We start from the raw sequence: 56836 nt of genomic DNA on the forward strand, positions 1-56836 counted from the left end.
GACGGGGAACGGCTCCACCGTCGCCTCGTCCCGCTGCATGGCGATAAACTTGCCCACAAAGGTAGGCCGGAGTGCGGCGCGCTCATCGAACAGGGTCTTGTAGGCCCGCGGGTTTGTCGGATGCCATTCCTTCAGAGCCCGGTCGGGCACCAATTCGCCCCGGTTGCCGCAGACCGGGTTTGCTATCGTCGGGGATAGGTCGAGGTGGAAGTCCCCCGCATAGTTGAGACGCCAACAACGCTTTTTTTCTTCGAGAAGGCGCACATAGGTGGCGTGTTCCTTGAGCCGGTTTCCAACCGCCGCCTTCAGGGTCGCTGGTGAGATGCCGGACGCGATACCTGCACAAAAGCAGATCAGATCGACATCGAATTCCCGCCGCCCGATTGGCTTCACGGCCGTTCCAAGCGCACTGGACCCTTGGAGATAGACCAGAACACTGACGAGTAGGGGATCAGTTGAACCGGACAGCCAGTCTCCGACGGCACCATAGCTCTGGCGCGCACGATCAAACTGGGTTTCGGTGAGGTCCAGATCCTCGCCGATCTCGTCCAAGATGGTGAATATCTGCGTGCGCCGCCGAATATCACTGTCGGTCAGCGGCTGTCGCAACATCTGATTCATGCCGCTTTCTCCTTGAGTTGATAGACCGGCACGAAGGTATCGGCAGGCTGGGTGAAAAAGATCGGGGTCAGGTGGGGCTTTGCTTTTCGGGCTTCTGACATACCGAGGCCCTTGAGGCGGCCGATCTTCGTGGTGTCATCCAAGGTGAAAAACCCGCTCGGGACAGACGGCGAAATGCGGTAGATGCGATCCCCATCGTAAGGGTGTCCCGTCAGAAGTTTTGCCATGCCGAGGGCGCCATGTGATTGCCCATCCGCGTAAAGGTTGAGGACTTTGAGGCCGAGTCCGGCAAAACCTGGACTTTCGGGCAGCATGTAGACTTCGTCCAGACACCCCAGGCTCAGAATGCGCAGGTCTGACGGAAGCCACCCCAGAAGAGTGATGGCTTCGACGACAGCAATGGCTGTGGGATTGTTGGCCCATGTCCCGCCATCGGTTAGGCCAATATCATCAGCAGTGCGATGTCGCTTGAAATACGTAGGTGCCGCTGCCGTAGCCAGGGCGGCATCAAGCGCAGTCTTGCGATAATCGGTTTGCAGGCGTGTGTGATGCGCGGTCTTGTAGATATAAGGGCTGCGGAGATCGGCATCCCACGCCGGGATCACCAACCGGGTCTGTGATTGCCCGATCAGATCGTTGTTGAGAACGGCCTTGAGTTCACGGGCAAGAATTGCCGCATCGTGCTTTGGACCGACTACGTGCCGACCTGTGGCGGTGAGGGTGCGCCATGCCTGCCGTATCCTCCCCAGCGGTTCATCATCCGCATTGTCCTGACCGAAGATGACAGGCCCGCGACGCTCGTATAGCTCGAGCAGTTCCTTTGCCGTGCGGCCGAGGCCAAGGCCGAGTGCGATGATGCCACCCGTCGATGTGCCCGCGATGAGATCGAAATAGCGCCCAATGGGCTGGCCCAGATCTTCCTCGAGCCCCGCGAGGAATGCAGCGGGCATCGTGCCCTTAATCCCGCCCCCGTCGATGGAGAGGATGCGACGTATCTGCCTGTTGTTCCCACCGTTGCTCATCCTGACATCCATTCCGCTTATGCCCTTCAGCCTTTCGGCGGATACGGGTCCTTGCCATAGGTGTTGCGCTCGCGGATGCGACCGTTCTCGCCGTGGATCAGCATCTCGCTGCCCTGACGAATAGCGGATTCCCGCGCGGCCGTGATGGCCTCGCGCTGCGTGCCGTGGACGGAAGACGCGCGGGAGTTACCCGCCCCCTTCACTGCCCAACCGCTTTCATGCGGCACAACATGCTGATTTTTCTTAGACATTTCAAGCCTCACGTGTCGATTTCGGTTGACGATACGACAACCTTGTGTTTAAATATACAGGAAGAGATGTCGTTTATCAACCACAACAATAACCGCCGGGAGAGGATCATGTTCGGACAAAGACTGCGACTTGCCCGCAAGCGGGCGGGTCTATCCATGCAAGCGCTCGCGGAGCGCGTAACCCCAAACGTGTCGGCACAGGCCATCAGCAAATATGAGGCGGACAAGATGATGCCGTCCTCGTCGGTGCTGGTCGGCCTCGGCAAGGCGCTTGGCGTGTCTCTGGACTTCCTGCTCGGTGGCCAGGTCGAAGCTCTGGAAAGCGTCGAGTGGCGAAAGAACTCGACCGCCTCGGCGCAGGATCGCGCGATGGCGGAATCCATTGTGATCGAGAAGCTCGAAGACTATCTCGCCATCGAGGACATCCTCGACATGCACCCCGCCGAAGACCCCTTCGCCGCGCTGCGCGTGGACAAGGTGGCCGATGAAGAGGCCATCGACGCCAAGGCGCGGGAAGTGCGCGAGACTTGGCAGCTCGGGATCGACCCCATCCCGAGTATGACTGCGCTGCTCGAAGACAAGGGGCTCAAGGTCATCGAGGCCGATCTCCCTGAGCGCATCAACGGGCTGGCCTGTCATGTCGAGCGGGCAGAAGGCCCACCGACTGAAGTGATCGTCGTCTCGCGGCACACCAATGTCGAGCGCAAGCGCTTCAATCTCGCCCACGAACTCGCGCACCGGATCATCATCGAAACCGGCAATGCCGCCCTGAAGAAAGAAGCCTCCATGCACCGCTTCGCGGGCGCGTTCCTCATTCCGCGTGAGCATCTGGAAGAGGAAGCTGGCCGGAACCGGCACGGCATGACCTGGATCGAGATCATGCGGCTTAAGCGGACCTATGGCGTGTCTGCCGCCGCGATGCTCGTGCGGCTTGGCCAGGTGGGCATTCTGTCGAAGAGCGCTGTAGAATATGCGTTCAAGACCTATGCGCGAAGCTGGCGGCGCGAAGAACCGGAGCCTATCGGTCCAGGCGAGGGCTTCGCGGCCTTCGAGAAGCCGCAGCGCTTCGAGCGCCTCGTTTGGCGCGCGCTCGGCGAGGAGATGATTTCCCCCGTGCGGGCGGCGCAGATGCTCGGGCTCCCCTTGAGCGTTGTCGAACGGGACATCAGGGGGCCTCGTGACCTGTGACCTGTGTCGTCGTCAATGATGCGTCCTGCCTGATCGACTTAAAGAAGGGGGAGTTGCTGCACGTTCTGCTGCGGCTGCCCTATCGCTTCATCGTGCCCCTGCCGATTCGTGAAGAGGAGCTTCTCGACTTCACGGCTCAGGAATGGCGGGGGCTCGAAGATGGTGGCCTTGCCACTTATGACCTGCCAGCCGAGGAAGTCGCGCAGGTGGTTGCGCTGAAGCGTGAGCACAGCCGTCTGTCAGCCTATGACTGCTTCGCTCTGGTCACGACAACCTGCCAGGAAAACGGCATCCTCCTGACCGGCGACAATCTTCTGCGCAAAGTCGCCACCGCCCGCGCCGTGCGCGTTCATGGCGTCCTGTGGATCATAGACGAGTTGCACGCCGCCGAAGTCTGCGAGGTCGAGCTTCTTGTTTCCGCACTGCAAATCTGGCGGGCGGATGAGGCGGTCTTCCTGCCTCCTGCCGAGATCGACAAGCGGCTGCGCCGTCTGGGGGCATAATCTGAACAAGGTGGAGATGGCTGGACCCTGCCCACGACGTTCCCAGCGAGAGATCGAACGGTCGTGCAAGCCAAACCCTCTTTTTGGCGAAAAAAACACCGTTTGTTACATTCAGCGTTACGGAAGCTACGGGCAGGTCGCCACCCTCGCCACCCTATCGCGCAACCAGCCTTTCACCATCCTCCTCTCGCAGCATCGCTTCCATGTCGTCCAAGCCATCGACTGCAGAGCGCATCTGCGCCTCATCAGCTACGCTCGCTGCCTCTGCATCGGCGACCTGGCTTCCAAAATCCATCTCCATCTGGCGCTGTTCCTCTGCGATCACAGCTTGAACGACAGGCGCGGTCTTTCTTGGGGCGAGGTCGGTTTGTCCTGACGTTTGACCATCAGTAGCCTGGCGTACGGTCTCCACATCGGCGTTGGGTCCGCTCGGTCCACTCGCAGGCGGAGTCATCGGCATCGCGCGGACACTCAGCGGCAGCGTGCCTTGCGATCCCCCTCCCCCCGGCTCCGGAAACGGCAACTCGCCTGATTGCGCCGCGTGGATCGCCTTGAAGAGCCGGTCGTCAAAATATTGGATCCGCTTTGCCCGGATTGGCATCTGTGCATCAACGACCATGACGATCTCATCAAGCGGCAGACGGCGCGCCTCATCTTCGGGTAACAACGAGCTCTCTTCAGTCCGTGTGGACTGGCTACGGCCTTCAAAGGGGTTCTTGCCAATGGAGCGTGAGCGCGTGACGACGGTTTTCGTGGTCTTGCCAACCGCCTTGCTCAGCTCTTCGACGGTTTTTTCATCCGAAGGCGTCAGGTAGAGCTTCACACCGGCATTGCCTTGCAGGGCGCGGCGGGTGTTCTCGCCGTAGATTTCATCGAGGGCGGGGATGGTTTGCGTGACCACGGCCAAATGGCCGCGATAGGTGCGCAGGGTCTCGATGCTCTCGACCACGATGGGCATCTTGCCGAGACGGTTGAACTCGTCGAGCATGATCATCACTGGCCAGGGCTCGTCGGGCCCGGGGTCCTTTTCCTGCATGGCGGAAAGGAGATCGGAGAAGAAGAGCCGGATCAGCGGCGCGAGGGGTTTGACCATCAGCGGCTGGACCACGAGATAGACCGAAAAGGGCTTTTTCCGGATCGTGCGGAAGTCAAAGTCCGAGACTGCCGTCGCCTCATCGATGGCCGGGTTCTGCCATTGATCGAGCCCCGAGGTCATCAGGAGCGAAACATAAGAGGTCAGCGTGTCATTGTTGGTGGACGCCAGCCGCGTGAAGATCAGTTTGGCCGCCCTGTTGTCGACCTCATGGCCCCGCGCGAAATACTCCTTCTGCTTGTTCCCGCCCGAGGCCGCGATGCGGTAGATCTCGCCCAAGGTCGGGCGCTTGCGCTGAAAGGCCAGCAGGCCTGCCGCCACGAAGAGATCGATCCCGCCTTTGAGGAGGCCCTGCACCCGGTCGTTGTCGCTTTGCAAAAAGAGCGTCGCCAGGAGCTGCAATTCCATCTGCTGGCGCGCGGGGTCTTTCAGTTCGAAGATGCGCAAGAGCGGGTTGTAGCGATGCGTGCGCTTGCCCTCCCAATCGGTGGGGGCAAAGCGATAGACCTTGTCGCCTTGGGCGGCGCGGTGCCGGGCCGTGGCCTCGAAACACTCGCCTTTCACATCGAGCGTCACGGCGGAGCCCTGCCAGGTCAGCAGGTTCGGAATGACGAAGCCCGTGGTCTTGCCGCGGCCCGTGGGCGCCACGATCAGCGCATGCGGGAAAACCTGCGAGCAAATGTAATTGGCGCGGGAGCCCGGCGGCCCCAGCTTGCCGAGGATGAACCCGGTCCCGGGCGCCCCGAAGAAGCCGTTGGCCTTCATCTCGCGCGCGGTCTGCCAATGGGTCTGGCCAAACCGTGTCAGGGCGGACCCCGAGAGGGCGAGGCTCAGCATCAGGCCGGCGGCGGCGAAGCTGCCGATGATCAGGTGGATGAGCTGGGCATCTTCGGGGCGGCGATCGCGGATCGCCAGATAGTTCTGCGCGATATAGGCAAAGTCGATTTCGGCCCCGAAGCCGAGATCCTGGTAGGTCAGCACCGCCGAGGCGATGGTATAGCCCATGGCCCCGGTCACCAGCGTCACCAGCAGGACGCCGGTCGCGATCCGCGCTTTTCCCATGGAGGCGCTCAATGGACCTGACCCCGCTCGGTCTCGCCATCCACGTCTGTCGTGCGATGTTTTTCATATTCGGTGTCGGCAAGATCATCGACCACCTGGCGCAAGGCCTCCGTGTTGGCCGTCGCTGCATCCGATTGCAGGTAGACCTTGGCGACATAGAGCCGGTCGAGGCGGTCCTCGAGAACCTTCTCCAGCGCATCGGCATCGCCGGATGTGAGCCTCTCAAGTTGAGGGTCATCCAGCACCCGCGCGATCTCGCCCCGGAAAGCGTCCCGCTCCGCCTCGGTCTCGAAGGGCGCGGACAACTCCCCCGCCCGCTCATGGTCCAGGACACGCGCAATCTCGTCTGCAAGGCGGTCGGCACGGTCAGACTGCGAAGCAGTTTCACCGCGGGCTGCGAGGAGTGCGTCGCGCGTGCCAGACCCAAGCCCGTCGCGCATCTCGTTCTCGCGGCGGACCTGATTGATGACCTCCGTATCGCGTATCTCTACGACGGCCGCATAGGTCGCGCCGAGCCCGCGGGCGAGGTGGGACGGCATGTCCGGATAGCGCGTGCTGAAGTCATCCGTGACGGCATCTGCAACGGGCGTGCGGAGGTCGCGTCCCTCCATGATGCGGTCGACTTCACGGGTGATCTCGCTGGCGCGGGCCGCATCGGTGATGGTCTCCCTGTAGGGCTCAGACCGGTCGATCACTTCGCCAGGGCGTGCGAGCAGGTCCGGGTGTGCTGCGAGATACGCGCGCTGCTCGGTCTCGATCCGGCGCTCTGCCTTTGAGACCACTTCCCACTCCCGGTCCTCGATCTGCTGCGCTGTCAGGCCGCCTGCGCGCATCTCCTGACGGATTGTCCCTTCCATCGCGCGGACCGCGTCCTCGTGATAATGGAACCGCTCGCTGTCCGCTTCCATGACGCCATCCCGGCGCAGCACGTTCTCGCGTTCCAAAAGCGTGCCAAGCGCGACATGCATATCGTTGAGAATGTCGCGCGCCTGTTCCAGATCGGCGCGGCGTTCGAGGTTCAGGTTCCGCGCCTCAGCTACTTTGGAGAGATCGTCTACGATCCATTGATGCTCGAGCGCTGCATTTGAGGCGCCCGTCTCGATCCGGGCCACGACTTCCGATGTGCTGATCCCCGTGCCCCGTAGTGCCGCGTCAATGCGCGATCTCAAATCGGGCTCTGCCAGACGCTCGCGCTGGCTGGCGTCGATATTGGCTTCGGAATAGATCCCGCCCTCCGAGGGGGTCTCTGACAGCGAGGATGATCGCAAACCGAGAGGCTGCATGTGCTGGACCTGCGTCTGGATCTCGATGAGGCGTTTTTCCAGCACGGGACGTTCCGCGTCAGACTTCTCGGCGATCATGCCCTGCACCCGCGCGAGCTTCTCCGCATAGAGGCTTCTGAGATCCTCGAAACTTTGATCCTCGGCCATATACACATCTCCTGTTCGGTCCACCTGTCCGCCATGCGCGAGCACCTCGCCCGCGCGGAAGAGTGCTGCGGCGATGTCTTCCCGGGCCTCCCGGGAAGCCTCCGCGGCAAGCGAATGGTAGACAGTTCTGGTGTTGGCGATCTCCGCCAGCGTCCGGGTCAAGTCGGCCCCCACACGTTCGCGCTCGCGGGGCGCGCGACCCTCTTCTTTCGCCGCATAAACCTCGCTGGTGCGGGCCGGGTAATGCACGACGCCGCGATCCACCCGGCGCGTGGCCTCCAGCCGCACGCCGTATTTCTCGGCCTCCTCGACCATGGCGAGGCGGAAGTCGTCATAGTTGAAGCGATGGTTGCGCCCCAGAAAGAAGAACTCGCCTTCCTGCGAGCGACGGTTCAGCACCAGATGCGCATGGGGATGATCGCGGTCCTCATGCACCGCGATGATGTAGTCGAAATGGCCCGCGTCGGTCTGGAAGAACCGCTCGGCCACATCCGTCGCAATGTCGCGCACATCCTCTCCCCGCGTGCCGATGGGGAAGGACATGAGCATATGGGTCGTCTGGCCCAGCTTCGGCTTGAAGCCCGCATCCCACCGCTTGGCAAAGCGTTCGGTCAGATCCTTGATGTCGCCCGCCTCAAGTTTCGCCTTGCCATCCAGAAACCCGCTCGAGTCGACGATATGGGTCGACTTGGTCGTGAGGTAATCGAGCTGGTTTGCGAGCTGCGATTTCGTATGTGTACCCCCGCCCCGGATCGCCTTGAAAACCGCTGGCCGATGCCCTGCTGCCGCGCGCACAAGCTGGGTCTGCTTGGCGACATGCAGCCCCTGCATCGAGCCCCGGACGCGGCTCCAGCCATCCCGGAAGACCTCGCCCGTGACGGCATGGACGGCATCATTCAGCCGCATGGGCAAACTCCCTCAGCGCGGCCGTGGCCTGCAGCTGCATCGCGTCACGACGGCGGCGCAGAAGCAGATCGATCTCGTCAGCAGAATCCAGGATGAACCGCGCCAGCCCGCGCATCTGCGCAAGGCGCAATTCGGTAAACTCGGCACTCGTGCCCCCCACGGCCCCCTGCCCCCGCCGGTTGGCCTGCGTCATCTGCTTGGCGATCTGCGTGACCCCATTGCCTACCTCGTGCAGAGAGGCGCGGTAGCGCGCCATCTCTGCTGCCATCTGCGCGTCCGGAACGAACACCCCGCCCGCCGCCTGAATGAGCCGCCGCAGCCCCTCGGCCCGGCTCTCGATCCCCGCCTTCGCCAACACCGCGTCAAGCGCCGCCAGCTCCGCAGCCGTGACCTTCACACTGACTGCTGAGACCGGAATTGCGGCATCCGTCTGGCGCTCGGCATCTGCTTTGAGCGTGTACTGAATCGCCCGCACCGACACGCCAAAGCGTTCCGCCAGCACTGAAGTGGAAACGCCTTCCGCAGCTTCGCGAACGATCTCCATGCGGTCCGCATCTGTGAGGCGTTTTGAGCGAGACATGCGAAGAAAGACCCCCTATTTCCTGCCACCTTCCACCAAGGCTGCCTATACCTTACGATAATATACCCAACTGTCAATTATATACTTACGTCGAATTCAGTCTCAGGCAGCCTTGGTGTCCGCTTCACGCCGCGGCCCGCAGGGCCGAAGCTCTGCCGCCCTCACCACCGGGCGACCCACCTGTCCTAGGGGTCCCGTCCACCAGCCCCGCCCGAGGGTCTGGCCGAACACGCACGTGTTCGGACGGAAACGCGGGCGGGCGCAAACCCCACCGACAGGGCGGACAGGCAGGGTCAAGGAGGGCCAGATTTGGGTCCCCAAATCTCTGCCGCAAAAACCGGGAGGCCCTGGCCGATAGGTTTTTGTGGATGGCCCCCTTGAGGCTGACGGGCCGGTCTGTCGCGACCTGATCATTCTGGGCGGAGTGCGTCCGTTGAACGCGCAGCGACCGGCATCCCTGGAACAGGGACAGGGCCGCCCCAAGATCGTCCCGGGGCGGCCCATCCTCGTCAGAGGATTTAGTCCTGGGGATCTTTCGCGCTCGGTGGGAACATCACCAGCTCCGAGACCGCGACCGGGAAGTCGAGCTTGAGGCTGAAGAACTCCGAGCCGTCCCCGTTGCGGGTGTTGCGGAACATCGCACCCACGCGCTGAAAACGGGTGCGCTCCTGGCCATCGGTATCGGTGAACTTGACGGGGACGGTGGCGACGTAGTGGTTGGTCATTTGGGTTACTCCTTGTTGCGATGGGGATCACCCGGCACGGGGGCAAGAGGCCCGGTCGCAAGCGCAAATGCGGAGGGTCCGCGGCCAGCCGTGGAAGCCGTATTTGTGCTTGCCGAAGCGTGAGCTGAGGGCACGGACGGGCCGACCCCGTGCGATCCACATCTATGAGCAAAAAGGAGAGACCCGGATGACCCTTGCCATCACGCCGCAGCCAGCATCCGCGTCAAGTTCACCGAGCCTGGCCGGGGTGCTGACGGAGCCCGCCCGCGTGGGTTCGATGTTCCGAAACACGCCCCAAGGGACGTGCAAGTCTTCAGCCTCAAGTGCGACGTCTCGATCCCTCGCGTCTTGCGCCGCTGACGATGTGCGTGAGATGCGCACCATCCCCAACCCGTACCGATGCGGATGGGCCGCACTCTGACGGACTGGGTAGAGGGATAACGGTGCTGGACGCCGCAGACTGCCGATCACGCATGACCGATCGCACGCGCCATGAGACATGACGAAAGGGCCGCGCCAAGCGCGACCCCCTTCTCTTCAATCCTGCGACGCCTTCTTCGCCGGGTCTGCAACCCGCATGACCGTCAGACCTTTCGCTTCGGCCTTCTGCCCGAGGTTCAAAGCGACCCCGTTGCCGCGATTACGCGCCCAAGCTCGCGAGGATCCTTTTTGTCTCCGGCAACCGCTTCAGCGAGTTGCCGATGCGCTCGCGCCAGCGCGGTCCAACCTCCAAAGCAGCGGCATAAGCTCGGGCCAGATCATCGGGCCGGTCCTCAGCCATTGCCTCGATCAAGAAGGCCGCCTGCTCGCGGTCCTTCGCGGATTTGAGGCTCCCCGCCCCGTCCCGCCGCCGATCAGCGATGATCAGTTTATGGATTGCATATCTCTCCGGGCGTGGCACTTGGACCAGAACGCCGGATCGATAGATCGCCGCTGCATGGATCGGCTCGGCAATCAGGAAGTTGAGATAGTTCAACCCTTGGGCATTCACGCCCAAAGCGGGCAAATCACGGATGGTCTCATCTCCAAAGGCCGGTGTGAGAAACTCGACCAACTGGCCGCTGCCGCCTTGCGCCCATCGCCACGTCCGGCCTTGGTCAAGAGCCGGTAAGGGATCAAATTTGAGAGCCGAGAAGGTCTCGGCCAGACCCGGGTCAACCTGATCCTGCAGCGCCACGCTGAGCTTTTCGAACTGGGCGATGTCGATATCGCCAGTGTTGGCCATACCGCCAATAGGCAGGCGGATACCAAGCTCGCCTTCATAGAGGCGAAATGCATTGGTTCCGACGATGGTGCCACCCAAACGGAAAGTTCCGGCAGCGGCCATCGCCGACAGGATGGACCCCGTTGCCCGATCGGTGGGCGTCATGCCTTCCGCGCGCAAGAGCCGAACAAGCCGCGACCGTTCCGCCTGCCGATCCTTGGCAGTCGCGCGCAGCTCTTCGATCCGGTCGATACGTGCACGCGTCTCGTCACTGTCCTCGCCGATATAGATGAACCGCATCTCCGTTCCGACGCGTCGCGCGGCGTACCAATAAGCCTTGTCGCCGCGCTCTTTGAGCGTCGGCTTTCCTTCAACACCGGACAAGGCGTCGTCCTTCAGGAGCCGCACCAGATCGGTATAGGCGCTCATTGCGATGCTGCTGAGAGGGGTCATGCCAATCATTTCCAAGTTTTGCTTGGCACGCATATACCTATCAAAACATAAAATTGCTAGGCATAACTCTCTGGGTACTGTCACGCCCATGAGACATGACGCAAGGGCCGCCCGAAGGCGACCCTCTCAATTCACGTCTCCGCGGTCTTCTTCGCCGGGTCCGCAACCCGCATGACCGTCAGGCCTTTCGCTTCTGCCTTCTGCCCGAGGTTCAGCGCGACCCCGTTGCCGCCGAAGAGAACAACCCCCGTCGCCGCGAACTTGTCGTCCAGCATTTCGTCGTTGCACTTGAACGGTGCCGCCCGGCCATGCGCGGACCAGCGCGGATCGAAGCGCGCCTGCGCGACCCCGCGTGCCCGGGCCCACCGAGCCGCAATCATCTCCGCCCCGTGCTTGCCACCCTTGTGGCAGAGGAAAATCTCCTGGTTGCGGTTCTGCTTGATCCGCTCGCGAACCTTGTCGAGCGTGTTGAAGATCACATCGACATCGGTCCAGTCGGTGGCGCCTGAGACGATCAGGGGAACCCCCTCGACTTTCGATTTCTCGGCGGTCTCGCGGTCGTGCTGCTCCAGGAGCTGCCGCGCCTCGAAGACCGCCCCGGTCTCTTGCGCCCGGACGCTTGCGCGCGAACCGGCTGCCGGGATGAAGGCGTGGCCCGTCTCGATTTCGTAGCATTCCGCCGCTGCCTCGCTCATCACCTCGATGGCGCTGACAATCTCGCGCAGCTGCAGAAAGCGCGCCTGCGCCTCTTCGAGCGCGGTCTCGGCGATTTCCGATCCGTCGTGGGATTTTGCCAGCGCGCCGATCTTGTCGGCGGTGCGGTCGACCTCCTTGCCAAGCGCCACCTTGCGGCGCTGCAGGATCGTCGCGAGCCCATGGGCCAGCGGTTCGATTTCCGCTTCAAGCCCGGTCCCGCGCAGCTGCCCGAGCAAAGCCTCGAAGCTCTCGCGGATGATGTGGTCGGTCAGGACGTGATCCTCGGGGATCGGGAGCTGTGCGTCCTTCTCGGTCAGCCCGAAAAGTTCGATCGTCTCGTAGGTGTTTGCGGTGTCGTAAGCCATGTCTGGTCTCCAGTGTTCGGTTCCTAGGCCACCACGTGAGTGTGGGGGCATGGCCGAATGCCTGGTTTCCGAATCTGCCCGGGTCAGGGACGGCGCAGCCGCCGGCTTGCCGGGCGCAAAAGTTTTCTGCGCGCAGCACCTGACACATGCGCGCCCTCACGCACGGGACCATCCCGCGCCACATGCCCCGCCCTCGCCGAAAAGTTTTGCGATCCTTGACGCGGGCTGATTTGGGGGCCATCCGGAGGATATGCTTCCGCGCTCATGTGTGTGTGTTTTGACGGTAGGTTTGCCCGACCCGAGCAGGCAAACGGCCCGACCGGACGCGGGAGACGGATGAAGCGGCAGGATCGTTTTGGCCTCGGGCCAAAACAGACCACAGCGCAATCCGGCGGAGCGGCCGGGGAGGTACGTGCTCGCGAGGCGGGCAAACCGGGACGCCAAGCGCAACGCCGCGGTGAGGCCGCATGGCCGAATGCGCGACGGACCGAAGGGCCGTTCTCCCCTGCGAAACGCGAAGCCGAGCTGGGGAGGCCGACAGGCTTAGCCCAAGGTTGATGTGCTGGCGACGCCGCTGCCGACTATAAGGATTACTTTTCGCAGCATTCGAAGTGATGGCGGAAAACACCAGTTTTCTGCATCCCACAAGAACTGTAGCAATGCGCGCCTACGAACGTGATGGTCCTCACCCGCTTGCGGCATGCAAAATGCTATATTCGGCCGCATTCCCGCTATATCTCGGCTTATAGCTGAAGACCCTTTTTTCACGCTATAGGATCAGCCCAAATTGACTATCCAGGTTTCAACCACCGTGAAAAAGGTCCTTGAGCGTTGCACGCCCCTGCTGACCAGCTGGAACGGTTACCCGGTCGCTGCGTGCGATAACCCTGTTCCGCAGTCCCGATATCGGATCATACCGAATTTGCGTCGTTTCGGAGATGACGGCCCGAACAATGCCCGGTGACACGTACCTCTTCTATCCAGTCTTTTCAAATGTGATGCCCTTCTCGGACCGAATGCAAAGATTATGACCCGCACTTGCATCATGCGGCGATGCGCCGTGACTGAACCTACCCGACAAGAAAAATATACGGGTGAATCCACCCGCAATATCTGGACATTTAACCGCATAGCCGAGTTCAATTTATATTCGACGCCCGTTATGGATGGTCAGATAGAGCGTTAAACAGGCGCACTGAACAAGAAAGTAGTTAACCCGATGGCATTTCTCAACTTCGCGGCGATCGAGCCGCATCGAGCCGACATATTGATGAAGAACGCGTTTTTCGGGCTCAAGGCTCCCTATGAATTCCTGTCTGGCGCGAAGAAGCGGTTGGAGGATCCCGACAATCTTCCGAACGTCGCATGGACCGCCGAAGAAGCCCCCTATGAAAAAAACCCGCAGCACTCCAATGGTCGCAAAGGAAAGAGGCCGGGGAAAAAGAGCGACGGTTTCTGGGTGCGCCTGCACAAGAGTGGCGGCGATGAATTGTCCGAGGCCGAACTGCGGCTCTTTACCGACCCGGAGGTCGAGAGGGTTGCCTGGATCGAGAAGCAGCAAACCAGAAACGGTAGCGAGAGACCGACCTTTCGTGAAATCGACGTACTCGAGCATGACCCCGATGCTGGACGCCTGCGTCTTGCCGCCCTGCCGCCAGAAGGTGAGCCGCTGACCCTGCGCCCGAACAGCTATCAACTGCGCAAGCAGCGCGACGCGATCTCGGCGCTTCAGAACCAGCCGCATCCTGCCCATCGCCCGCTGCTGCGGCTGCTTCAGCCGCAGTCACTTGCCAACTGGCCACGCCCCGTGCCAGTGCCGGAGCCCGAGTGGTTGGTCTTGACTGATCCCCACCGCCCCGGCGCGTCCGAGCAGCGCGACTTCGTGCGCTACACCCTCTCCACCCCCGATTTCGCCTTGATGGAAGGCCCGCCCGGATCAGGCAAAACCACGGTGATCTGCGAGCTGATCTTGCAAATGGCGCGTATGGGCAAGCGGGTGCTCCTTTGCGCGTCGACCCATGTCGCAGTGGACAACGTGTTGGAAAGGTTGATGGCGGAAGGCAGTGCGCATCGCGACCTTGTCATTCCAGTGCGGATCGGCCGCGATGCAAGCCTTTCCGATGAAGCAAAGAAATGGACCCTAGAACGACTGACGAAGCAGGAACGGCAGCGCCTTCTGGCCTATCTCGGAGGGATTGGGACGCCCGATGCCGCCCAGCAGAAATTGCTGGACGAACTGCGGGCGGCCCATGGGGATCACATTGTTGAACGTTTGTTGCTCGACGGGGCCAATCTTGTCTGCGGTTCGACGATCGGCATCCTGCAACATCCCGATATCAAGAAGGGCGGCCAAGCCACACCAGTCTTCGACATGCTGATCGTGGACGAGGCTTCCAAAACAACTTTTCAGGAATTCCTCGTGCCCGCACTTCTTGCGAAGCGTTGGGTGCTGGTCGGTGATCCGAAGCAGTTGTCGCCCTATGTCGATGATGACGGCGTTGCCGCCGCGCTCGACGATTGCCTGCCCGATGAAGACCGCCGCAATGCCTGTGTCGACAGCTTTCTCGCCATGACGGGCAAGCGCGGCGCAGCAGCGGTCGTCGCGACCAAGCAACAAGACGCGATCTGGCGCGAGGAATCCGAGGCGCGGGGCGTCGCGATCCGGGCACCCAATGACACGGATGCAGCGCTGGCCGATATCGTTATCGGCACCGAAGTCGCACTCGAGGCCCTGCCACAAGCCTTGCGTGTTGATCTGGAAACCATCCGCGCGCCCGAAGACGCACTGCCCACCCTGCGTCGCCGTCACGCGGCCAATGGCGCCGGGACGCCGCCTAGTTGGGCGCATGAGCTGGCATGGCGTCAGGTGACGCTTCACAGCCTGCGCGACGAGACAGGCGGCAAGGCGAAGTCCCTTCTACAAGAGTCTGAAGAGCTGTTGCCTGCTATGGCAAATGACAAGTTGAAGGACGCGATCGCGCTGACCCGTCGTATCGCGCTGCCTTCGGTGCTCGAAACTTTGCGCCAAGGGTTTGAACGCAGCGGGGATCGCGATCGCGGCAATGCGCTGACAGACGGGCTGCCGGAAGAAGTTTTGAAAAATCGCCATGTGCTGTTGTCTTGGCAACATCGGATGCACCCCGAAATCGCCGACTTTCCTAGCAAGGCATTCTATGGCGGCCAGGCGTTGCATACCGCCGACACCATGTCCGACCGCCCCTGGGGCTGGCGGGAGAACGAGCCGCGCATGACTTGGCGCGATGTTCGCGGGCGCTTCAACGCACGAGAGGGCGGCAATCGTGATGAGGTCGACGAGATGCTGCGCGAGTTGCGCGCCTTCGTCGACTGGACGAAGACCAATCCACCTCCGGGCGGTGGGGTATGGGAGGTCGCGCTCCTGTCGCCCTACCGGGTACAGGAACGGGCGCTTCGCCGCGCGGTACAGAACTTGGCGGGCGGAGCCGCGCGCTCGCGCCGCATCGAGTTCGGGCCGTATTGCGTCGCCGATATCTGCACCGTGGACCGCTTTCAGGGCCAAGAGGCCGATATGGTTCTGCTGAGCTTTGGCAATACTCACGGCACGCATTTTCTGCGCGCGCCCAACCGGCTGAATGTTGCCCTGACCCGGGCGCGCCATCGGCTGGTGATCTTCGGCGATCGTGCTGGCCTCAAGAGGGCAGGCGGCGCGCTCGGATCTCTGGCCGAAGCCGCACCTTGGGGCCGCAGCATAGCAAAAGGAGAGAAAGAATGATCCCCGCCTTTACCCTTACACGGTCCATCAAGATCCATGTCACCCGTTTCGCCGGCGAGGTCGCCAAGGAGGAAAAGCGGCCCGAATTGATGCCATTCTTGCTGATGGCGCGCGATACTGACGGGATTACTGCGGCTTCAGCAGCAGGCCACCTGCTCGGCGCACACGAGGGGCGCAGGCAGATCGCCCAACGGCTTCTGGAACAACTCAAGCGGTCCGGCGCGTTGGAGGCGCAGGGAAATGAGGGCTTCAAACTCACCGAGGCGGGCCACGAGGCCCTGGAGAAGGAAGCTGTGTTCATCGCAGAACGAGGTAGCTGGGAGGTCTGGCATACCAGTGACCCGCTGCTGCCACATGGTTTGATCCAGTTGACTGGTTACACGGAACCGAAAGCGTACGACGAGGTCAAGCATGACGCACCGAAGCGCGATGCGAAACGGCCGCCGCCTACGCTCGACGCGCTTAAGGGTTTGCCCCTCGCGCCGATCATGGGCGGCGAGAGGCGGCGCATCGACGATTTACCGAACAAAGTGGAACTTCTCGAGTCAAAGACCGGGACGCTCACATGGGAAGTCGCAAGAAAGCGCCTCAGCCTGACAGTCGACGAGCAGACCGTCGATCGGCCTGCTCCGGAGCTTGCCCATAAAGCGACCTTCGAGGCGCTTCTGGAAACAGCAGGATTGACCTTCGACTGGGATGCGGAGACGGAGATTTTGCGCCGCAGTTTCGCCGACCTGTCTGACGCGTTCCGACGCAATATGAGGGAGGATGTCACTTTCCCGAGCCCTGTTCGGTTGCATCAATATGGGAACTTCGAACAGACGACGGTGCACGGGATCGACATTAACGCCCGCACCCTACACGACGCCGAGGCATGGGCTGACTGGCGCCTCGAAGACAGTATCAACGAGATTGCCTGCTCTCGGCGCTTCGACAAGTGGTGCTCAGAGGCAGTCGCGCCCTTCGTGGGCTTCACGCCACTTGACCTACCCTCCCGGCAAGACCTTGCCGCCCGCGCTCGCCCCGCCGAGGCAGGCGCTCCGCTGAGCGCTGTCGCCTGGAACCTGACCGCCGCCGAAGATTGGAACCTGTGATGCTGGTAGACCGCCATATCGATTTTGAAGCTCCCCGTACCGAAACCGTGTCACAGATCGGTCGCCCGCTCGGCATGGCTTGGGTGCCGAAACCACGATCCGTTTCAAAACAGAGCCTCGGGAATGACGACCTGCTGCCCGCCGATGCCAGCCGCTGTCTCGAAGACACGCTGGTGAAAATGATCGGCGATGCGCAAGAGATGGTCGTGCTGTGCAGCTTCCTGCTTGCCTCGGACCGTATGATCGCGGCGCTGGAGGCTGCCACCCGTCGTGGCGTGCGGGTTTACATGATGCTCGCCTCGGAAGCCCGCCTCGGGCAGGAGAGAGAGGAGGATGACTTCTCGAAACACTGCCGCGAACATCATGAGGAGATGCTGCGCCGCCTCGCCCCGCATGCCATGATCCGCAGCGCAGCCCATTATCACGCCAAGACCGTGTTGATCGACCCCAAGGGCCCGAATGCGCAGGGTTGGCTGCTGACCGCCAACATCACCGACGAGGCCCTGACCCGCAACGAGGAACTGGGGCTTCGCCTGACGTCCGAGGAAGTCCGCTCGGTCTTCGTCGAGTTGCGTCATGCTTTCTGGGAACGCGCCGAGCACCGGATGAGCGGCACCGATTTCAGACCCGCAAAGCCCCTCGGAGCCGTCGAGTTCCCCGCTGCGGGTCTGGCCCTCGTGACTTCGCCGCCACGCCGCTCGATTCAGGACACCGCCCTTGAACTGATCAAAGAGTCGGAAAGGCGGATCATAGTCTCCTCCTTCGGCTGGGCGCTGGATCATCCGGTCACCCAAGCCCTGATTGCCCGCGCGAACGCTGGGGTGAAGGTCACTGTACTCGCGCGGATCAGACCGGCGGCAATGCCCGCGCTAGCCGCTTTGGCCGAAGCCGGCGCTGAAGTGTACGGATTCAAATGGCTCCATGCGAAGGCAATCTGGACCGACCGCGACCGCGCCATGATCATGACGGCGAACATTGAGCGCCTTGGGATGGAGGAAGGCTTCGAACTTGGTCTTTCTCTGGATGGCAACCGCACGGAGAGTCTGCGGCACATCCTTGAAGGGTGGGCCGGCACGGCGCAGGCCTGGCTCGATCCCGAAGCGAAGGTTACGCAGGACATGGAAAAGGTGAAGCTGTGGAAGGATGGAGATCTGAAGGATATGGAAATACCTGCCAACCTCCCCGTTGACCTGGAAACCGTCACCATGCGCTCACTGACCGGCCCGCTGCCCGAGTGCCCGGCTATGCCCGCCGAACTGCCGATGGCGCGCAAGCTGAGCGTGACATGGCGCATTGATCCGCCCCGTGTCGACGCGCGGGCGATCCACATTGACGTGAATGGCAAAGAAGTGAAGAAGTACAAGGGTGATAGCTCGCCTACGACCTTCCCTGCCTTGATGCGCGAGCCTTCGGGGCGTCGGGTGGTGGTGATCTCGGATCTCGCGCAACTTGAGGCCGCCGAGCGTCTGTTCGAAGCGGCCAGCGCAAAGGCCGTGGTTATGACCAGGAGTGCCACATGAGCGGTGAAACCCTGCTGTGCTGGGCTTCGGTCAATCACGGCACATCGGTCCTGACCGGGGCGCTGGAGGCCTTGGCCGAGCGCGGCCACTCTATCGAGCGGGTGCTACTGCTAGTGCAAGAAGAGCGAGAGGCCCCCGAAGACCTACCACAGCACCTGCAGATCGAGACCATGGCGCTCCCTGTCGCCGACCCTACAGACCATGCCGCGCTTTACCTGACCCTGCGGGCGAAGCTTCTGCCGCAGCTCTCGGCGCTGGAAGAACCGCTGCATGTGAATGTCTCGCCCGGCACGCCTGCGATGCATGCGGTCTGGCTTGTGCTGGCGGCAGGCGGTGCCTTCCCGCCCGGCACCCGGCTGTGGTCCTCGCAGCGCCCCGATCCGGGAGCGCCGGCACGGATCTCTCCGGTCGAATTCGCGCCAACAACCTGGCTCTCGGCTCTGCGTGCAGATCTGGCGCAGACCCCGGAACAGGCCGCCTACGACCCTGATGCGCTCTCGGCCGACCGGCGCGCCGCGCTGGATCGGCTCGCGCGCTATGCCTTGGTCCCGGGAGTGCCGCTTCTGATCCTTGGTGAGCGTGGAGTGGGCAAGACCCGGGTCGTCGAAAGCCTTGTGGCGAAGCTAAAAGGGGGGCGACACGTCGTTACGCTCTCTTGCGGCCACCTGAGAGGAGAAGGTGTCGAAGCGCTGCTGTTCGGCCGTGTTGCGGCCACCAATGACAAGGTGTCTGCGGTTGGCAGAGGGCTGCTGCACGAAGCGGACGGCGGGATCCTGTTCCTTGACGAGGTGCAGGACCTGCCGCGTGACACCCAGCGCATTCTGCTACTCGCGCTACAAGGCGGGGTGCGCCGCTGGCGACGGCTCGGCGAGACCGAGCACCAGGAGGCACAATTCGATCTTGTCTGCGCCTCAAACCTTCCGATCGACGAACTGGAGAAGACGCTCGATCCGGATTTCTTCGACCGCATCGCCCATCTGCAGGTTGAATTGCCGCCCCTGCGCGACTGCCCTGCGGACCTGCAAGCCGACTGGGGCCGCGTCTGGCGCGAGATCGGCTTTCCCGGTGATCCACCCTGGAGCCCGACGCTGGAGCGCGCTCTTACGGAGGCGCGTCTGCCGCGCAACATCCGCGACCTGCAACGCCTGGCCGCGATCATCGTTTCGACGCGGCCCGATGGGCCATGGAACGTCTCCTTACAACGCCAGGCACTCGAAGAGTGGCGCGCTGTCGGCGCCCCCCCGCCGGGGGATTTTGGAATCGGCACCCGCAAGCAGCGGCTTCACTGGTTTCAGACACGGCTCGCACTCTGGGCAAAGGAGCGCTACGGCACGTGGGAGGCGGCGGCGTCCGAACTTGCCTGCAACGAAAGCACCTTGCGGGTCGATGCGAAAAGCAAATTTCCTTTTGAAAATTAATGAGGTGACAAATCTGAAAGGTTGAGCCAACTGAAGTTAAGGCCCTCTTGTAAGGCGCTGACTCCCCGACAAGCGACGATAATGTCGACTTATCCGACGACTGTATCTGATTGCTGCATCGTGATCCAAAGGTCTGCAACAAACTAGGAGCGGGCATGCGCCGCGCCAAGAACAACTGGCTACTGTGGGTCGAGTGGCCCGCTTCAGTCCAGATCGACGTCGGCCAGACGCGGCGCATGGACATGCGTTCGGACAAGAAATGCAGCGGCCGCGCCGGCCAAAGCGCCGAACAGATGAGCCTCCCACGAGACGTCAGGCTGACCCGGAAGAACGCCCCAGAGAATAGAGCCGTAGAGGACACCGACCACCAGTGCCGCGCCCAGCGTGATCAATGAGCGATCCACGAAGCCGCACGCGACGAGGAAGCCAAACCAGCCGAAGACCAACCCTGACGCACCGATATGGATAGCCGAACTTCCGAACAGCCAGACAAGACCGCCGCCGAGGCCGATCACCACGGCGTTCACCGGCAGCAAGGCCCGCGTGGTTGTTGCCACAAGCAGTCCACCCATCACCAGGAGCGGCGGCGTGTTGGCCATAAGGTGCGCGAAGCTTCCATGCAGGAGGGGCATGGTGATGACACCATCTAATCCGCTGACGTGCCGGGGGATCAGGCCGAAGGCCGGGTTCAAGCCGTAACCGATGATCCAATTGAGGAGGTGAACCGCCCAGAGCAGTGCGACAAAGGCGACAAGCGCAGCTGCGCGCCGGAAGAAGGCGCGCATGTGATCCCGGTTCATCATGTTGGCGACAGTAGACATCACCACAGCACCTTCAACGGCTTTCGCGCGCTGCACAGGGTGCCACCTTTGGGAAAGGGGGTTTGAGGCGGCCAACCTCGGTACGGCTCAAGCCAAGAGAATGGCTCCGATCTTACACGGTGTTCCCCGGACGAAAGGGCTGCGGTTCACGCTCGGGGCGCTTCAAGGCTTCGGCGTATTTACGGGCATTGTCATCGATCGTGCCGTGCCAAAGCTTCGAGACGAAGGCCCGGGCGTCTTGGACTGTCATGTCTTTCAGCGAAGAGAACAGCACCATGAAAAGCTCATCCTCGCTGATCGCAGCGGCGCGGTGCATGGCGTCAGCGTAAAATGACGGGTCGTTGAGAACCTGCTCGCTCAGCGGCATCCGCGCGAGGTTCTCTTCCGGGATCGCCATGAAGATCGTGTCCTGCAGGTCGGCCAGATACGCATGCCGCGATGTGGACACCGGCTTTCCGGCCGCCTTGGCCTCCAGATATGCCTGCCTTGTCCTGTCGAGCTTTGCCCTTGCATGGGTCAAGATGACTTCACGCTGCCGGGCGGGTAGCGCAAATCCGGTGCAGCGCTCGATATTGGCGAGGAGATCTGCAACCTGTGCCTCAACATCAAAGTTGTCAAACCATGGAACCGTCCCTGATCTAGCCGCCACGCGCCCGCCCTCTATGTTTCGATAATATATTATTGTATCGCATTTACACCAGATCGCAAGCGGGTGGCGTCCTTCACGCAAACGGACATGGAAAAAGGGGAACCGTGGTCCCACGGCTCCCCTTTCGGTTCAGATCGTCTCCCCCTCGCGCGCCGATTAGGCAACCAGCGACAGCCCCGCGCCTGCGTCCTGCGGTTGCTCACCGCTGTCGATGAACGGGATGATCGAGAAGGTCTGCCCGCCGCGCTGTTTTTCGTTCTGCACGGCGTTGACGCGCAGATCGCCATCGGGCGTGTTGATCAGCAGCGACAAGTAGTCATTGCCCGTGCGGCTGCTTTTGGCCATCCACGCCGATCCGACGCGGATCGGTGTGCCCCGGGGCGAGCTGACCTCGACGCGGTAATCCGGGTGGGTCTCCTCGGATTTGTAGCTGTTCTCGATCAGCATGAACTCCAGATCGAACATCATGTTGGCGATGTAGCCGGTGAAGGCGTTGTCAGCGTCCATGGCGGTCAACTCGCCCGAGATCGAGCCGGACTTCATCAGGCCGTTCGAGACCAGCGGGATGATCTCGAATTCGCCGCTTTGGGTCGCGCGCGCCTCTTTCGTCTGCACCGCGTTGACCCGGAACGGGCCGAGGCCGACATCGATCTGCATCGAGATGTAGGGGTTGCCGCTGGTATTGCCGGTCTCGTTCCAGGCCGTGCCGATACGCACCTTGCGGCCTGATTTGTTGACTGCCGTCACGTCAAAATCCGGGCTGCGTTCAGACATCTTGGCCCGCGCCTCCAACTGGATGGCGATGTCAAAGCGCGTCGAGTGGATCATGCCGGTGTACTGAGCGGCTGCGGTCTCGACATTGCGGGTGAGGGTTCCTGCGAACATGGGATGGTTCCTTTTGGATTGGCCGGTGCCTGACGTTTTTGCCAACGCATCCGGGATTGCTTTCTCGACCCCTTGAGGGATCACAAATCAGAAAGCCTGCTTTCCTTTCAGCCCCGCCCACGGGTCAAAGCTGCCGTCCGAGTGGGAATGCCCCCGCGCCTCCGGGTGCTACGCCCCTCCCCTGCCCGACTGGTCTTGATTGGCTGCCCGGATTTTCCGCGCCGTCCTCCAATCGCGCGATGAAGAACTCCGCCTCTTTTCCGTTCAACCGGTGCCCGCCCCGGTCGGTCAGACCGATGCAGCTACCATTCGGCACATAGGTGATGAGGTACTGACCGAGCCGGTCCTTGTGTACAACGTAGCCGGTATTGGCCCAATGCACGGTCTGCCCGGCATCGACCGCGGCTTTGATTTCATCGAGTGTCATGCGAACCTCCTTACGAAGAATGGTGGGGAAACGACGCAAGAAGCCCGATCTTCCAACCGGGCTCCCATGCAGCATTCGTTTGGCAAACGGCCGAGAGCTGTCAGGCGCTTTGCGTGGCTTGCGTCGCGCGCGCCGCCATCCAATCCTTCAGGCCAAGAACCGTTCTTCCGGCGGCGACCTCGGAGGCCCAGGCAACCCTTGGATCGCCGTAGGGCTCGGAGCCGACATGCCGGTCGATATGGCCATTGGCCATCCATGGCTCGGGCTGGATCCGTCGCAGCCAGTCCGCCATGCTCGGGATGCGGCCCTGGCAGTCTTCACGGACATGCTGCTCGCCGATCCAGCGTACGGGGATGTCCCGACCCGCGCTATTGGTCAGGGTCAGGCCGAAAACCCGTTCCGCCTCGAACAGGCCTTGAGCGTGGTGGCGCATGGCTCGGTGCGTAAAGAGCGCCAGGTGCTCTTTCGAGGCATCGAACCAATCGTGCACAGCCTGATAGTCAGACGGCACCCCGCCGAATTTCCGGGCAGAGCTTTCAGCATGATGAAGCGGATGGGCCATCTCAAAGTCCCTCGACATAGCTGTGCGCGCATTCGACATAGCGGTCCGCGTGATCGAGGCTGATGCTGTCGTTGCGCAAGTCCCAGGTCAGCGTGCCGTAGCCGCCTTCGTTGTTCTCGAACCCCGGGTGATGGTGATAGGCGAGCGACCAGGCGAAATCGCCCACGGCGGTGGCAAGCCGTTCCGGCAGTTGGACCTCCGCAGGCTGCACCGTCACATCCTCAACATTGCCGGAGTCGCCATAACCTTCGTATTCGGCAGTGACCTCGCTGATGCCAAGCGCGCGCAATTGCGCGATCAGCTCCGCTCGGGATGCCTTCAAGGTGGTTTCGCGCTCTGCGCGCCACTGAGCCGCCAGTGCGGCATAGTCGATCTGGGGGTTGGTCATGGGTCTGTCCTCTTATCTGAATTTGGGGGGGCCGGGTGTGGCATTGGTCAGCGCGCGCCCCGAAAGCGCAGACCGGTCAATTCCAGATCCGCGACGCCCGACTGGAAGCCCGCTTTGACTTTTCAGGCGGCTTGTTCTGACGTCATGGCGGCTTCCTGCCCCACGATCCGGGCCAGAATGCTTCCCGTGTCGATCCCGTCCCCATGCGGCAGGAACACCCGCAACTGGAAGGCGATGATCTCCGTGAAACACCCCATGGCCTTGAGACCTTCAATCATGCCCCGATCCGCACCGCCCAGCTCGAAACGCATCTCGCCTGCGACCCGGCGACGGGTCAGGGTCAGACCCCGGCCCAGATCGACTGGCGCGGTGGTGCCGAGGGCGGCGGTCAGCATCTCCTGCGGTGTTTGCGGATTGGAGACGAGGAAGCGTGCGCGCAGCGCGGCCGCACCTTCTTCGCTCAGCGTGCGCCCGATCATGGCGGTCGCCCCGTCCGGTGTGACCCTGTAGATGCGCTCATTGGTGGTCGGAATGTCCTTCCAGATCGGCAGCAGCAGCCCGGTCAGCAGGTAGAGCTTGGTCGTGGTGGTTTTTGGCAGGGATGCGGCCTCGGCATCCCAAAGCCGTGCAAACTCGGGCCTGTCGATGTCTTCCCAGGCCGAGGACTCGAACCGCGTCTCCTCGAGGTAGCTGGACCCGTTTGGCCTCACCGCCTTGCGCATCAGCGTGACGATGTCCTCGTCATACATCTGCATGGGCCGCGCCGAGATGAGCGCCGCGCGACCGGAGGCGCGATTGACCATCGGCAGCTTATCGAAATTGCGCGACATGGCCTCTTCGGCCCCAAGGACGTGGACCGGGTCGGTCACCTCCAGCCCGATGATCCGCGTCACGGCGCCGGATTTCGGGCAGGTCCAGAGATCCTCTGTGGAGACCTGCTCGATCTTTTCGCCACGCAGGGTTTCCACGCCGAGATCGAGCGTGCCCGCCGCGCGCGCCCGTTCCGTCTGATCGGCAATCCGGCGCATGAACTCGGCAAAGAGTGCGTTCTGCATGTGGATGGGAAGGGCAAGCACCCGGTTGAGAAACCGCTGGATCGGGGGAAGCTCCTCAAGGAGCACCCCGTCCTTGTCGATCAGCCGCAGGGCTGTCCAGTCGGTGAAGCTCTCGTAGCTCATCGCCTCAGCGCGCCCGGCGGCAAGATCGGCGAAATACCCGCGCAGCGCGGCCCGTGCGATCGGGCTTTCCAGATTGTCCTCCTCCCGGAACATGCCCTGCGAGCCGGTCTCGCGCTGACCCTTGGTCAGGGCCCCCAGCTGGTCGAGGCGTTTGGCTATAGTCGACGTGAAGCGTTTCTCGCCATGCACATCAGAGGTGCAGACCCGGAAGAACGGCGCGCTGACCTGGGCAGAGCGATGCGTGCGGCCGAGCCCCTGGATGGCCGCATCGGCGCGCCAGCCGGGCTCCAGCAGGTAGTGCCGCCGCCGTTTCTGGTTCTTCGCCGTTTGCGCCGCGTGATAGGACCGGCCCGTACCGCCCGCGTCGGAGAAGATCAGGATATCCTTTTCGCCGTCCATGAAGGCTTGGGTCTCGGACGAATTGCTGCTGGCGCTGCGCTTCTCGATGAAGAGATGGCCATCCGAGGCCTTGAGCGGCCGGATAGATCGCCCTGTCACTTCTGCCACGGCCTCGTCGCCAAAGGCCCAGAGGATCTGATCGAGCGCCGAGGGGATCGGGGCGAGCGTCATCAACTCCATCATGGCCGCATCGCGCAGGGCGAGCGCCTCGCGCGAGACAATGAGCGCCCCGGTCTCATCCCGTAAAGGTTCCACCACCATATTGCCGTCGATCTCGACCAGCTTTTGCGCATGAATCGGGAAGGCCTGTTCGAGGTATCCCAGGACGTAGTCGCGCGGCGTTAGCGCGCCCTCGACCAGCTCGTCCTCCTGGTCCATCGTCTCAAGCCGGCGTTTCAGCAGACTCTCGCCCGTCGAGACCACCTGGATGACGCAAGCCTTGCCCGCCGCCAGATCGTCCTCGATGGCGCGGATAATGCTTGGAGCCTTCATGCCCATCAGGAGATGGTTGAAAAAGCGCTGTTTCGTGCTCTCGAAGCGGGACTTGGCCGAGGCGCGTGCGGCCGACGCATTGGTCTCGCCCGAGGCGTCGTTGACGCCGGTCGCCGTCAGCGCGGCTTCGAGATTGTGGTGGATCGTGCGAAAGGCTCCCGCATAGGCGTCGTAGATCTCGATCTGGGCCGGTGTGAGCGCGTGTTCGAGCACGTCATACTCCACGCCATCAAAGCTGAGGGCACGCGCCGTGTAGAGGCCGAGCGTCTTAAGATCACGCGCGACCACCTCCATGGCAGCAACGCCGCCGGCTTCCATCGCCGACACAAAGCTCTCGCGGCTCGGGAAGGGGTATTCGGGGCCCTGCCCCCAGAGCCCCAGCCGCGCGGCATAGGCCAGGTTGTGCACGCTCGTGGCACCCGTGGCCGAGATGTAGAAGACGCGAGCGCGGGGTGCTGCCAGTTGCAGCCGTAGGCCAGCAAGGCCCTGCTGGGAGGGTTTGACTCCCCTGCCCTGCTCGGACCCGGCCGCGTTCTGCATGGCATGGGCCTCATCAAAGGCCAGTACGCCTTCAAAGTCTTCGCCCATCCAGTCGAGGATCTGGCTCAGCCGTGTGGTGCCGCATTTGCCCGCGGACCGCAGCGTGGCGTAGGTCACGAAAAGGATCCCGTCGCCCATCGGGATGGGCTGGTCGGGTTTCCATTTGGAAAGCGGCTGGATATCGGCAGGCGAGCCGCCGAGATCAGTCCAGTCGCGGATCGCGTCCTCGATGAGCGTGGCGGATTTGGAGACCCAGATCGCCTTCCTGCGCCCGGCAAGCCAGTTCACAAGAATGAGCCCCGCGCATTCGCGCCCCTTGCCGCAACCGGTGCCGTCGCCGAGGAAATAGCCAAGGCGATAGGCACGTGCATCCGGGTCATCATCGGCGCGCGTCAGCTTGGTCTGGTCGTCATCGATGGTAAACCGCCCTGGCAGGTCGCGCCCATGGGCATCATGCGCCATGATGATGGTTTCCAGCTGCGCCTCGGAGAGATCTCCCTCCTCGATCAGCCGTGCGGGCAGCCGCAAGTCATCACTGCCCGTGTTTGAGGGCATAGGCGGGGCAACCGAGGCCATGGCGATGCTTTCAACGAGCGGCGTGGGATGTTCCTGCGCACCCGCGATCTCGATCCGCTGCGGACGGTAGCGCGCATAGATGTCCGAGATGGGCGTGTTGTCGCGCGGGACATCGAAGCTTGTGAAGCTGAGCGGGCGGACGGCATTGGCCCGTGGTTTGGAGGCGGCGACAGGCGCAGCCGCGGTCTTGCGCGGGGCAGATGATGGAACGGTCGGCCGAGCATGAGGGGTCGCTTCAGCCCGTTGGGCGGGGCGCATCTCGGGCCGGGTTGCGGCCACTGCGTCGACAAAAGGAAGGGCTTCATCCAGATCCCGCACAGGGACGCGGATCATCTCGCCGTCCTCCTGCACCTTGTCGAAGACCATCAGCTGGGTTTCGACAGAGGTGCCGAGCTTGCGGTAGACCTGCCCCGGCATCGTCAACGCCAAGCGCGGCGTCAGGAGACCGCAGGCGCGGGACCAATGCGCGGCATCGCGTTCGGGCGTGAATCCCGGCGGCATGATCGCCACAAGCCGCCCGCCGGGTGCCAGACGCTTTGCAGCCGCGATGAGATGTTTGGCGGCGATGTGTTTGTCCCGGGAGCGGTCGACCGAGGAGGCGAAGGGCGGGTTCATCACCACGACGTCGGGTAGAACCGGCGACTGCAGCAGATCGTCGATATGCTCGCCGTCATGGCCCGTCACCTCGCCGCCGAAAACCGCGCGCAGGAGGCGCTGGCGAAAGGGGTCGATCTCGTTGAGCAAAAGCGTGGCACCGGCCCGGGCGGCGAAAGTAGCCAGGGCACCGGTGCCAGCCGAGGGCTCCAGCAAAGTCTCGCCCTTGCGAACGGCTGCCGCCCGCACGACCATTGCCGCGAAAGGCAACGGCGTGGAAAACTGCTGCAGCCGGATCTGCTGCTCTGACCGGCGCGTTTCCGTCAGCAGCCGCGAGGCAAGCAGCTTTGCAGCGGCGATGTCATCTGGCACGCCGTTCCCACGCAGCAACACTTGGACAGCCGCGGCCTGCATCAGGTCATAGGCTATGCGCCAGTCCCAGGCGCCCCCGGCATCGCTGCCACGAAACGTCTCGCGCATGATGCGCGCCAGCGCTGAACTGCGCAGGGGTTGGTGGTCGACCTCCGCACCGATCTGCACTAGGGCAGAGGCGAGGTCAGTGTCGGAGATTGAGAGAGCCGGATTTGCCGGTTTGGGCTTGGACATGGGGGTTTCCTTTGGATCAGGGTCTGAGTTCCAAAGGACAAAAAGCCCGCTCTACACTTTGAAGGCGTAGAGCGGGCAATTTCTTAGCGGAGGGCCTGCACGCCGATCATGGCCACTGCTGCGCAGCATGAAGTACGCGCAAAATGGTCACCATCTCAGGGCTTTCAGCATAAACCACGATGTAGTTTGGCCGAACAACCATCTCCCTAGTCCCGTCCACACGGCCCGCGCGGTACATCTGAGGGCGTTCTGGAAGGAGGGACGTCTTGTGTTCAATCTCGTCTTTGAGAACTTGGGCGGCATCCGGGTTGTCGTCAGAGATGTAGTCAATGATTGCCAACAAGTCGGCGATGGCCGTGGCTTTCCATTCAAGATTTGGCAAGGCGCTTCCCGTCAATCAATGCCTGGGCGTCTTGCATCGCCTTGGCATGGGGCGTTGTGGGCCTTGGATCGTCCAGCGCTTCCTGTACTTTCGCCCGGAACCAGGCATCATAGGCATCCGGATCAGCGGTCAATCCGGCAGGCAATCCGCCTTCTGCGGCCACGCGGGTCAAAAGAATACGCACCGCGTCGGAGAGCGTCAGACCGACGCCCGCAAGTGCGTCCGAAGCCTGTGCTTTCAGCTGATCGTCAACACGAACATGAAGCATGGATGTTTGGGCAGGCATGAATGGTCCTCCAGTTGATGGGAGTGATGTATCTCATTTGAGATACGATTTCAAGTCGGTATTATGTGCGCGCGTGGTTCCGTGGTGTTGTCTCAGCGAGAAACTCAACCACCCTGCCCCGCCAGGAACTCCGCCAGCACAGGACTGGCCGCACCCTTCGCGGAACTGAGCAGCTCCGAACCCGCAAGCGTGGCCTTCGAGAGGCGTACGAGCCCACCGGTTTCCTCGATGCGGTAACAGCGGCGTTTTTGCCGACCCCGCCTGTAGTGGGTCGCGGTGACGATCTGGCAGGTGCTGCCATCGGTGAGCGTCACGGGCGTGGCGAGCCTGATCTTGTCGCCTTCCTCGTAGTCCGGGATTGCAGCCCAATTCCGGCAGCGCTGACGCCAGTCCTGCGCGTAGCTGTCCGGGTCTTTCAGGTCGGAGAGAAGCTCGATCAGCCCAAGGGGAGCACGAGATTCGTTCGGGCCAGCGCTTTCCTCCATGTCCTTGTAGCCCCAGCAGCCGTCATCGTATCGGGTGAGGAAGACAGCCCCGAAAGTTATTGAGCCATCCGCATCGGTCACATAGGCCGCGTCCTCGACAGGGGTGCCGTCGAGATTGGTGACCTTTGCCGCCGCATACCAGGTTGAGCCGACCTTGCAGGCCTTGACCAGTTCGGTTTTGCGCGGGTCGCCCTCGAAAGTGCAGAGCCGGGCGATTTCCGCTTTCTCATCCGCGTAGTTCTGGACGCGGCCGTCGGTGTAGAAAAGCCAACCCATTTCAGAGTCCTTTCTCTCGTTTGGGAAAATTGTTGTCGCCAATGTCCCGAGAGGGCCGCAGGCCCGGCAGGGTATTGGCGATGCTTGTTTGAGAAAGGGCGGGTTACGCCGCCCTCCGGTCATCGAGTTCCATCAGCGCATCGAGCGGCACGCGGTAGGGCTGCATGGCGTCGAAATCCTCGCAATTGCCGCAGTTCTGCACGATCGCGAAGGTGTCGCAGGCATCCTTGAGGATGACCCGGAAGGTGCCGCCGAGGCCCGAGGGCACCTCGTAGGTCCCGCCGATGAGATAGTCCGAGGCCCGGCGCACGAAGACGCGGATGCTGTGGCCATCGGTGGCCAGCCGGATGGCCCCCCGCCCCCGGTCGATGAGCACCTGCACGTCATCCAGGATGTCGGTGTAGAACTGGCCGGTCAGATCGCGAAACGCCATGCGGCGCTGCGCCATCCAGTCGGTATCCCGGAACGGGTTCATGCCATCGGCGAAGGCGAAGGAGGGATCGGCCTGCTCGGTGGTGACGATGCGGGTGGTCGTGCCATCGATGCCGTTCGAGCGCAGATGCACCCCGTTGCCCACGATGAGGATCAGGGCCGGCCTGTCCACGGGCCCGTTCCAGTTGGGCAGGAAGGTTTTGCAGGCGCGCGCATGTGCGATTTGCGCCGCAACAGCGGAGGCAGAGAACTTGAGAATAGCCATGGGGATGTCTTTCCGTTGGGTGTGGGAGGGTCGACCCGCGCGGGGAATGCCTCGCGCGGGTCGCATGATGGCTCAGGCCGCTTGCGCGACCTCGCTGTCAGGCTCCGGGGTTTCCGCAGCGGGCTCCGCCTCATCAAAGGCGACACCGGCGGTCTGCATCATCGGCGGGCACCAGGCGGCCACGGCAGCGCGCTGCGCGTCCGTGAGTGTGGCGAAGGGTTCGGCAAAGAGCTTGTCGCAGAAGGCGACGATCTCCTTCTTGCTCGACGAGGCCAGCGTCACCGCCTCCTGGGCGAGACCCAAATCTTCGCCGAGGATCTTGAGGAGCCAGGCCTTCTTGAAGCGGTTGAAGAGCGCCGCGTTCGGCGTCCAGTGGGCGCGGATGTCGGGCATGATCTCGATCTCAAACGCATGCATCAGGCTGTCGCGCTGCCGGTCCCGGGCAAAACAGGACTGCGTGGTGCTGGCTGTCGCATAAGCGACGAGCTTGGCCTTCTCCCCTGCTTTGAGCGCGCGAAACGCCGCGAACTGATCGGCGGGCGCGCGGGTGTCATCGAGCCAGGAGAGGTCAAGTACATCATGCGCCGCCGCCACCTGCTCGAGCGAGGTCTCGTCGATCTCGTCCATCTTGGCGTGGCTGCGATATTCCTTGCGGGCCTCGATCTTGATCGCCTGCGTGACACTCATGCCGCTGGCCAGAACATCACTGACCAGCTTGAAGAGCGTCACATCAAGCGTGGCCTCCGGATGCAGCGCCATCGCGGCCCCAAGCGCCATGGCTCGCTCGGTCTTGAGGTCCTCAGCCAGTGAAGATGGATAAGTGATTTCGCCCGGGTCCGGGGCCTCCTCCCCGGTCGGATTGGCCGAGGAGCCGCGCGCGCCCTCCTCTTTGACGGTGTCCTCGGGGCGGACGAGACCAACATGGAGCGTGATCTGCCCACCCTGCCACGACGCGATCACCCCAGACCGCGCGAGGTCCTCGGCGCTGTAGGCTTCCTGCAGATCGCGCGCTTCCTCTTCCAAGGCGTCCACGCGCTCGTACAGGGCATTGTAGGCACCGTCCTCGAGCCCCTCATCCTCCATCTCGAGCTGCAATTTCTCAAGCTCGGCGGTGATCTCATCGATGCGCTTCTGAGCAGGCTCATCCGGCTCGATCGGTCCGGGATAGACGCGGCCATAGTCGGCCATGGTCGCGTAGTCATAGCGCACCATCGCATCGGCCCAGGCAAAGCCCAGCCTCATACGGGCGTCCTCGGCGGCTGCACCGAGCTTCTCGAGCAGGATGGTCTCAACCAGAGCCGCATCCTCAAGCACGGAATGCTTATCCAGCAGATCGGCTGCGACGGCGCCGCCGCGGGCCTCGTAGTCTTCGCGCACGAAAGCCCCGATATCGTCGCTGACCTGCACGCCGCGGGATTTGAGGGCCTGACGGACGGTATAGGCCTGCAGATAGCCGCCGTCTTTCGTGAGCGCCTCGAAGACCTCGCGCTGCGCCTCCTGGCTCGGGTGCTCGGCGAAGGCCTTCATCGTGTCGAGCGTGATCACCTTGCCCCGAGCCGCGGCGCGGATGTCGGGGTGGATCAGGCCATAGCGCAACCGGCCTTTCACGGCCGCCACCGTGGTGCCGAAGGTCTTTGCGATCGTCTCGGGCGTCTGGCCGTCGACCTCCATCATCCGGGCGAAAGCCTCGAACTCGTCGATTGCGTTCATCGGTGCCTGGGTGATGTTCTCGGCGAGCGACAACGCCGTGGTGACGTCGCAGTCGTCAGGGACAAGGCGGCAGTCCACCTTGGTTTTCGCAGTGAACCCCTTGCTGGTCTTGTCGGCGATCAGCTCCTTCAGCGCGGCATGGCGTCGGCCACCGGCCAGCACTGCATATTTGCCGTCAAGCTTCTGGACGAGAAGCGGCTGGAGCAGGCCCAGCACAGCGATGCTCGCCTTCAGATGCGCGATGTTCTCGGGATCATAGGTTTCCGGAGAGTTGCTGCGCACATTGGCGGGATGCGGGACCAGATCGCCGATAGCGACGGTGAGAGGGGCAAAGCTTGTGGTCATGGGATATCCTTCCAGGTGGGTGAGGTGTGGCCCGCGCGCTCACGCGCGTGACCAATCCCCGGCTTCAGGGATCACCACGACAAAAGGCCCACTCTCCCTTTGAGGGGGCAGTGGGCCTTCATTGCTTGACGTATAAGCCTTGGGAGGTGTCCCCTCGCCTACCAGTCACGCGCCAACATGATGGTCAGCACGCGGACGGTGGTGGCGGGATTGTCCGGGGTCTCAGCCCCGTAGCGGAAATCCGAATCTGCCTCATAGAGATCGATTTTCCAGAACACGGTCTCGCCCCGGATTTCGACCGCGCCAAAATCGTGCCAACCTTCCGGATCATTCTCAGGCTCGAATGTATCGAACGCACCGGTTGCCTTGACCGCCTCGGCCATGAAGCCATCACCGGCCTCCATAAGCGAGCGGGTGACATGCATCCGGCCCTGGATGGGATGGGCGGGCGGCACTCCAAGGCATGCAAGTTTGCGAAACGCGTCGTTCTGTGTCGCGATCACGGTCGGATCTGGACGGTCTGGCTGGGTTTGGACGGTCATGGACATGTGGATCTCCTTTGAGAAGTTGAAACACCCTTCCCAAAGCCCGCTTTCACTTTTCCGCTTGGCGGAAGGACCAAAGCAGAAGCCCTACCCGAACAGCCCTCTGGCTCTGTAATTCGGGTTGGGGATGGTTTCGATCCAGCCGCCCTGTGCGATGATGCTCTCGAGCGCTGCCGAGAGGGGATAAGCGCCATCGGACGGGCTCCACCAATAAGCTCCGCGTTTGAAGGTGATGATCTTGCGGCAGCCGTCGCTGAAGCAGGCCACCCGCAGCGTCTTGGGTTCCTTACGTGACATGGGAGTCTCCGTTCTCCGTGTGGTCAGGCGGCCTCTGCACTGTGCCCTGCCTTACCCGCCTCAGATTGTGCGATCAGATAGTCACAGGCGCGCTGCGCGTCCGCGGCGTGCTTGAAGATCGCACCCTTGTCCGACCGAAGAACGCGCAACCAGTTGTGGAGGTAGGCGGCATTCATCTCGAGCGTATGCGCCGTGAAGCCGAGCGTCTGACCCAGGAACACCGAGGTCAATTCCGCGACGATCTCCTCGCGCGCATAGGACGTGTTGCCAAACTTCGAGAACCCGAAATCGCGGTTCAGTCGATGGGGAGCTTTCGTGGCATGGGCCTTATGCCGATGTCGGCATAAGACGCATAATGCCGCGCTTCGGATTATGCCGCGCCGACCCTTACAACCTGTTGCGTTGCGGTCAGATCGGCGCAGCATATCGGCATAATTCAGAGCGCTTCGAGGAATGCCAGGAGTTCGTCACCCGGTCGATATCGTCCACCCGTCTGGTCAACCGGCTTTGTCAGAGCCATCGCCCTTTCTTTCAGTTCGATATCGGCGTGGATGTAGACCTGTGTCGTCTCAATCGATTCATGGCCCAGCCAAAGGGCGATAATCGTTCGGTCCACACCGCTCTGTAGAAGCTGCATTGCAGCGGTGTGGCGCAAGACATGGGGTGTGACGCGCTTCAGTCTGAACGTCGAGCTGGTCGAGGCGGCGGTTGCCGCATGTTTCCGAACAATTCGCTCAACCGCATCTCTGCTGAGCGGCCTGCCACGGATGGTTGCGAACAGGGGATCGCTGGGCTCAGTCCGGCACTGCGCAAGCCATGCCTTCAATGCATCCCGACTGTCTGCGCGAAGCGGCGTTGCGCGTTCCTTTCGACCTTTGCCCATGCATCTGAGGTGCGCTCCGGTGCCGAGCTCGACATCGCCAACGCGCAGGCCGATCACCTCTGATACGCGCAAACCCGTCTGTAGCATTGTGAGGAGCAACACCCGATCACGCCGCCCAAACCAGGTCGACTGGTCAGGTGCATTCAGTAAGGCCTCCATCTCATCACGAGTCAGGAAGTCCACGACGCGTTTTTCGTGCCGTTTGGACGGCATCGCCAGCACCTTCTGGCAATGATGCAGCAACTGGGGTTCACAGCCCGCGACATATTTGAAGAACGAACGGATCGCTGCTAGCCGCGTGTTCCGGCTTCGCGCGCTGTTGCCGCGTTCCTCCTCGCAAAAGGTCAAGAACCGCCCGATGATGTCGGCATCGATGTAGGCTACATGCAGCTCAGTCGGCGGCAACCTGGTCTCTGCTGTCGCGTATTTCAGCAAGAGCCGGAAGGTGTCGCGATAGCTGGCGATCGTGTTTGGGCTGGCCTGCATCTGGGTCAACAGCCGCTCGGTGAAGAACCGTTGCACGTAGATGGGCAATGGATAGGTCGCGATCATGATGCGCCCTCCAGTACCCGTCGTTCGGCCCGCGCCGCGGCCAACTGCATCAGCTCGGGCACGGCCTCGATATACCAGAATGTGTGCTTTGGCTCGGAATGGCCGAGATAGGTGCTGAGCTTGTACATTTCGGCCTCGATGTCCCGGCCATCGCGGAACCAGTCCAGGATGGTGTGGACGGCAAATGTGTGCCGCAAATCATGGATGCGTGGCCCATTGCCGTGTCGGTTGAAGGATTGCGGGGATCGTAGGCCGGTGTTTCTGCTGGCCAGCGCGAAGTTGTAGCGTGCCCCGCAATCTCCCGCCGGTTCGCCATCTTCTTTGATGAAGAACGCCGACGACTGGTGCGCGACCAGCCGATCCCGCAACTCGGCATAGTGGGCGAGCCGATGGGCGGTGTCACCGTTGACGGGCAGCTGCCGATCTTTACCATTCTTCGTGTTTCTGAGCGTTAGCACGGCACGGTCAAGATCGACATCCTGTTGATCGAGAGACAAAGCTTCGTTCACCCGCATGCCCGTCACCGCGATCAAGCCGAACAGGGTCTGCCACAAAGCGGCTCGGAGGCCATAGGGTGACGGCAGCCGACCGGCCTCGGCGACAAGTTCCGCGATCTGCCTGGGCGCGTAAATATACGGCACCCGTCGTCGGTATCGGCCTGTGACAAGCTGGCTGGACGGGATTTCGGTCTGATCATCGTGCTCCGCAAGCCAGAAGGCAAACCTGCGCACCATACCAAGGCGATGAGACCAAGTGTTGTTGTCCGCGCTGCCGTAGTTTGCCTTCCAATTAAGGAACAAGGGCGTCGAGATGATTTGGAACCCGTTGTCGTCGGCAAAGCTGACGAACTTGCGGAGGACCCGTTCATCGAAGGATAGATCAAAACCCATCGAACGCCGAAGAACCAGGTACTCGTCAAGTCGTTGAGAAAGCGTCTTCATTGTATTTTCTCCGCCGTCGGCCAGGGACGCGAGATCGAGCGCAAAGCATCGACATCATGTTGCGCATAGATTGTCGTGGTCATCGCAGATCGGTGTCGCAGCACATCCCCGATCTCGGCCAGCGACGCACCTTTTCGCAGCATGTCGGTGGCTAGGCTGTGCCGCAGAATGTGCGTGCCGATATAGGCTTGCGGCGGACTAATGCCGGTCGCGTCATAGGCATCCCGCAAAATCCAGCGAAGGATCTGCGCGTCCTTGAACCTCTTGAACGGCGGTTTCACCGACACGAACAGCGCGCGGTCCGGGCCCCGGCGCTCATTCTTAATGTAATCGACAATCGCCTCACCAACCTCCGCCGACATCGGCATCCGGTCGTGCAACTGCCTCTTGCCGCGGATCAGGATTTCACCAGCACGCCAGTCGATATCGTCCAGTTCTATCGCCGTCACCTCTGGGGGCCGAAGGCCCAGCCGGGCGATCAGCATCAGCATTGCATAGTTGCGTCGGCCCGTTTTCTTGTGGCCGCGTACCACCTCAATGAGCCGGTTGACCTGTTCCGGCTCCAGATACCTCGGAATGCCTGTAGGTTTCGGCTGCCGCGCCTTTGGCACGGCGTTGCTCAGGTTTCGCTCCGTCTTGCCGCTCCAGAACAGGAACTGGAACAGATTACGAAGGTGAGACGGGCCGGTTTTGTCGCGTGGCGCGTTTTGGGCCTCCCGCAGTCGAAGGATGAACCCAGTGATGTCGCCGGGTTTGATCGTATTCAGATCACCCAAACCGGTGCCGAACTTCGCGGTCAGGAACCGGTCATAAAACCGTAGGCAGTGATAAATTGTGTCCTCAGACAAGCCGCGCTGACTGCGAAGATAGGTTTCGTATTCCCGTTTCAGGCAGGCCCTCGGTGACATGTCGAGCGGCGGTTCTGAGCGCGGCGGTGCGCCCGCGTTTTCAATGAGATAATCCCTGAACCGATTGATGCGGTACCGACAGTGCTTTTGGTCTCTCGCAGAAGCCGCACTGATGATCGACGTCGCCAGATGGTCCACACGATCATCGGTCAGCTCAGTGGGACAGACGTCTGCCTCCAGCATCGCCGCCCAAAGCGCCTCGGCTGTGGTTCTGTAATTGGCGATGGAACGGAGGCCGTATCCCTCCGCCTCGATCTGTAGGGCAAAGCGATCGGCATGGCTGCCAGCTTTCAGTTTCCGCCTCATCGTTTGATCTGGGTGCGTATCGTTTTCCATGAGTGTTTCCTTCTTTTGGTTGAAGGTTGCACCTATGGCAGATCGCCGACCCCAATTGCGCAGTTCGCCACGCTCACATGGCGGTTCTGAACTACAGTCTTATGCAGCCGGAAAACGACAAAAACCGCAGGAAACAAGACTTCGCCTGAACAAGCGCGGCATAAACCGGAGCGCGGCATTATGGGCCAGCTCATGGGCCCAGACCCCGTAGAAATTGCGCGGGTCCTGGAACCGCGTGATGGATGGCATGTAAACCTTGTCCACGGGGGGCAAATAATACGCCTCCGTGCCCGTGAAGACGGTTGTGATGTCGATTGCATCGAAAAACGCCTGCATGTGCGGGATGGGCTCGGACTGCGGATGCTCGGGCACGGGCTCCGGGTCAGGGTAGAAGCTGTCGGGCAAGCCCTCGATCTGGCAGGCATTGAACACACGGTAGGATTTCTGGAAGCGGAAGATACGGGCTTCCTCGGAGTGATCATCCCCGTCGCTGTGATCATGCTCATCGCCGGCGTCTCTCCGGCTTTGACCGTAATAAACGACGACAGAGGACTTTTCGCCCTTGCGGACCTTTGCGTCCAACGCATTGGCCTGCGGCAGCGTCATCCAGAAGGGAGAGCTGTGGCCCGCCATCACGGTCCGCATCGTCAGCAGGAAGTTGTTCACTCCCTGGTAGGGTTCCCCGCCCACGCGCAGGGGGCGACAGCTGCCACCTGCGGTCCATGGCTTGCGCCACGGCAGGACGCCGCGCTCGATGATGCGGATGATTTCGTTTGTGATGACCTCTGAGGCATCGAATTTGGGCGTGCGGGATCGGGCCATGGTTGGCGTCCTTTCGAGTTTTGGTGAGAGTAAGTGGTGATCAGGCTGTCTGATGGGACCGCGGATCGTTGAGGATCCTCGCGCCGAGCCCTTCGACCATGTCGATGTAGGTGAGCAGCGACACGGACCTGCCGGGACCCCAAGGTTCAGGGTCGACCGATCCGTCCCGCGCCACCCGCGGCAGGTTCGCGATGGCGATGACATCGGTGACGGGTCGGATATCGATGAAGGGCGTCCCTCGTGCGACCGCCAGTGCGGCCAAGGGAAAGCGCTCGATCGGCGCGAAGGTCGACACGGTGGTCCAACCAAGATGGATGAATGTCCCGCCCTCTCCGCAGATCACGTGCGCGTTTGGTAATGACGCCGCCTGCTTCAGATAGCCGAGATCACGCAGGATGGTCTCGCGCTTGAGCTGCTGTGCTTGCCCCGTCTGGCCGGTTCGGCGTAGTTCCTTGTGTCGCCACCACGAGGCAGCGGTCGCGCGCAACACGCGCAAGACACCGATTTGCATGGGAATGTCCTTCATCAGGAACGGCAGACCAGAATCCGGCCCGGACCCATCTGAGGGACCCCAAAGGCCCTCATCCGTCAGTCACAAAACCCGAAGGACACTTTCACTTTTTTCGGGCATTGACCCTGTCCTGGCCAATTTCAGCGGATCCTCACCACACCGCGCCATGCCTGCGTTTTTGTCGAAGCCATTGATTTGGAACAGCAGAGGCATCTGGGGACGCAAAATCGGCAACGGGAATCGGCAAAATCTTGCACAAGTTGCTAAATTATCGTTACTTGGCAGATAGTTAGCAGATTCAGCAGATCGGCAAGATATTTTTCTACAGCCCTGCCTACATCTGCGGATGCGTAACATCTTTTAATCTTACCCTCTTACGCCGCTTGCCCGCTGAGCCTGCCATAAAAGCTACGCTCAAGATGCAGCTCCCCTGCCCCGGCTTTCTCGACCATGCCGCGCAGATATCCGCCTGGTGAAGCAACCTCGCCCGCGCTGTGCTTCTCGAACACAAGTGCAAACGCAGCCGTGGCCACCTGAGTGCCCATTCGGTCCTGAGCCACGTTCCAAGCATGCTCCGAAATCCCGATCATCGGCCTGAGTTGCCCGGCAACCCGATGCAGATCGCCCCAATCCTTCAGGAATCCGCCCATATTACGCGCCCAGGACGCGAACTCTGGACAGGCCTGCATGATTGTTGGCAGGTCAAGCGCGGTTCGCTTCTTGCGCACCTCTGCAACCCAGTCTTCCAGTTCCCCATCAACCCGCTCCTCGGGTCGTGCATTGGGCACGACATCCGCTGCGTCCTCTTTTTCAGAGGAATTACCTATTACAGGAATAAGTTGATTTGTAATTAGTATATGGGGTTCAGAAATGACCTCCCTGGGGTTCATTTCTTGAGTCTTCTTCATAACTTGGGCGTCATTTTTGTCGGTGTTTTCCACAGGGTTTATCGCACCAGTCGCCTTGAGATAGGCCGCCTCGACTCGTTCCTGAAGTTCCTTGAACCACGCCAGTAGTCGCTCCAGTTGTTCAGAGGCTTGATGGCGACGCGGAAGTCGGTCCAGAAGCTCCTCGAAGAGACCCGTGAATTGCGTCCAGGACCCGCGCAACGCGCCGCTTACCGCCGCCTCGATCCGCGCGCGGATCATCCGGCGCGCAACCGTGATCTGACGCTTCAAGCGCTGGCAGAGCTCGCGCTCGGCCTGCAACTCGGCCTGCAGCTCTTCAAACTCCTCGACTCGAGCCGAAAGCGGCGACAGATCGAAGCCGTAGGCCTCGACGATACGCCCCTCAGCGTCTCTGCGGCCCCACCGTTTGCCATTTGGGCTATCCTGGAAAGAGATCACACCGTTCTCTGCCAGACGCCGCGCATGACGCTTCAGTGCCGACAGAGAGAAGCCGGTCTGTTCCATCAGATAGGCGTTAGAGGCCCAGACGATCGGGCGCTGCCCCTCCTCCCAGTCCTGGGCCAGCGTGAAGGCCCCCAGTGTATCGAGGAGCATCATGTCGCCGGCCTTCAGACCGATATGCGCTCCAACGCGCTTGAGCGCGACAAATGCCCGCGTCTTGGGTACTGCTACCCGTTCACCGGCTTGGGCAAGCTGCTCAGCAACCCCAAGACCCGGTGTCGGCTTGCGCCAACCTGTATGTTTCATGCCTGTATCTCACCTCCGGTTGTGTGGAGGCAAAAGAAAGCCGTTCGCTCAGAAGCGTTCGTCGTTGACAGTGGATCCTGTGAGACTTATCTTGAAGGTGACCAAACCATTAAGATCAGCTCTCAGGCCACACCGCTTGGGGGCTTTTCTTTTGCCGTTAATTCACTTGTCGTTCCTTTTTTGCTCCTTGCCTCATCGTTCCGAAGAACATCTCACCAACGCTGTCTTCAGTCGGTATCCTTCTCCGCGTCTTCGACGTTCAAATAGCTTGCGACTAAGTCTCCAAGCTTTTCGAGACGCTCTTGGTCAATCGGCACTCCTGCAACCTTGATTGATAGGTTTCCATCGACGGAAGTGACCGAAAGATTTCGGTTGCCCACCTTGCGCTTTACGGTGAGTTTTTGGGGCTTTGTCTTTGGTTTTGGCTTGGCTTTGTTCGTTCTCTCCAAGCTCGCTAAGGCACCCTGTAAATCGCGAAAGCTCATGTCGTAGACGTTCTTGAACGTGTTCAAGATTTGATCCTGCGCAGCGAAAACGGACCGTGCTCGCGAGACTAGGCTCTCATGCACACCAATTTTCTTGGCGAAGGCCACAGCTGTCAGTTTCTCTTCGCCAGAAGCCAGCGTCTCATACATTTCACCAATCGAAACCAATCGCTCAAAAGGGCTGAGATTCTCGCGCTCCTCATTCTCGCGAAACCGCAGAAACAACATTTCAAACTTGCTGTTCTCAGCGTTTCGCGCGTCAGGCGGAGCAAGTATTGCACGAAGGGGTACACCGAGCTCTGACGCGGCAGCCAGTCGGCGGCGTCCTGTCAGCATCACGAATGGAACCCCCGCGATATTCGACGGGTCCAACGGATCCGGCTGCCAATCCGGATCCTCCGGCCACACTAGAATGGGCGTGTCCTGCCCGTTCGAAGCGATGCTGTTTACCAAAGACCTGAAGGCTTCCTGGGACATCCAGTCTTGTCGGCGGTCGGTTCCCATTGGATCGGAGATTTGATCTGGCGACAGGCTTATCTCATGGCGACCGTTGAGGATATCCAAACAAAGCTCGGCTCTGCTTCGCTCTACTGCAGCTTGCGACTGCGCAAGCGCTCCTGATTTCCAGGCACTGCCGGCCCCCTTGAAAGGAGTCGAAACAGCATCACTCGATTCTGTCCTGCCTTCGGAGCCGCTCGCACGTTCCTTGTTTGTATCGAGATTGGTAGCCTTGCTGACCAGCGACCTTGGAATACTGCGTTTCATGCTTCACCCTCGCCGTCATCTTCATAGAATTCGTCCATCCAAGTATTGGCGTAGCCACGTTCGAGTCCTGGCCAGAGTCGCGATATTATGGCGTCGTTCACGGCGTCGGCATTCGTGATGAACCGGTTGATCCCCTTGCGCTTTCCCGGCGTGTCTGGCTCGTATTCGTATACGGACTGATAGACGTCCGAAGCGTTCGAGATCGCGTCGGAACGCAAATAAAACACGGGCAGAATCTCCGTGGGGCAATGTTCTAGCAGGTTTCCGATGTGGTTAAGATCCTGCGCATTGGACCGTTGAACGATCGTTGGCAACAGCATGTTCGCACCGGTTCCGATCTCGATCCTTTCATGGGCCAGGATGTGCTGAAGCATCCCAAGCAGGCCAGTTACAAAGGTCGACAACGTCGCAATGTCGAACCCCTTCATGGTTTGCGGTATGACCAGCGAAGTAGACGCAATCACGTTATTCAACTGGAACAGTGTGAGCGCGGGTTGATAGTCGATGATGATGACATCCAGCGTCTCCGCTAGTGCGGTGTCGAGCCGCTCCTGGTCGACCTTGCCGTCGACTACCAATTCGTTGGGTAGCGTTTTCGGTGGGTGGCCCGCTTTCCAGCGGTCGATGGCATCGCGTAGGTAGCGGTAAAAGCTCTTTCCGGCGGGGGCTTCGCGGACAAGCCGCGCAATCTGGATCTCACCCTCGGATGTTTCGCCGTGAGCTGGAAGCAGACGCAGGCCTGGCCAAGAGGTCTTGAGAAGGAAGCTATCGAGCGTTTGCGCATCGTGGTCGGTATATGGCGCGTCTTCCGACTGAAAGAGTCCAGCAAAGTCCACCATGGAGGCGGTGTTTTCGTCGGGCATTTGGGGAAGGCCCTCTCCCCCGACGAAGTAGAGCGTTATTGTACTTTGCGGGTCAGCATCCATAACACCGACACGCATGCCGTAGTGCAAGCTGAGATACTGGGCAAAATGCGCGGCGCTCAGACTTTTGGCGGTCCCGCCTTTCTGGCTTGCAAACGAGATGACGGGCAAAGGTGCGTCAGGCTTCCGCCAGGCCAGGTAGTCGTACGGCCGCTTTGCCGAGGCTGCCAGAAGGGCCCGCATGTGCATCAATTCTGAAAGCGTGAAAACACGCTCTCTTCCAACATATTCTCCTGCGGGAAAGTCATCGCTCGAATTGGCGAACTTGGTCAGATACTGAATACTTACATTGAGAAACCTAGCGCACTGGCGCATGGACCAGGTTCGCTTGATGCGCTGACGCAAGGTGAGTTCCTTGTTCACTGCCACCATCGTGCGCTCAAGCCCACGTGACAGATCCGTCAAAAACTGTTCTAAACTACCGCTCATTTATAAGCCCTGACTTCGGTTGGGTCCGAGTTCGACTCGATTCTGCTTCAATGGTAGCACGGTTCTGAGTAAAAGATAAAGATACCACGCGCCTATAGGTTTCAGGCGCTTATTTTGAGGCTCTGTGGCTCCAGAAACTCCAATCTTGAACGCGTTCAAGATTGGAGTTTAAGTCGGCTGACCAGAGCGAAGCCGATCAACCATGCATGTTTCACACCGCGCCTTTCGGACCCCAGGAGATGACCGTCCTAGTTGGTGGCTTTGCCCATGTTTGCGTTGAAGCCGTGATCACAGATGCTCACCGTGAAGTAGCCAGCGCCGGTCTCCCCTTTCTGAATCTTCTAGATGCCGCCGCACTCGGTCAGCTTGCCTCACGGGGAGCGTCCGGCGACGCGTTGCGCGAAGGCCGTCCTGTTCGACCTCGCGACGGGTTCGATGGTAATTTCCAGGTCGGAGGTCAAGATGGAGATTGAGCCGAAGCTTTTGGCGGTTTCATTGTCGGCGCTTGTGAAACTGATGCAGCCCGAAGGGTAGCTGCGCGGTTGACCAAGGCCTGACCACGCTGGATGCGAAGCGCCGTATAGAAGGGTAGGGGAGGAAGATGGGCCACAGCCGTTGTAGACGGGGCGGCCGCTGCGATGTGCATTCCATGCAACCGGTACGCACCGGGAGACCTGCGGGGACCGGAAAAAATGCCACAGGGAAATGCGCGGCGTACTTAAAACTGAACAAAACAAGTAGACCCCTTACTCTCGTGCACGCGCGCAACAAGCGTTGCGCTATAGTGCTCTCAACAGCCCGATCCCTTGCTCAAGAGGCATTGCACGAACTCCTTCGGCCACGGGGACGTCATGCTCTCCGGCGTAGATCAACAGCTTCCGGCTGGCCTTGATGTCTTCCGCACCCACATAGAACCCGCGCGAGACCTTTGGCGCAGTCGTGCGCTTGATCTCAACGGCCCAGATGTCGCCCCCAGGCAGGCGAAGGACCAAGTCAAGTTCAGCTCCGGCAGAAGTGCGATAGAAGAAGGGTTCGGTGCCGGTTGGTGCAGCGGCAAGAAGGGCCTCGATACAGAACCCCTCCCAACTGCCGCCAACGACGGGGTGCCCGAGCAAGCCCTCGATTGTCCCAATGCTTAACAGGGCATGCACGACCCCGCTGTCGCGGACATAAACCTTTGGCGATTTCACCAAACGCTTGCCGACATTCTCATGCCAGGGCTGCAGTCGCCGCACCAGCATGAGATCAACGAGCAGATCGAGGTAGCGTCCAATCGTTTGGCCGGAGACGCCCAGCCCCTCGGCGAGGGCTGCAGCGTTCAATAGACCACCTTGCACATGCGCAAGCATTGTCCAGAAGCGCCGCAAGGTTGCGGCTGGAATACGCGGTCCGAGGGCAGGGATGTCACGTTCCAAATATGTACGCAGAAAATCCAGACGCCAATCCATGCTGGCTTGATCGCTTGAAGCCATGAAGCTGTCAGGAAAGCCACCACGCAGCCAGAGCGCATTCAACTGATCAGCCCCCACCTCGGTAAGCTGTAGAGGGGGCATTTCGATATACCTGACACGTCCAGCAAGGGATTCTGCCGACTGTTGGAGTAGGACGTTGGAGGCTGATCCCAAGAGCAGAAACTGGCCCGCTCGAAAACCGGCCCGCCTGCGCTGGTCGATCTGACCACGCAGGCTCTTGAACAGGCCAGGCATCTGCTGCACCTCATCGAGGATGACGAGTTTTCCCGCCTGTTCATCCAGATATAGATCCGGTTCGGTCAGGATCTGCCTGTCCGCATCTCGTTCTAGATCAAGGTATACCGATGGTTGCTCCGAAGCGATGTCTAGAGCGAGCGTGGTTTTCCCAACCTGCCGGGGGCCGAGGAGGACAACAGCAGCTTGGCTCTCGAGCGCGGATTGCACAAAGTGATGAGTTTGGCGCTTATACATACCTCGCAATTACTCCACACGATGGAAGATCTGCAAGGATAAACTGCTTAGCGGGTAAAGTTCCCACTCAATTGGAGATGTCGCATGATGTGACGAACAGGCTTAGCGTCAAAACTCACTCATAGCATCCCAAGCCGCTCCGCCCGCTCCAGCAACATCTTCACTGATGATGGCTGCCAGCTTGTCCGGCCGCGGGGTGTGCGCTCACGCATGTTCTCCAAGCGGGCGCAGATGGCCTGAAGCGTAATGTCGGGATCGGCGCCCTTGATACCCGCGACGATGGCGGGCAGGCGATCATCTCGCGCACGCGGGCCCGCGCGATCAAGCACGGTCGCGGGGAGGAACCCATCGCGGACGTAGGCGTGCACAGCGCGCAGCAGACGGCTTTGCGTCCAGCGCCGGGCCTCGGGTAGGGGGCCGTTGATGATGCGCACCACATCTTCCCAAGCCAGATCGGGGCGCAGCCGACGCACATGGGGCACCCAGTCCTGCGCAGTTTCATTCAGGCGTTCCATATATCCGTCCTGTCGCGCCAGTCGGACCTTGCGTAGCGCAGCCGGATCCCGGGCGCGCAGGCCAGGGTTTTCGCCGACCCGCCCCTTTGTTCGTGCGCTGGCAAGCCCAGCCTTTGTCCGTTCACGGATCAGGGCGCGCTCGAACTCGGCTGCTGCACCCAGAACCTGCAGCGTGAACTTGCCCTGCGGGGATCCGGTGTCGATCGGGTCCTGAATCGAGCGGAAGAAGGCGCCCTTTGCTTCCAGCCGTTCGATCACCTCCAGCAAATGCGACAGCGACCGCGCCAGCCGGTCGATGCGCACCACCACCAGCGTATCGCCCTTGCCGATCTGTTCCAGCACCCGCGCCAGCACAGGCCGCGCACGATCACCGCCAGAAGCCTGTTCCTCATGGATTTCGACACAGCCCGCTGATTTCAGCGCCTGCGACTGGGGCAGGGGGGTCTGATCCTCGGTCGATACTCGCGCATAGCCTATCAACGGCATCAAATCCTGCCTTTTGCAGTTAAGGATACGGCTAATAAACGACCGAATGGCCGCGCGATCAAAGACCAGCGGCTTTGGTCAAATTCACCCGGAATCGGTCGCGTCGGCGCTGATAGCGCCGGGTCATCTCGGCCGATGCGTGCCCGAGGTGCTTCTGGACGTAGCGCTCATCGACTTCCGCGCTACTGGCGAGTCCGGCGCGCAGGGAGTGGCCTGAGAACAGCGCGACACGGTCTTTTTCGGGCAGGTCGCTACGGATCCCCGCGTCCAACACGGTTTGCTTGATCAGGCGGGCGACGTGTTTATCGGAGAGCCGGGATTCGAGGGCTTTCTTGCCATCGCGCGACGTCCGCACGAACACTGGTCCGAAATCGATCTTGGCGAAGTGCAGCCACTGCTCAAGCGCATGGACCGGGCAGGTTTGCTCGCTGGCGCCGCGGCCGATCTCGACCTCGCGCCAGCCGGTCTTGGTGTTTAGCGTGAGCAGGGCGCCCTTCTCGAAGATCTCGATCCAACCGCCAGAGTCCGGTGTGTCGTCCTTGTGGACATCGAGGCTGACGATTTCAGATCGCCGGAGGCCCCCGGCATAGCCGAGCAGCAGTATCGCGCGATCCCGTAGCCCGCGCAGGTCGAAAGGAAGGGTAGCCACCATCGCGAGGATGTCGTCGGCCAGGATTGCATCTTTCTGGACCGGCGGCCGCGCGTGCTTGCGTTTGATTCCGGCCAGCACCGTCGCAACGTGGCGGTTCTTTCGATCAAACGAAAATCCCCGTTGTGCATAGTTCCAGGCGAGACCCGATAGACGACGATCGATGGTCGAAACCGACAGGGGTCGGGACGTCGGCTGCAGTCCGAACGCGGACTGCGATGAAGAGGGGCTCGACCCGGACGCGAGGTCCGCAAGATAGAGCCCGATCATCTCCGGTGACGGCGGCAGTGGTTCCGCACCTTTCATCCGGCACCATCGCGTAAAATGCGCCCAGTCCTTACCATAAGCCTTCAGAGTGTTGTCCGAGGCCGCCGCGAGGGCATAGTCGCGGGCGGTGTGGACCAGCCGGTCGAGGGTGCCGGAGCCGACGACAAAGGAAGGGAGGTTCAAGGCCTCTCCGTCCAAGCGATCTCTGGCGCTGCGCTCATTGACCGGAGACCCGTTTGGCGGGGATGAGCGCGGTTTGTCGCTGTTTTCTGACATGTCGCCCAGCATATCTTTTCATGTCCGATAAGGCAAACTTATTGGACATAATAAAGTCCGGCAAGGTGAGGCGGTTAGTGCGCTATTTTCTGGAGGAAAGCGCCGCGCAAGTGTAGGCTCCGAGCATGACATTTGCCCGGCCTGATCACATCAACGACCTCGACACGATACCCCGGATGCCCGCCTGGGTCACCTCTGCACGCGCTGAAACCCTTGAAGATGTTGCGTTTTTGTCGGGCGCCGCGCTGAACCACCTGCATCTTGTGTTGGGGCGCGTGGAGGTGCCCCAAGCCTTGTTGCGGGATCGGCTGGCGCTGCGTGCGGCGGAGGCTTGTGTCGCGTTTTCCGGGAGACCGGAACGGGCAGGGGAGTTGCGCGATGCGGTGCATCTCTTGCGTCCCGGCGATCTGCCCGGCCCGGCGGGGGAAACATACCTGACCTGGCGGCGCGCGGTGGAGCGGCCGATGTCGATCAAGGCTCTGGGTCGAGCCTTGCCGATCCTCGAGCCGGGCCAGATCGGGACGTGGCTCGACGCGGGGAAAGGGGTGCCCGTGACCCGGGCCGCTATGGTACTGGACGCCGTTCTACGCGAGGCGCCGCGCGCAGACGGAGCAGGACTGCTCCTCGCGGATGCGGCCCTGGTTCAGGCACTCGGCTGGGATCATCTCGTGCCGCTGCTGGCCGCAGGCCTGAAACGCGCCGACCTGCGCAAGCGCGGCGATGACCTTTGTCTAGCCTGTCATCGGGCACTCATCTCATCGGTGGTCGAGGCCGTGCGTCTCTCCACCGACCTCGCGCGTCGGGTGGCGCATCTGAAGGCGGTCGCTCCCAAGCTGCGGGCCAAGGGAGCAGGCGACGCCGTCGAGATGTTCCTGACCCGCGATGCTGTCGGGCCCTCGGCCTTGCCTTTGCCCGATCGCGCCGCCCGGCGGCTTTGCGACCGGCTGGTCGAACTTGGCGCGGTGCGCGAGCTGACCGGCCGGGACACCTTCCGGCTCTACGGGGTGTAGCGATGGCGAAGGATCCTTCTGAACCGGAGCTTGACCGCGAGTTGTCCGACTTGCCGCCGGAGCTGCGCTGGCGGGAATGGATGCGCCGGATCGAGGCGGTGCTCTTTGCCTCTGCCTCGCCGGTGCCGCGTGAAGATCTCGCCCGCGTGGTAGGGCAGGGGGCCTCGGTTGATCTGCTGGTCGAGGACCTTGCCGCCGATCTGGACGGGCGGGCGTTCGAGATCGCACAAGTCGCCGGCGGCTGGATGTTCCGGACGCGGGCTACCTACGCCCCCGCGATTCGGGCCGCCGCGGATGTCGAGGATCAGCTACTCGATCTGAGCGAATTCGACGTCGCGGTGCTGGCGGCCATTGCCTATCACCAGCCGATCACACGCGACGGGCTGAAGGACATCTTCGGCAAGGAAATCAGTCGCGATCTGATCGGGCGGCTGCATGCGCGCGGGCTGATCGGGACCGGGCCTCGATCGCCGCGCCGCGGTGCGCCCTATACCTTTGTGACGACCGAGCAGTTCCTTGTCGCGTTTGATCTGGAGACTCTCGCGGATCTGCCAGAGCGGGAGCAGTTGGAGGACGCAGGTCTGGATGGCGGGTCATAGGAATGGTGGCGGGCTGGCGATCCCCGTATTGGCCTAACGATGAGGCATGTTGTGGACATTTCGTGACACTCCCAATCGTGACTTGTTGAGACAACTCAGGCTTCGATCCTGAGCCCTCTGATCAGAGCTTCCCAACGGTTCCCATCCTCGGTCATCGCGCCCGGTTCCAGGTTTGCCAGGTTCTCGTCGATGACTGCGTTGTGGTAGTTCTTGAGCCAGCTGTATTTGCGCCGCACCGTCGCGTTGGGACTGTCGGCGAGACCGGTCTCCACCAACGTTTTGTGCCTACCCAGAAACGCGATCCAGCCGGCGTATTCGCCGTCGAGCTCGCTGAGACTGGCGCGAAGATAGTCGATGTAGTGGAGGCCTGACTCGTCCTGGCGCAGGAGATTGTTCAGGTGACGCTCTTCATCCTCATAGGAATGTCCTTCCCGCCAGAGCGTTTGGTCCTGCCGGTGGCGTTCGATGACATCTTCATGGATCGCAATGCGCGGGAAGATGACCTCGCCTTCTTCCATGAAATAAGCCTGAACGAGGGCAGGGCCAAACACCGGGCCGCTGAACTCGATGCCGAGATGCATAGGGCCGATCGTCATCGCGCCGCGCACCAATATGCCATTCGCCACGCATTCGATCTGGATGTGCAGCAAATCGATGAGTTCCCAGACCAAGGGGCCGGCCTGGTACTGAGTTTCAATGGTTCTGGTTCTGACGATCGCATCAGACACGATCTCGGCATGGACTTCGCTGATCATCCGCATTTCATCGGAGCGGGTCGGGGGCGTGGCATCCCCTTCGGATACCCGACGAAACATCGAAAGCAAGTGCCTGATCTCTGCGCCGCTTCTCGTGTGCAAGAGGTTCCTGAAGCCGAGGACATCAAAAAATGTCACAAGGCATTCTTCGTAGTCGGGGTCGTTCTCAAAATCAGTCATCTCTGATCCATCTTCAGTCGAGGAGCTTCTCTAGCTCTTCCCCTTGGGCGGCATGCTTCTTGGGGTTATCTGCTTTCAGCCTGTTCACGTTGATGAGCTTCCATCTGACCGCTGGAAGCTCGGCCGCTTGAGGGCGGCCGATCGCGTCGAAGTCGGGATCGCCTTCATGCAGGGTTCTCAGAAACCTCTTCGCGTCCTTATCCATGCGGGATTGGATGTCTCCGATCAGGCGGTCGCGAGTCGCGATCAATTCCGCAAGGTTCACCGCTTCCTTCGTCATGCCCTCGAATTCCCGCGCATAGGGCTGATCCAGATCTATCAGGTTCGGGTTCAGCAGTTCATGCGGCGGGCGCGGTGAACACGCTACACAGATCAGGAAAGTGCGGAACAACTCGTCCGTAAAGCCTTCATTTTCGTAGAGCAGCTTCACGTCATACAGGTCGCGTGGGTGCTGGCGATCGACGGCCGCATGCAGCTTGCCTCCGAACAAATCCTCGAAGGAGACGATGTTCATCGTCGCGTATCCGAACTCCTCCTCGACGGCTTCGGAGACTTCGCGTTGTTCCGGATCATGCACGACACCGCGCGTGACGGGGGAGGTCTCGATCTTGATCTCGGCCGTGCCCAGGCGTGCGAGCGCGCGTGTGGCGCCGCCGCCACCGCCGGCAATGCGTTGCGCTTTGGCGCCGGTGATACCGCCCTCAATCGCGGCGGCAATCCGGTCCATCGCGTCATTGATCTCGGCGAGGCTCTCGGCGCGGTCTTTGACTGGTAGGTACGTCAGGTCGATATCGACCGACAGGCGTGGCAGGTCGCGATAGAAGAGGTTGATGGCCGTCCCGCCCTTGAGCGCAAATATCTCCTCCTTGGCGACATACGGGAGTATGCGCACGAGCAGGGCCACTTGGGCGGCATAGTCTTCACGCGCCATGACCACGTTCCTTTCTTACAAACTCTTCGGGCACCATGATCCTGTAGCGCGGATGTATCTTGCCGCCTTTGACCAATGCGCGATCGCCGCTGCCGAGGTCGAACTCTTCCGGATCGAGTCGCTTGCGCCAGGCATGGTCGTGGCGGTCGGCGAACACGAAGAACAGGCGTTTGACCTTGATCTTCTTGCAACTGCAGAGCAGCGCCGAGAGGGTTCTCGGGCGCAACGTCGTCAGGCTTTCGAACGCCATGTCGAGGTTGTGAAAGCTCTCTTGATCCGGCAACTCGTCCAGCGCCTCTAAGATCGCGCGTTCCGGCGAGGACATCACCAGTTTCCAGTCCCATGGCAGGGACGATGCTGTCTCGTTGAGATTTTTTCGTGCGTCATTGACACCCAACTCTGGATCGGAGAACAGCGATACGCTGCGTGTCCGGAGTTCGGCGTTGAGCGGCAGTTTTTCGAGCCAGTTGGGGATTTTTGAGCCGTAGAGCCAGACTGTGCTCTTGTCGCCGAGTGAGAGATAGTGCGCATAGCCTTGCAGGCCCAATGCCGTCGCCCCCCCAATATGGACAGGGTAGTGCATGATGTGCTGGAGCGAGATCAGGCAGGTCTTCCAGTCGAGCGTGTTCGTGGTGGCGCTGCTTGGTGAGGGGCGGCGGAAGACTCCGCGTCCAAGGCGTTCTAGCCAGCCGCGTTGGACATAGGCGTAGGACGAACGCCGGCCTATCCCGTGGTGCTCAAGCCAGGCGGAGTCCACGAGGAACCCCGTGGGAACAGCCTCAAGAAGGCTCTTTAGTTTTTCGTGTTCTTGTCCGCTCATAGGCGACACAATGATATATTTTTAAAGAGGCCGCCACTTGTTTCAGTGGAGACCCACAAAATAGTCCGTCAAGGATGGACAAATTTTCTCATTGTCAAAGAGATTGGTGGTTGTCGGCTCTGAAACTCACCAGCAAAGCAGGGCGGGGATGCCCTCGAACAGCTGAGAAAACACCCGGCCATGTGGGCTTCGCAGATGAGCGACTACCAGTCGTTCCTGCGAGGAGAAAACCGGTGTTTGTCTATCGGCGAATGTGGCCGACTTTAAGTTCCTCCGGACGTGATAAGTGGTCCATGGTAAAATGCAGCAGAAGCCCGAGGAGCATCAAAGAATGCCTCAAGCCGTTCGGCGTTTTCCTCGACAAGACGTTTCGCCTGCTGCGGAAGTTCGGCACTCGCTCGCGCGAAGTCATCAAGCGCAATCGGTTCGAGCGTTGGAGCGGATGTCAGACGAAGCATGCGGTCTCGCCCGATCAACAGCCCTGCCTGACCGAGGGCGTTCTGACTTTGTAGGTGCATCGCGCTTTCGATGATAGTTCTCCAGTGGAACATGCCGCCGCGCTTGATTTGACCATCAGTCATACGAAGGTCTTGATCGCCACAACCAAGGCTCAGGATTTCGATTTTGTGCCTGTCGACGTTGAAACAGCTCATGGCATCCACCAGCGCCACCATGACGGGGTTGTTCGCCCAAACACCGCCATCGGCAAAGTGCCGGGTGCCGTTTCGGTAGGTCGAGAAGAACGTCGGTGCAGCGGATGTCGCCAATGCCACCGTGACCAGTTCTTCCTGCCAGTCGAGGCGGAAGTCAGGGTGGTGCGGGGTCTTGAGGACGTTGACCTCGTTGAACCCATCGAAAGCGGGAATGTTCAAACGCACATTGACCGAGCCCAGTTTCCTGTTGCCAAAGCGGTCTCGAAGCGCTCGCTCCAAGGGTTCGCGGTTGTATCGATAGACGGCAAGATCGCTGGCGAACTGGTAAGCAGATCGCAGCGCGCGACCAATTCGAGTTGGCGGAGACCAGGGCCGGGGAAATATTTCCGACCCGTGGCGCATATAGATTTCCAGAACCTCCTCGGCGCGCATTCCTGCTGCCATGCCGAGCGCGATTATTCCTCCGGTCGAAGTGCCGGCGATCATGTCGAAGTAGCTAGCTGCCGAACCGCCCTTCAAGAAACGACGCTCGCATTCCGCCAGCACCGCCGCAGGCAGAATGCCTTTTATGCCGCCGCCATCAATGGACAGTATGCGAAGATCATCTGCGGGCCATTCGAGTTGATCTCGACGGTGAAAGATGGTGCCCTGCGAGCGGCGGGATTGAGGTTGTGCCATGAAATATCTCCATAAGTACCGCCAACCTGGATCGCCCGCCTGACTGACTTCTGATGTGTTTGCCGGTCCCAAACCATTTTCCCGAAGCGAGCCAGCTTTCGTAGCAGCTCAGCCAGTTGGACGCCCAGGGAATGGTCGTATTGCTGATCAGGTCATCTGGCGACCATTGATCCGCTTCGTCGTCGAAGAGGCAGAGGAATGGCCCCGTACGCTCTGTTCGCGGATGTGACACGTAAACATGCGGTAGGGACCCTTCTTTGTTACCGAAACGCCTTTGCAATGTCGGTTCAAGAACCTCAACCAGTGGTTGCAGGTACAGGTTTGATCTGCCTTCGAGCAATAGGGGTTCCGTATACTCTACGCGCAGCCGGTACGTCGTTCTGTGTGGCTGCAGATGCCCCTCCCAGACACATGTTCGCTGGCTCAGCCGGTCGCATGACCATTCGGGATAGACATCGGCCATGTCCGCAATCTGATCACCAACAGTTATCATCAGGTACATTGCCCCCCATGTTCGTATTCGCGCGTGCAGGCCTCACGAGGCCTGGTGCGGATGCGATCCCAGCACCCAGAGCTGGAGCAGCCAAGGACGAAACTGGTGCCGCAGGTTTCAAATGCCCGCTCGATGTCATGCCGAGCGCACCATGTTCGAGCTGGACAGTCTGTGCACGATGATAGGCCTGCAGAGCGGTCTCACCGGCCTTTTCGCCGAACAGATCGTCAAACGTCGATTGGATTACTGCCGGATCGAAGCCAACCCGCTTTAGGTTTTCGAGGCGTTCGATGAGGGTGAGCAAGTCCGCCGCCCAAAGCTGTTGATCGCTCCTTTGGGTCGGCCAACGATCGGTAAAGAGGTCCGGGTAATGTGCCGGATTGCGAACTTCAAGCAACCGCAGGTTCTGTTCGGCATTGCGGATCTGCCAGCGCATACGCTTGGCAATCGCAATCACTTCATCGACCAAACTGTCATTTCCAGGGCCGCCATCGATTGCAATTGCTGCGATAATGACGGCCGGGGGTTTGCGTTTGCCGCGGTGATCGTCGTGCTTGCGATAGCGTTTGTCGCGGAACCTCTTGATCAGTTGCAGGGCAACCACGCGAGGCGATTTCTGGTCGAGGGGGACATGCACCGGCATCGGTTGTGTATCTGCCTTTTGCAACGCCAGACCAGACGTCTCATTTGAAAGCCGCGTGGCCAGTTCGGTGTAGGTTTCGCCATCGACGAGGTAACGACGCGCGTCGAAGCGCTTCTGAAACGTCTCACTGATCTCGACGTGAGCATTGAAGTGATTGGCAAAACCCTTCGGGTTGACCTCCTTATGGTACCGCTCGTCCGTCTCGGGCTTGTAGTGAAACAAGGTCGCCACGCGTTCGGGGGTCCCGTCGATGCGAACGACTGGCATCAGATCGACCGTGACGCCGTCCGGGTAGGTAACCGTGATACAGCGGCTGTTTTTTTCAATCAGATAGTCGTAATACTTGCTGCCTTTTTCGCCTTTGATCGCTTTGTACAATTGCTCAAGCACCCATGCGGGGTCGGTACGAGGAGGGATCGCGATCTCGAGCACGGCGTCAACGTCGTGCTGGTCGGTCTTAAGGCGTGACCGAGTTGCCGCGTGAATTGCAAAGCTGCCGGATGGATAGACCTCAAGCACTAAGTCCTCGAGAGGGCTACCAGGGCGGTCGACATGCTGTGCGAGTCCACGAAAATGCCTGTCGGCTTCATCGTGCATGGAGCGGGTGATCTGAACGGCGCGCGCAACGTCCATCAGCGCAGCTTCAGCGGGATCGATCTCCAGGCTGCGGGCAAAATCTTCGAGGCTCGCCCTGATATTCATGTTCTTCTGCCCCCTCAGGCTTGACGGATTCCCCGATCCGTCCTACAGTTTTTGACGCTTTCGTAGGATAGAAAGTCAAAAAAGAAGCCGCGAGCAAGCGGCGTGAGTCCTACGATATCGTCATAGTAACACATGCGGGAGCGTCATGTCAAATTCTACGGATTCCAACGGCGGGTTCGGTGACAGGTTGCGGCTAGCTAGAGAGGCGCGTGGGATCAACCAAACGGAGCTTGCGGCGAAAACAGGGTTACAGCCATCAGCGATCGGCCACTTCGAGAAGGAACGGCGCAAGCCTTCCTTTGCAAACATTCGGACCCTCGCCAAAGCATTAAGCGTTACATCAGACTACCTGCTCGGCAGGACCAACGACATGGCCGGGGCAACGACGGTTTTTCGCGGTGAAGAAAATTTATCGGATAACGACCGAGAACATATCCAGATGATGATCGACCTCATGAACCAAAGAAAGTCGGGTAAGTGAGCAAATTCCGTATTCAAATGGCGCGGCGCCAAGGCGAGTTCAAAGCAAGAGAGAAGGGCTACGATACCTTCCCCGTTGATCCGTTTGTGATTGCGGAGAGCGAAGACATCTTTGTCGAGCCAAAGGATCCGGGCCAGGTTGGCGTGAGCGGCGGGATCATCTTCCATGATGACAGCGTTGGCATCTTCTACGCCACCAATATCAAGAGCGAAGGGTTTCGAAGGTTCACCGTAGCGCACGAGCTTGGACACTATTTTCTCGAGGGGCATCCCGAGGAGATTTTGAAAACTGCGCCGATCCACATTTCAAGAGCAGGTTTTTCACAAGGGACCAGCTCGATAGAGCTAGAGGCGGATCATTTTGCGTCTGGGTTGCTAATGCCCTCCAAGCTGGTTGGCGAGGTGATTGGGGGAAACCGTGTCGGTCTGGATGGCATCGTCGCGCTAAGCCAGCTGGCAGAATGCTCGCTTACGGCCTCTGCTATCAGAGCCGCCGAATGTTGCGACTATCCGATGGCGGTCGTAGTCAGTTCCGGTGACAAGGTCGCATACGCTTTCTTGTCGGAAAGTTTCAAGAAACTCGACAAGCTCACGTTCCTCAAAAAGGGTACTCCGCTGCCGAGAACCCATACCCTGCGTTTCAACGCTGATACGCAAAACATCCGGTCCGCGCGCTCGATATGTGGACAAACCAGCCTTGCTGAATGGTTCTCTTGCGCGCGACGGCTTGCGTTGGATGAAGAGGTTATCGGTCTCGGCGATTACGGCTTTACTCTCACTGTCCTTTCCAGCGAAGAACTTGCCGACGACCCTAATGGCGAGGACTACGAAGAGGAAGCCTCATTGATTGAAAGCTGGATCCCCAAGTTCGCTCGAGGTCGCTAGCGTAACCTTACTCACAAACTTCCGGATTCTCGTTATGTATTTGACGCTGGAAGTAGGTAGCCCCGCGCGTACAGCTTCCCCAAACCAGCGTCAGGTTTCACCTTCTATCGCACCGACGGCAGCATTGGCTTGCTGCACGCTGAACGCTTCCGGTTCGAACGCGCCCGCCCATTTCTTTGTATCACGATGTTCCGGGTGGCGTTTGTCGGTCAGCGCGTCGAGAAACTCTTCGTAAGAGTAGGGCCCTCCACAGTCCTCTGGCGGGCACGCGCGCTCTCCGGCAACACAGGCGGGAAAGTCCAAATCTGGTCTTCCGGTTGGTTTGTTAACCTTCTCGACAGTGACGAGATGTCGCCAACCATCGCCGAAATCATAAGTGTATGTGAACTGGCTGCCTTTCTTGACCAGCTCTCCAAGAGTAAACCTCTTTTCGTCTTTCCGGCCATCGTTTGGGTCCCAGCTGTCGTCACTTTCGTCGCGTGCCTCGAACCTATCTTCGCCAATCTCGAATTCATGCAAATGATAGTCTTGCCAAGGCATAGCGCCCTGGAGAACGGAATGCAGGATGTCCAAGCTGGTGTCATTCGGCACGAGGATCCGGCGCCAGATGGGTGGTTTGATGCCAACAAGTTCGATTTTCAGCTCAATCAACGTGTGCTCCGCCTGTCTCAATGGCCCCGTCGTTGAAGCAACCTTTCATTTTTGAACTGAAGCATTCAAGGGGAACCTTGGTCGCTGCTGCCTCGAAGTCATCTTTTGCGATACCCGTCCCGTCAATCGAGTCTGTGTATCTAGCAGTCCCGATATTGGCCCACTTTGCGTAAATCAAGCGGACCGAATGTTTGGTGACTTGAGCGTTGATAGTTGCCTTACCTTTCCGCCACGTGGGTCATAGAGACCGCGGATGCTTTTCTCCCTCAATCATCCCCACCTGATGATCTGGGCCCCTCCTGCCCTTTGGTCAGGACCGCGCCCTACTCGGTCGGCTGCACGCAGCCGCCCTCGCCGAGCTAAAACGCCGCCTCTCCCTGCGACGTGCTGCTGGCCGTGCAGTCTCCTCCGGAGACAGCCCGACCAGCCGTCGCATGGTCGTGGCAACGCTTCATCTCGGCCGTCCCGGTAACGGTCGCTGGGGCGGGACGGGGCGCCTCGATGGTCTCGTCCGCCGCGTCTCAGTCGGTGTTACCCCTCGCTTTGCCGAACATGCTGTGCCACCCCGTCATCATGGTTCGCAAACGATGGTCGACGACCGCAGGATCGCATTGGCCGCAGCTGGCATAAGGCCGGTGATGATCGTGATGCGCAAATCGCAAATTTTCGGGCTGCAGTAGGGGGTCCGTTCGAAATCCGGGTGAGCCGCGCTCGGTGTCGAGGCTTCGACGGTCTGCCTGTTGCTCTTCCAGACAACACACATCGCGTTGCCACGGAAACCAGCCGTCGCGGCACGTGAGGCGGAGTCAGGCAAAGCTCTGACTCGTCCGGGTGCGGATCGGGGCAAGAGGACAGAAAAGACACTGCCCCCCGCAGCATCTCCCTCGGCTGTTCACCCACCTTTCTTCGCGGTCACCGCACTTCTCCCGATGTGTTGCTTTGCATGACATGCTGGTCGCAGCTGTCGTCCCGTCCACAAGGGTTGTCA

Annotated in this window: 50 protein-coding genes and 3 pseudogenes; 10 read left to right on the forward strand and 43 right to left on the reverse strand. The window is 60.8% G+C overall.

Going from position 1 to position 56836, the window contains the following annotated elements:
* From BMY38_RS16830 to BMY38_RS16840, 3 genes are all read right to left on the reverse strand, one after another.
* A partial coding sequence (locus tag BMY38_RS16830; RefSeq protein ID WP_139204734.1) for a nucleotidyltransferase domain-containing protein occupies positions 1 to 621 on the reverse strand: 621 nt, incomplete at its 3' end.
* Positions 618 to 1643 carry a CBASS cGAMP-activated phospholipase gene (locus BMY38_RS16835; RefSeq protein WP_245737665.1) on the reverse strand — a complete coding sequence of 342 codons (1026 nt, stop codon included), beginning with the start codon at positions 1641 to 1643 and terminating at the stop codon, positions 618 to 620. The genes BMY38_RS16835 and BMY38_RS16830, both read right to left, overlap by 4 nt.
* Positions 1644 to 1669: 26 nt before the next feature.
* Entirely contained in the window at positions 1670 to 1894 is a 225-nt protein-coding gene (locus BMY38_RS16840) for a DUF2188 domain-containing protein (RefSeq protein ID WP_009815559.1), read from the reverse strand.
* Between the two features lie 66 nt (positions 1895 to 1960).
* On the opposite strand from BMY38_RS16840, the gene BMY38_RS16845 reads away from it, so the two are divergent.
* Both BMY38_RS16845 and BMY38_RS16850 read left to right on the forward strand, forming a co-directional pair.
* Positions 1961 to 3082, forward strand: coding sequence for an XRE family transcriptional regulator (locus BMY38_RS16845; RefSeq protein ID WP_092765068.1), 1122 nt, complete (start codon positions 1961 to 1963; stop codon positions 3080 to 3082).
* Positions 3079 to 3585, forward strand: a complete 507-nt coding sequence (locus BMY38_RS16850) for a PIN domain-containing protein (protein WP_092765070.1) — start codon at positions 3079 to 3081, stop codon at positions 3583 to 3585. Before BMY38_RS16845 ends, BMY38_RS16850 begins: the two co-directional genes overlap by 4 nt.
* A gap of 154 nt (positions 3586 to 3739) precedes the next feature.
* On the opposite strand, the gene BMY38_RS16855 is transcribed toward BMY38_RS16850, so the two are convergent.
* From BMY38_RS16855 to BMY38_RS16880, 7 genes and pseudogenes are all read right to left on the reverse strand, one after another.
* The gene (locus BMY38_RS16855; RefSeq protein ID WP_092765072.1) at positions 3740 to 5740 is read right to left on the reverse strand and encodes a type IV secretory system conjugative DNA transfer family protein; all 2001 of its coding nucleotides are present in this window, start codon (positions 5738 to 5740) and stop codon (positions 3740 to 3742) included.
* Positions 5741 to 5748: 8 nt separating this feature from the next.
* Positions 5749 to 8076, reverse strand: a complete 2328-nt coding sequence (locus BMY38_RS16860) for a relaxase/mobilization nuclease domain-containing protein (protein WP_092765074.1) — start codon at positions 8074 to 8076, stop codon at positions 5749 to 5751.
* Positions 8063 to 8656: a helix-turn-helix domain-containing protein gene (locus BMY38_RS16865; protein ID WP_092765076.1), complete on the reverse strand. Its 594-nt coding sequence runs from the start codon at positions 8654 to 8656 to the stop codon at positions 8063 to 8065. Before BMY38_RS16865 ends, BMY38_RS16860 begins: the two co-directional genes overlap by 14 nt.
* Before the next feature lie 518 nt (positions 8657 to 9174).
* Positions 9175 to 9381 (reverse strand): hypothetical protein, encoded by a 207-nt coding sequence (locus BMY38_RS16870; protein WP_007120662.1) that lies wholly within the window; start codon positions 9379 to 9381, stop codon positions 9175 to 9177.
* A gap of 537 nt (positions 9382 to 9918) precedes the next feature.
* A pseudogene (locus tag BMY38_RS18640) lies at positions 9919 to 10017 on the reverse strand (DUF2493 domain-containing protein); the annotation flags it as partial.
* Positions 10018 to 10021: 4 nt separating this feature from the next.
* The gene (locus BMY38_RS16875) at positions 10022 to 11038 is read right to left on the reverse strand and encodes a nucleotidyltransferase family protein (protein WP_245737677.1); all 1017 of its coding nucleotides are present in this window, start codon (positions 11036 to 11038) and stop codon (positions 10022 to 10024) included.
* A gap of 131 nt (positions 11039 to 11169) precedes the next feature.
* The gene (locus BMY38_RS16880) at positions 11170 to 12099 is read right to left on the reverse strand and encodes a DUF2493 domain-containing protein (RefSeq protein WP_092765078.1); all 930 of its coding nucleotides are present in this window, start codon (positions 12097 to 12099) and stop codon (positions 11170 to 11172) included.
* 1219 nt (positions 12100 to 13318) lie between these two features.
* On the opposite strand from BMY38_RS16880, the gene BMY38_RS16885 reads away from it, so the two are divergent.
* The 4 genes from BMY38_RS16885 to BMY38_RS16900 are packed head-to-tail and all read left to right on the forward strand — an operon-like array spanning position 13319 to position 19882.
* Positions 13319 to 15850, forward strand: coding sequence for an AAA domain-containing protein (locus tag BMY38_RS16885; RefSeq protein ID WP_092765081.1), 2532 nt, complete (start codon positions 13319 to 13321; stop codon positions 15848 to 15850).
* Entirely contained in the window at positions 15847 to 16944 is a 1098-nt protein-coding gene (locus BMY38_RS16890; protein WP_092765083.1) for a hypothetical protein, read from the forward strand. The genes BMY38_RS16885 and BMY38_RS16890 overlap by 4 nt, the downstream gene beginning before the upstream one ends.
* Positions 16944 to 18464, forward strand: a complete 1521-nt coding sequence (locus BMY38_RS16895; protein ID WP_092765085.1) for a phospholipase D-like domain-containing protein — start codon at positions 16944 to 16946, stop codon at positions 18462 to 18464. The genes BMY38_RS16890 and BMY38_RS16895 overlap by 1 nt, the downstream gene beginning before the upstream one ends.
* Positions 18461 to 19882 carry a sigma 54-interacting transcriptional regulator gene (locus BMY38_RS16900; RefSeq protein ID WP_092765087.1) on the forward strand — a complete coding sequence of 474 codons (1422 nt, stop codon included), beginning with the start codon at positions 18461 to 18463 and terminating at the stop codon, positions 19880 to 19882. The genes BMY38_RS16895 and BMY38_RS16900 overlap by 4 nt, the downstream gene beginning before the upstream one ends.
* 203 nt (positions 19883 to 20085) lie before the next feature.
* On the opposite strand, the gene BMY38_RS16905 is transcribed toward BMY38_RS16900, so the two are convergent.
* The 26 genes and pseudogenes from BMY38_RS16905 to BMY38_RS17035 form a co-directional block, all read right to left on the reverse strand.
* On the reverse strand, positions 20086 to 20739 hold the full coding sequence (locus BMY38_RS16905; RefSeq protein WP_425431638.1) for a rhomboid family intramembrane serine protease: 654 nt from the start codon (positions 20737 to 20739) through the stop codon (positions 20086 to 20088).
* Positions 20740 to 20815: 76 nt separating this feature from the next.
* Positions 20816 to 21352, reverse strand: a complete 537-nt coding sequence (locus BMY38_RS16910) for a hypothetical protein (protein WP_245737668.1) — start codon at positions 21350 to 21352, stop codon at positions 20816 to 20818.
* Positions 21353 to 21508: 156 nt separating this feature from the next.
* The gene (locus BMY38_RS16915; protein WP_092765091.1) at positions 21509 to 22237 is read right to left on the reverse strand and encodes a DUF736 family protein; all 729 of its coding nucleotides are present in this window, start codon (positions 22235 to 22237) and stop codon (positions 21509 to 21511) included.
* A gap of 124 nt (positions 22238 to 22361) precedes the next feature.
* Positions 22362 to 22664 (reverse strand): hypothetical protein, encoded by a 303-nt coding sequence (locus BMY38_RS16920; RefSeq protein WP_092765093.1) that lies wholly within the window; start codon positions 22662 to 22664, stop codon positions 22362 to 22364.
* Between the two features lie 100 nt (positions 22665 to 22764).
* The gene (locus BMY38_RS16925) at positions 22765 to 23226 is read right to left on the reverse strand and encodes a DUF6915 family protein (RefSeq protein ID WP_092765095.1); all 462 of its coding nucleotides are present in this window, start codon (positions 23224 to 23226) and stop codon (positions 22765 to 22767) included.
* A gap of 1 nt (position 23227) precedes the next feature.
* Complete coding sequence (locus BMY38_RS16930) at positions 23228 to 23614, reverse strand: DUF6878 family protein (protein ID WP_092765097.1); 387 nt, start codon at positions 23612 to 23614, stop codon at positions 23228 to 23230.
* A 122-nt stretch (positions 23615 to 23736) separates the two neighbouring features.
* Entirely contained in the window at positions 23737 to 27999 is a 4263-nt protein-coding gene (locus BMY38_RS16935; protein ID WP_092765099.1) for a bifunctional class I SAM-dependent methyltransferase/DEAD/DEAH box helicase, read from the reverse strand.
* A 106-nt stretch (positions 28000 to 28105) separates the two neighbouring features.
* Complete coding sequence (locus BMY38_RS16940; protein ID WP_071974127.1) at positions 28106 to 28381, reverse strand: type II toxin-antitoxin system RelE/ParE family toxin; 276 nt, start codon at positions 28379 to 28381, stop codon at positions 28106 to 28108.
* Positions 28368 to 28667, reverse strand: coding sequence for a type II toxin-antitoxin system RelB/DinJ family antitoxin (locus BMY38_RS16945; protein WP_044353023.1), 300 nt, complete (start codon positions 28665 to 28667; stop codon positions 28368 to 28370). The genes BMY38_RS16940 and BMY38_RS16945 overlap by 14 nt, the downstream gene beginning before the upstream one ends.
* A gap of 104 nt (positions 28668 to 28771) precedes the next feature.
* Positions 28772 to 29428 (reverse strand): DUF6927 domain-containing protein, encoded by a 657-nt coding sequence (locus tag BMY38_RS16950; protein WP_092765101.1) that lies wholly within the window; start codon positions 29426 to 29428, stop codon positions 28772 to 28774.
* A gap of 103 nt (positions 29429 to 29531) precedes the next feature.
* On the reverse strand, positions 29532 to 30125 hold the full coding sequence (locus BMY38_RS16955; protein WP_092765105.1) for a regulator: 594 nt from the start codon (positions 30123 to 30125) through the stop codon (positions 29532 to 29534).
* A 72-nt stretch (positions 30126 to 30197) separates the two neighbouring features.
* Positions 30198 to 32180, reverse strand: coding sequence for a ParB/RepB/Spo0J family partition protein (locus BMY38_RS16960; protein ID WP_092765107.1), 1983 nt, complete (start codon positions 32178 to 32180; stop codon positions 30198 to 30200).
* Positions 32181 to 32338: 158 nt separating this feature from the next.
* A complete protein-coding gene (locus BMY38_RS16965; RefSeq protein ID WP_092765109.1) occupies positions 32339 to 32728 on the reverse strand; it encodes a DUF3768 domain-containing protein in 390 nt (129 codons plus the stop codon).
* A gap of 84 nt (positions 32729 to 32812) precedes the next feature.
* Positions 32813 to 33022: a DUF6330 family protein gene (locus BMY38_RS16970; protein ID WP_092765111.1), complete on the reverse strand. Its 210-nt coding sequence runs from the start codon at positions 33020 to 33022 to the stop codon at positions 32813 to 32815.
* Between the two features lie 23 nt (positions 33023 to 33045).
* Positions 33046 to 33348 (reverse strand): annotated as a pseudogene (locus BMY38_RS16975) (zincin-like metallopeptidase domain-containing protein); the annotation flags it as partial.
* 110 nt (positions 33349 to 33458) lie between these two features.
* Positions 33459 to 34457, reverse strand: a complete 999-nt coding sequence (locus BMY38_RS16980; RefSeq protein WP_092765113.1) for a tyrosine-type recombinase/integrase — start codon at positions 34455 to 34457, stop codon at positions 33459 to 33461.
* Positions 34454 to 35398: a tyrosine-type recombinase/integrase gene (locus BMY38_RS16985; protein ID WP_092765115.1), complete on the reverse strand. Its 945-nt coding sequence runs from the start codon at positions 35396 to 35398 to the stop codon at positions 34454 to 34456. The genes BMY38_RS16980 and BMY38_RS16985 overlap by 4 nt, the downstream gene beginning before the upstream one ends.
* Positions 35395 to 36612 (reverse strand): tyrosine-type recombinase/integrase, encoded by a 1218-nt coding sequence (locus BMY38_RS16990; protein ID WP_217638829.1) that lies wholly within the window; start codon positions 36610 to 36612, stop codon positions 35395 to 35397. The genes BMY38_RS16985 and BMY38_RS16990 overlap by 4 nt, the downstream gene beginning before the upstream one ends.
* Before the next feature lie 210 nt (positions 36613 to 36822).
* Positions 36823 to 37464: pseudogene (locus BMY38_RS16995) on the reverse strand (ArdC family protein); the annotation flags it as partial.
* 40 nt (positions 37465 to 37504) lie between these two features.
* Positions 37505 to 37975, reverse strand: a complete 471-nt coding sequence (locus tag BMY38_RS17000) for a hypothetical protein (protein ID WP_175495934.1) — start codon at positions 37973 to 37975, stop codon at positions 37505 to 37507.
* 374 nt (positions 37976 to 38349) lie between these two features.
* Positions 38350 to 39630, reverse strand: coding sequence for a plasmid replication protein RepC (repC, locus tag BMY38_RS17005; RefSeq protein ID WP_092765119.1), 1281 nt, complete (start codon positions 39628 to 39630; stop codon positions 38350 to 38352).
* Positions 39631 to 39857: 227 nt separating this feature from the next.
* Positions 39858 to 40880 carry a ParB N-terminal domain-containing protein gene (locus tag BMY38_RS17010; protein WP_092765122.1) on the reverse strand — a complete coding sequence of 341 codons (1023 nt, stop codon included), beginning with the start codon at positions 40878 to 40880 and terminating at the stop codon, positions 39858 to 39860.
* Positions 40877 to 42232, reverse strand: coding sequence for a ParA family protein (locus BMY38_RS17015; protein WP_012187063.1), 1356 nt, complete (start codon positions 42230 to 42232; stop codon positions 40877 to 40879). Before BMY38_RS17015 ends, BMY38_RS17010 begins: the two co-directional genes overlap by 4 nt.
* Positions 42233 to 43011: 779 nt before the next feature.
* Positions 43012 to 44175: an ATP-binding protein gene (locus BMY38_RS17025; RefSeq protein WP_012187061.1), complete on the reverse strand. Its 1164-nt coding sequence runs from the start codon at positions 44173 to 44175 to the stop codon at positions 43012 to 43014.
* Positions 44176 to 44294: 119 nt separating this feature from the next.
* Positions 44295 to 45176, reverse strand: coding sequence for a recombinase family protein (locus BMY38_RS17030; RefSeq protein WP_092765124.1), 882 nt, complete (start codon positions 45174 to 45176; stop codon positions 44295 to 44297).
* A gap of 58 nt (positions 45177 to 45234) precedes the next feature.
* Positions 45235 to 46380, reverse strand: a complete 1146-nt coding sequence (locus BMY38_RS17035; protein ID WP_175495935.1) for a tyrosine-type recombinase/integrase — start codon at positions 46378 to 46380, stop codon at positions 45235 to 45237.
* A 113-nt stretch (positions 46381 to 46493) separates the two neighbouring features.
* Between BMY38_RS17035 and BMY38_RS17040 the strand changes: the two genes are divergently transcribed.
* Together BMY38_RS17040 and scpB are read left to right on the forward strand one after the other, a co-directional pair.
* Entirely contained in the window at positions 46494 to 47378 is an 885-nt protein-coding gene (locus BMY38_RS17040; protein WP_092765126.1) for a DUF1403 family protein, read from the forward strand.
* Between the two features lie 2 nt (positions 47379 to 47380).
* Positions 47381 to 47977 (forward strand): SMC-Scp complex subunit ScpB, encoded by a 597-nt coding sequence (scpB, locus tag BMY38_RS17045; RefSeq protein WP_092765127.1) that lies wholly within the window; start codon positions 47381 to 47383, stop codon positions 47975 to 47977.
* Positions 47978 to 48072: 95 nt separating this feature from the next.
* On the opposite strand, the gene BMY38_RS17050 is transcribed toward scpB, so the two are convergent.
* From BMY38_RS17050 to BMY38_RS17070, 6 genes are all read right to left on the reverse strand, one after another.
* On the reverse strand, positions 48073 to 48912 hold the full coding sequence (locus BMY38_RS17050) for a hypothetical protein (RefSeq protein ID WP_092765129.1): 840 nt from the start codon (positions 48910 to 48912) through the stop codon (positions 48073 to 48075).
* 13 nt (positions 48913 to 48925) lie between these two features.
* Positions 48926 to 49843: a nucleotidyl transferase AbiEii/AbiGii toxin family protein gene (locus BMY38_RS17055; protein WP_092765131.1), complete on the reverse strand. Its 918-nt coding sequence runs from the start codon at positions 49841 to 49843 to the stop codon at positions 48926 to 48928.
* Complete coding sequence (locus tag BMY38_RS17060; RefSeq protein WP_092765133.1) at positions 49833 to 50663, reverse strand: type IV toxin-antitoxin system AbiEi family antitoxin domain-containing protein; 831 nt, start codon at positions 50661 to 50663, stop codon at positions 49833 to 49835. Before BMY38_RS17060 ends, BMY38_RS17055 begins: the two co-directional genes overlap by 11 nt.
* 263 nt (positions 50664 to 50926) lie before the next feature.
* Positions 50927 to 51994, reverse strand: a complete 1068-nt coding sequence (locus BMY38_RS17065) for a CBASS cGAMP-activated phospholipase (RefSeq protein WP_092765135.1) — start codon at positions 51992 to 51994, stop codon at positions 50927 to 50929.
* Positions 51918 to 52496, reverse strand: coding sequence for a type II CBASS E2 protein (locus BMY38_RS18775; protein ID WP_483867450.1), 579 nt, complete (start codon positions 52494 to 52496; stop codon positions 51918 to 51920). Before BMY38_RS18775 ends, BMY38_RS17065 begins: the two co-directional genes overlap by 77 nt.
* Entirely contained in the window at positions 52471 to 53832 is a 1362-nt protein-coding gene (locus tag BMY38_RS17070; RefSeq protein WP_092765137.1) for a nucleotidyltransferase domain-containing protein, read from the reverse strand. The genes BMY38_RS18775 and BMY38_RS17070 overlap by 26 nt, the downstream gene beginning before the upstream one ends.
* A gap of 145 nt (positions 53833 to 53977) precedes the next feature.
* Here BMY38_RS17070 and BMY38_RS17075 point away from each other — a divergent pair, with 145 nt between their 5' ends.
* Complete coding sequence (locus BMY38_RS17075) at positions 53978 to 54313, forward strand: helix-turn-helix domain-containing protein (protein WP_092765139.1); 336 nt, start codon at positions 53978 to 53980, stop codon at positions 54311 to 54313.
* The gene (locus BMY38_RS17080) at positions 54310 to 55197 is read left to right on the forward strand and encodes an ImmA/IrrE family metallo-endopeptidase (protein WP_092765141.1); all 888 of its coding nucleotides are present in this window, start codon (positions 54310 to 54312) and stop codon (positions 55195 to 55197) included. The genes BMY38_RS17075 and BMY38_RS17080 overlap by 4 nt, the downstream gene beginning before the upstream one ends.
* A gap of 90 nt (positions 55198 to 55287) precedes the next feature.
* Here BMY38_RS17080 and BMY38_RS17085 read toward each other — a convergent pair whose 3' ends face one another.
* Positions 55288 to 55848 carry a plasmid pRiA4b ORF-3 family protein gene (locus tag BMY38_RS17085; RefSeq protein ID WP_245737669.1) on the reverse strand — a complete coding sequence of 187 codons (561 nt, stop codon included), beginning with the start codon at positions 55846 to 55848 and terminating at the stop codon, positions 55288 to 55290.
* Positions 55849 to 56836 lie beyond the last annotated feature (988 nt).

The sequence above is a fragment of the Jannaschia helgolandensis genome (assembly GCF_900109285.1).
Lineage (GTDB): Bacteria > Pseudomonadota > Alphaproteobacteria > Rhodobacterales > Rhodobacteraceae > Jannaschia > Jannaschia helgolandensis.

What these genes read in the sequence shown, in the direction of transcription:
- BMY38_RS16835 (WP_245737665.1), bottom strand. Translation starts at nt 1,643, where the DNA reads ATGAGCAACGGTGGGAACAACAGGCAGATACGTCGCATCCTCTCCATC.
- BMY38_RS16840 (WP_009815559.1), bottom strand. Translation starts at nt 1,894, where the DNA reads ATGTCTAAGAAAAATCAGCATGTTGTGCCGCATGAAAGCGGTTGGGCA.
- BMY38_RS16845 (WP_092765068.1), top strand. Translation starts at nt 1,961, where the DNA reads ATGTCGTTTATCAACCACAACAATAACCGCCGGGAGAGGATCATGTTC.
- BMY38_RS16855 (WP_092765072.1), bottom strand. Translation starts at nt 5,740, where the DNA reads ATGGGAAAAGCGCGGATCGCGACCGGCGTCCTGCTGGTGACGCTGGTG.
- BMY38_RS16860 (WP_092765074.1), bottom strand. Translation starts at nt 8,076, where the DNA reads ATGCGGCTGAATGATGCCGTCCATGCCGTCACGGGCGAGGTCTTCCGG.
- BMY38_RS16865 (WP_092765076.1), bottom strand. Translation starts at nt 8,656, where the DNA reads ATGTCTCGCTCAAAACGCCTCACAGATGCGGACCGCATGGAGATCGTT.
- BMY38_RS16870 (WP_007120662.1), bottom strand. Translation starts at nt 9,381, where the DNA reads ATGACCAACCACTACGTCGCCACCGTCCCCGTCAAGTTCACCGATACC.
- BMY38_RS16875 (WP_245737677.1), bottom strand. Translation starts at nt 11,038, where the DNA reads ATGACCCCTCTCAGCAGCATCGCAATGAGCGCCTATACCGATCTGGTG.
- BMY38_RS16880 (WP_092765078.1), bottom strand. Translation starts at nt 12,099, where the DNA reads ATGGCTTACGACACCGCAAACACCTACGAGACGATCGAACTTTTCGGG.
- BMY38_RS16885 (WP_092765081.1), top strand. Translation starts at nt 13,319, where the DNA reads ATGGCATTTCTCAACTTCGCGGCGATCGAGCCGCATCGAGCCGACATA.
- BMY38_RS16890 (WP_092765083.1), top strand. Translation starts at nt 15,847, where the DNA reads ATGATCCCCGCCTTTACCCTTACACGGTCCATCAAGATCCATGTCACC.
- BMY38_RS16895 (WP_092765085.1), top strand. Translation starts at nt 16,944, where the DNA reads ATGCTGGTAGACCGCCATATCGATTTTGAAGCTCCCCGTACCGAAACC.
- BMY38_RS16900 (WP_092765087.1), top strand. Translation starts at nt 18,461, where the DNA reads ATGAGCGGTGAAACCCTGCTGTGCTGGGCTTCGGTCAATCACGGCACA.
- BMY38_RS16915 (WP_092765091.1), bottom strand. Translation starts at nt 22,237, where the DNA reads ATGTTCGCAGGAACCCTCACCCGCAATGTCGAGACCGCAGCCGCTCAG.
- BMY38_RS16920 (WP_092765093.1), bottom strand. Translation starts at nt 22,664, where the DNA reads ATGACACTCGATGAAATCAAAGCCGCGGTCGATGCCGGGCAGACCGTG.
- BMY38_RS16925 (WP_092765095.1), bottom strand. Translation starts at nt 23,226, where the DNA reads ATGGCCCATCCGCTTCATCATGCTGAAAGCTCTGCCCGGAAATTCGGC.
- BMY38_RS16930 (WP_092765097.1), bottom strand. Translation starts at nt 23,614, where the DNA reads ATGACCAACCCCCAGATCGACTATGCCGCACTGGCGGCTCAGTGGCGC.
- BMY38_RS16935 (WP_092765099.1), bottom strand. Translation starts at nt 27,999, where the DNA reads ATGTCCAAGCCCAAACCGGCAAATCCGGCTCTCTCAATCTCCGACACT.
- BMY38_RS16945 (WP_044353023.1), bottom strand. Translation starts at nt 28,667, where the DNA reads ATGCCTGCCCAAACATCCATGCTTCATGTTCGTGTTGACGATCAGCTG.
- BMY38_RS16950 (WP_092765101.1), bottom strand. Translation starts at nt 29,428, where the DNA reads ATGGGTTGGCTTTTCTACACCGACGGCCGCGTCCAGAACTACGCGGAT.
- BMY38_RS16955 (WP_092765105.1), bottom strand. Translation starts at nt 30,125, where the DNA reads ATGGCTATTCTCAAGTTCTCTGCCTCCGCTGTTGCGGCGCAAATCGCA.
- BMY38_RS16960 (WP_092765107.1), bottom strand. Translation starts at nt 32,180, where the DNA reads ATGACCACAAGCTTTGCCCCTCTCACCGTCGCTATCGGCGATCTGGTC.
- BMY38_RS16965 (WP_092765109.1), bottom strand. Translation starts at nt 32,728, where the DNA reads ATGTCCATGACCGTCCAAACCCAGCCAGACCGTCCAGATCCGACCGTG.
- BMY38_RS16970 (WP_092765111.1), bottom strand. Translation starts at nt 33,022, where the DNA reads ATGTCACGTAAGGAACCCAAGACGCTGCGGGTGGCCTGCTTCAGCGAC.
- BMY38_RS16980 (WP_092765113.1), bottom strand. Translation starts at nt 34,457, where the DNA reads ATGATCGCGACCTATCCATTGCCCATCTACGTGCAACGGTTCTTCACC.
- BMY38_RS16985 (WP_092765115.1), bottom strand. Translation starts at nt 35,398, where the DNA reads ATGAAGACGCTTTCTCAACGACTTGACGAGTACCTGGTTCTTCGGCGT.
- BMY38_RS16990 (WP_217638829.1), bottom strand. Translation starts at nt 36,612, where the DNA reads ATGAGGCGGAAACTGAAAGCTGGCAGCCATGCCGATCGCTTTGCCCTA.
- BMY38_RS17000 (WP_175495934.1), bottom strand. Translation starts at nt 37,975, where the DNA reads ATGCAAATCGGTGTCTTGCGCGTGTTGCGCGCGACCGCTGCCTCGTGG.
- repC (WP_092765119.1), bottom strand. Translation starts at nt 39,630, where the DNA reads ATGAAACATACAGGTTGGCGCAAGCCGACACCGGGTCTTGGGGTTGCT.
- BMY38_RS17010 (WP_092765122.1), bottom strand. Translation starts at nt 40,880, where the DNA reads ATGAAACGCAGTATTCCAAGGTCGCTGGTCAGCAAGGCTACCAATCTC.
- BMY38_RS17015 (WP_012187063.1), bottom strand. Translation starts at nt 42,232, where the DNA reads ATGAGCGGTAGTTTAGAACAGTTTTTGACGGATCTGTCACGTGGGCTT.
- BMY38_RS17025 (WP_012187061.1), bottom strand. Translation starts at nt 44,175, where the DNA reads ATGTATAAGCGCCAAACTCATCACTTTGTGCAATCCGCGCTCGAGAGC.
- BMY38_RS17030 (WP_092765124.1), bottom strand. Translation starts at nt 45,176, where the DNA reads ATGCCGTTGATAGGCTATGCGCGAGTATCGACCGAGGATCAGACCCCC.
- BMY38_RS17035 (WP_175495935.1), bottom strand. Translation starts at nt 46,380, where the DNA reads ATGCTGGGCGACATGTCAGAAAACAGCGACAAACCGCGCTCATCCCCG.
- BMY38_RS17040 (WP_092765126.1), top strand. Translation starts at nt 46,494, where the DNA reads ATGACATTTGCCCGGCCTGATCACATCAACGACCTCGACACGATACCC.
- scpB (WP_092765127.1), top strand. Translation starts at nt 47,381, where the DNA reads ATGGCGAAGGATCCTTCTGAACCGGAGCTTGACCGCGAGTTGTCCGAC.
- BMY38_RS17050 (WP_092765129.1), bottom strand. Translation starts at nt 48,912, where the DNA reads ATGACTGATTTTGAGAACGACCCCGACTACGAAGAATGCCTTGTGACA.
- BMY38_RS17055 (WP_092765131.1), bottom strand. Translation starts at nt 49,843, where the DNA reads ATGGCGCGTGAAGACTATGCCGCCCAAGTGGCCCTGCTCGTGCGCATA.
- BMY38_RS17060 (WP_092765133.1), bottom strand. Translation starts at nt 50,663, where the DNA reads ATGAGCGGACAAGAACACGAAAAACTAAAGAGCCTTCTTGAGGCTGTT.
- BMY38_RS17065 (WP_092765135.1), bottom strand. Translation starts at nt 51,994, where the DNA reads ATGGCACAACCTCAATCCCGCCGCTCGCAGGGCACCATCTTTCACCGT.
- BMY38_RS18775 (WP_483867450.1), bottom strand. Translation starts at nt 52,496, where the DNA reads ATGTACCTGATGATAACTGTTGGTGATCAGATTGCGGACATGGCCGAT.
- BMY38_RS17070 (WP_092765137.1), bottom strand. Translation starts at nt 53,832, where the DNA reads ATGAATATCAGGGCGAGCCTCGAAGATTTTGCCCGCAGCCTGGAGATC.
- BMY38_RS17075 (WP_092765139.1), top strand. Translation starts at nt 53,978, where the DNA reads ATGTCAAATTCTACGGATTCCAACGGCGGGTTCGGTGACAGGTTGCGG.